This window comes from Butyrivibrio sp. VCB2006 (genome assembly GCF_000420945.1).
GTDB lineage: Bacteria > Bacillota > Clostridia > Lachnospirales > Lachnospiraceae > Butyrivibrio.
Window position 1 is genome coordinate 1 of record NZ_ATVX01000013.1, and the last position, 57,671, is coordinate 57,671.

The window sequence follows — 57,671 nt, forward strand, 5'->3', positions numbered from 1 at the left end:
TAGTGGAGTAGAACATGGATAAAAAAAGGGCTTTGTCTGGCGCCATAATATTTATAACCCTGATGGGAATCGTAAGTCTGTTTTCGGACATGACTCATGAAGGCGCCAGAAGCATATTGGGCGAATATCTGAACCTCGCAGGGGCATCCGCTGCAACCATCGGATTTGTGTCCGGTATAGGAGAATTGTGCGGGTATTCACTAAGGCTCATATCCGGATTTATAGCAGATAAAACGAAGAAATACTGGACATTTGTTATCACAGGCTATGTAATACAGGCTCTGGCGATTCCTGCACTGGCACTCGTACCTGAACATGGCTGGATTTGGGCCTGCGGTCTTGTGATCCTGGAGCGTATCGGAAAAGCGATAAAAAAGCCTGCCAAAAACACATTGGTAAGCTTTGCGGCAAGCGAGATCGGAACCGGAAAAGGCTTTGCCTATCAGGAGTTTCTGGATCAGCTTGGCGCGTTTCTCGGACCGGTACTGCTTTTTGTAACAGCTCTTGTAAAAGGTACAGACGACCTTTTTACAACGTATAGGATCTCTTTTGCGATACTGCTTGTTCCTGCAATGATCACCATAGCTCTTGTTTTGACAGCAAAGATAAGATACCCTGATCCGGAGATCTTTGAAAAGCAGGAAGATAAACCGGCAAGCTTTGAATTCAGGAAGTCATTTGTTCTGTTCATGGCGGCCATCTGCTTTTTTGCTTTTGGCTTTGCAGACTTCACCCTGATCACACTTCATTCGGCTAATACCGGAGCATTTAATGAATCCATGCTCAGCCTGCTATATGCTGGGGCAATGGCTGTGGATGCCTTTGCTGCACTATTCTTTGGCTGGCTTTATGATAAGGTCGGGCTGAAGGCTCTGATCATTTCCACACTATGCAGCACATTCTTCTCATGTTTTGTTTTTATGACTGGAAATGCCTGGTTGATCGGAGCTGGGATAATTCTGTGGGGGATTGGAATGGGTGCGCAGGAAAGTATTATGAAAGCAGCTGTCAGCGGAATCGTCCCGCGTTCCATGCGAAGCACCGGTTTCGGAATATTTGAGACAGGATTTGGTATTGCGTGGTTTCTGGGCAGTTGGCTTCTCGGTGCCCTGTATGATTTGAATCCTGTGTATCTTGTCACTGTGTCTGTGGTATCACAGTTTCTGGCGATTGCATTTTATGCTTTATGCCTCCGGTGCAATAAGACAGAGTGTTAACAATTCCAGTTTGTTGGAATGAGCATTATACCGGAAGATTATTTTTCCTCAACGAGAATAATTCTTGGTTTAAGTTTTAATTCGAACGTAGTTTCTTGATGTATTTTAAACTGAAGATGGGGCATTAAAGAGAAGAAAAAGTGGTAAAAAGCCAGTATACATCGCGGTTTGCGGTCATGAAAGTGATTGTAAGCCGCTTATTTGTTAAGTATAATAAGAGGATGATATAAGTGTCATGTTTTGAGGTATATAAGAAAATGAAAAATAAATTGTTTGGGATAGTACTGGTTGCGGTAATGTCTGTGCAACTGGTTGGATGTAGTAATGCTAAAAAAGAGCCTGAATCATCTGCAATAGCTAGTAGTAATGCTAGCGTATTAGCTGCAGAGGATGATAGCAACGAAGAAGATATTAAGAAAAAGGTAGAGATTACTCCTTTGGTTAATGAGTACCTTCTACCTCATGAGGATAGCGAAGAGTATCTCTACGTTGTGGATGAAAACGGGGAATATGTCGGAAAGTACAGTTATCAGGAGATGGATGATATTGCTGAAGAAAACGGACATCCAATACCTTGGTATAGCAATATTTTGGCAGAATCTGAAGGTATCTTTTTCTACAAAGATTCAGAGTATCTTGATCCAGATGATCACGGGGACGTTGTAGAGCATATCTGGGCGATTGATATGAATACCAAGGAGTTTACAGAAGTTACATCCCTTGAACGCAGGTATGATTTAAAGAATTTTGAGATTTATGATGGAAATATCTATATTACATCTTCTCTGGGGAGCCTGGACGATTACCATTATGCAGAGGATATCTTTTCACTTAGGGCAGACGATTTTTCTTTTACCGAAAGCGAAGCATCCATCGGAGAGGTACTAGAAGCCCTGGAAAATTGTAGACTTATTGCAAATAAAGGTTGGATGTACGGTGAGAATGGGACATACAGCATTTCAAGGGCTCTTGATGAGTATGGATTTGTTGTGGCTTTCAAGGCAATTGATGATTGGAATAGCCAGATACTTAAGATAAAAAGTGATGGAAGCACACAGGTTTTAGCTGATATTGATGAGCCACAGCTGATGTTTGCCGGATTTGACAGCAAGTATGCATTATTTCATGAATATCCAACAATCCTGGATCAGTACTATAAGTGTATAGACCTTGAAACAGGTGAGATAAAGGTTGTTTCAGAGGATTATATTTCTATAGTAAATTACAAAGATGGCAAGATTTACTATAGGGATTATGATGAAGCGCCTGGCAGCAACGAGTTCACTCTTTATGAGTACGACTGTGCTACTGGGGACGAGATAGCTCTTTTTACAAGGGATAATATACCTGGGGCAGGCACATATTTGGAAAGAGAATACGGGCTTGTGGGTGATAACATGTTCATTGAGGATGTTGATGGGTATGTTCGCAAGTGGTACAGACTTGATGAAGACGGCGTAGTTGCCCTTGATGAAACCGGTATAGAGATTAGTACCATGAAATATGGCACTGTTTTGTGCAACTATCTTTCTGCAAGGTGCCCAAGGTGCGATACTCTGCTTAGATACAACTATGACGAGTATTTCCAGCTTTCCGATGAATGGTCTGAATATGCCAATGTGATAAACGCTGATTTAAAAGAGAAACATGAAACCCACATGGGTGCAATCAGCATGGAACTTAATGAGAGCGATTATGAGGATTGCGCAACACACAAAGAGTATTCAAGCTCATGGCAGGAGACGCAGGATTACTATGTTAAGAATGCTGACGTTATAGAAGATTATCTGGCTATTGATTGCAGTGGCGTCTGGTATGGCGGTGGTGCACATGGTTTGCCGTGGAAAGAGCAGCTTGTTTATGACCTTACCACTGGAGAGGAATTACATTTCAAGGATTTCTTCTCCGGAACAGATGAAGATCTTAAGAAGATTGTGGCTGAAAAGGTAAAAGAGGACTTTGAAAGCTGCGATGATTCGAGCAAGTATTTTGCCAGTGATGCTAATGGAGCCTACGATGCAGCTTATGAGTGCGTATCGATAGAGGATGCGAATGTTTTCTTTAAGGAGAAGGCGCTTATTTATTCTTTTGCACCATATGAAATTGGACCTTACTCTTCAGGATATATCGAGGTGGAGATTTCGTATAAGGAGATGTTTGGCACAGATAAGATGAGCAGAAAGTGAACTTTTAACAATACGCAAAAAAGCGTGTTGATGGTCTTATGTGACTATAAAGCTGTGACATTATTCCGAATATAAGTTAAAGTTGGCGCACATCATTAGATTAACGAGGAGGACAGAGAAATGAGCAGAACAAACTTTGGAGCAAAGCCACTTATGTACCCACAGCCGGTACTTATTATCGGAACATATGATGAGAACGGTGTTCCCAATGCAATGAATGCTGCCTGGGGAATCACAACAGATTTTAAAGAGATATCTATTAGCCTTTCAGAGCATAAGACTACTGATAATCTTGCTAAAAGAGGTGCTTTTACTGTAAGTATGGCTACTGAAGATCAGGTTGTTGCATGTGATTATGTAGGAATAGAATCCGGCAGGAAGGTTCCTGATAAGTTTGACAAAGCCGGTTTCCATGCAACAAAGAGTGAGTTTGTGGATGCACCTCTCATCGATGAACTCCCTCTTGCTTTAGAATGTAAAGTAAAGAGCTTCACAGATGGCATACTTGTTGGCGAGATCGTAAATGTAAGTGCGGATGACAGCGTGATTACAGATGGCAAGGTTGATATGAAAAAGCTTAGACCTATAGCATTTGATCCATTTAACAATGCTTACGTTGGAATTGGTGAGAAAGTAGGCAATGCATTTTCTGATGGAGCTAAACTGAAGTGAGTATAAATTGAGTATAGATTGAGTATAAAATGAGTATAAATTGAGTATAGTTTGAGTATAGATTGAGTATGGAAGACCTTTTTTAGGCGTGATATTATTATGATGGACAAGGGAGCAGGCAAGAGCCAAATGCTTCCTTGTTTTTTCTTGGCCAAGAGAATATTGGTATGAGTTGAGCATCAGCTCATGAGTGCAGAGTGCATTCGTGGGTCTGGTGCTTTTTTCATGCCAGGAACTGATAACGGCTCGATTACAGAAAGAGGTGTATGAATGGATTTCGATACATTCAAAGATGAACTCGCCAAGGGCGTGCAGGAGAGACTTGAGGCTCTCTACGATAGGAAGTACTCAGTCGAGACTCACACAGTTGAGAAGATGAATGAGACCTACGAGGCCATCACAGTCAAACCTGAAGATAGCGAGATTGGTGTGAACATCAAAATCGACCAGGCCTTTAAGGAGTACAACGATGGCAGATCATTTGACATGATTGTCAGACAGGTTTCTGGTTTTGCTGCTGAGGCCCTGGATAATCGTCCTGGCTTCGACCTGAATGCGATTCAGGATTACAGCGTCATGAAGACGAAGCTTTCCATGGAAGTTGTTTCCGCGGAGAGAAATGCTCAGCTTCTTGAGACTGTTCCTCATAAGAATATGGAGGATATGGCGATTGTTTACCGCTTTGTCCTTGATACTGTTGAGGCAGGAAGAGGCTCCATTCTTGTGACAAACAAGATGCTGGATAACTACGGTATCACAGCAGAGCAGCTTCACAATGACGCTATGGAGATTGCTCCTGAGGTAAGACCTGCGGTCATCAAGGGGATGTCTGAGGTACTTGCTGACATGATGGGCGCAGAGCAGGCAGAAATGCTTGGTCTTGGTCCTGTCCAGGATGAGCCAATCTTCGTTGCTACTGTAGAAGATCAGACTCAGGGAGCTGGTATCCTTGCTTACCAGAACTTCATGGATGAGGCAGCTGAAAAGCTGGGAGGCGACGGAAGTTTCATAATATTACTAAAGCAGGGCAAACCCTAGTATTTACGCGGTTTTGGGTCTCTTGAATGACCAGGGAAAACTTACAACGAAACAAGAGAAAACCATAAATTCGGCTCAAAAAATGGAAAAAAATCGTTATTTTTTGAGTCAGAAATTTACCCCAACCTGGGGGAGATTTTTACATAGGACATTTACTTTTGTGATCAAAAAGCAGAAGTGGATGTCCTATTTCTTTACTCAAAAATCCATTTCAAAGAAAGAGAGGAAAAAGCTTATGGATCACATGACTTTTGATGAGTTCAAGGAGGTGCTGGCTGAGGATCTCAAAGAGTCCCTTTACACAAGGGGATATGAGGATGTTGAGATTGGTTTTAATCACACCAACAAGGCCAACGTCGAGTATGAGGCCATGACAATCAAGCCTGCCGATGGTCAGATTGGAATCAACTTCAATATTGAAGGATTCTATCAGGAGTATGAGAAGGGAGTAGACTACTCAGAACTTCGCCATGCCATTGCTGATCTTGCTGCTAAGTCACTGGACAATGCACCTGAAGTCAACACGAATGTGCTTACCGACTATGAGCAGATGAAGGACAAACTTTCTCTGGAAGTTATTTCCAAGAAGGGCAACGAAGCTTTCCTTGAGAACATCCCTCACAAGGATCTTGAGGACATGGCAGTTTACTACCGCTTCGTTCTGGATGTTCACACAAACGGTGAGATGCAGTCCATCACAGTTACCAACAACATGCTTGAAAACTACGGCATCACTGCAGACAAGCTGCATGAGGATGCTATCGCCAATGCTCCTAATTACCGTCCTGCGGTGATCAAGACTATGACGGACACCCTCAGAGAAATGATGGGCGTTGACATGTTCGATATGTTCGCAGAGGGTCTTAAGCGTGATGGAAAGGATGTAATCTTTGTGGCATCTACTGAAGACAAGGTAAACGGTGCAGGAATTCTTGCTTATCCCGAGTTCCTTAAGGATGCTTCCGAAAGGCTTGAGGGCGACTTTTTCGTGCTTCCAAGTTCACGACATGAGGTCATCCTTATTGCAGATGATGGAATGGCTGATTACAGAAATCTCCAGGACATGGTAGAACAGGTAAATGCTTCAGAGGTTCGCCCTGAGGATAAGCTCACCGATAACGTCTATCACTACGACAGCAAGGACAATGTCTTCGAGCTCGCTTCTCATTACGAGGAGAGACTTGAGGCAAAAGAGGCTGCTGAGAAGGCTGGGGAGGACATTGGTGATAAGCCATCGATTCTCAAGGACCTTGAAGACAAGGTAAAAAACGCTTCAATCATAAATGAGAAAGGCGAAAAGCTAAAAGATCCTAAAGCAAAATCAAAGGGAGGAGAAGCACTCTGATGGTAGACGCAAGATATTCAGGAGACAAGCCGGGGGATTGCAGTAATTGTTTCTTTTGGGATGAAAATAGGTCGGGGTGCAGGCTTGGAAAAATGAATTGTTACTATCTGTTAGAGCGTCCGCGCGTGGTTCCAACACCATGCGACGGATGCCCTTACAAGAAAGCTGCTCCATGCATCGGATGGTGCACAAAAAGAATTTTGGGACAGGAAGGAGTAAACATGTATGCAGCGTGAAATGTCAGATGAAGAGTACGTGAAGTTCAAAAGGCTCAGGCGATTCATGGAAGAAATACCCACAGGGGAGATGACAGTTCCCAAATGCTGTCAGGAATGTGAGTGTTATCAGCCTGACTGGAAGTTTAGAACTTGCCTCTATGCCAAATGTAAGTATGGAAAGAATGTCAATCCATTCAGGGACAGACCACTATCTCATGATATTATTCCGAATCCGGAAAAAGATCTGAATGACTTAAGAGATTTGGTTAACTTGGCATACGGGTGGTAATCTATGAACTTCGACTACTTTTACAGCGAGCAGTCGGAACAGTTTGCATTCTATAAGGTTCCTAAGCTTCTTTATACAGACCTGAGATTTAAGGGAATCTCTTCGGATGCCAAAACGCTGTATGGGCTGCTCTTGGACAGGGTTAGCCTTTCTACCAAAAATAAGTGGATTGACGAGCAAGGACGGATCTTTGTGTACTGCACAGTAGAAGCAATAGAGTCTGCATTGGGATGTGCTGATCAGAAAGCGCAGAAGCTTTTGTCAGAGTTGGAATCTATTGGTCTTATTGAGAAAAAGAGACAGGGCCTGGGAAAACCAAATCGGATATATGTGAAGAACTTTATTCAGCCCCGGGCATCACTAATCCAGAATAGTGAAAATCACTACTCTGGAACAGTGAAAATCACTCCTCAAGAACCTCGAAAATCACTATCTAATAAGACTGAGATTAATAATACTGATTTAAGTAATACTGATCCTTTCTTATCAGACGAGATGGATGAGAGGGAGAGTTACAGAGAATATTTCTATGAGCAGCTTTCTTATGAAAACCTTCTGAAGAACAATCCCCTTGATCAGGACATGATCCAGGAAATATTTGAACTGATACTTGATACTGTCTGCAGCAAAAGATCCATGATCCGCATCGCAGGAGATGATAAGCCTGCAGCAGTAGTTAGAAGTGCATTCATGAAGCTTGAGAGTAACCACATTGAATATGTGCTTACAGGGCTGAAAGAGAATAGTACTAAAGTCCGTAATATCAAGCAGTATGTCCTGGCTGCACTCTACAATGCACCGATGACAATCAACAATTACTATCAGTCCCTTGTAAACAATGACATGGCAAACGGGCTGATTTAGGAGGTGGAAATGTGTCACACAGAGCTAACGTAACAGCAATAGTCAACCAAAAAGGAGGAACCGGGAAGACCTGTTCTACAGAGAATCTGGGTGTCGGACTAGCGATTGAAGGAAAAAAAGTACTCCTAATTGATTTGGATCCGCAGGCGAGTCTCACGATCAGCCTTGGTTATCCGAGGCCAGATGAACTGTATCCAACTATATCAACAATGATGGAGAGAGTCCTAAATGAACAGCTTATAGGCAATAAGGAAGGAATCTTAACTCATCCTGAGGGTGTTGATCTCATGCCTGCCAGTATTGAGCTGGCCGGAACAGAGATGTCACTTACCAACGTTATTAGCAGGGAAAAGATATTGAAGCAGTATATCGATACTGTGAACAAGCAGTACGACCACATACTGATTGACTGTTCTCCCAGCTTGGGCATGCTCACAGTTAATGCTTTAGGAGCGGCAGATAATTGCCTTATTCCAGTACAGGCCCAATATCTATCTGCTAAAGGCCTGGAGCAGCTCCTTGGAACAATAGCCAAAGTAAAAAGACAGATCAATCCGAAGCTAAAGATTGAAGGAATACTGCTTACTATGGTGGATGGCAGAACAAATGATGCCAAGATGATAAGCGACCTTATCAGGGAGACCTATGGAAGCAAGATCAGGGTATTTGATTCCGTTATCCCACATTCTGTAAGAGCTGCGGAAATATCTGCTGAAGGAAAGAGTATCTTTGCTCATGATCCGGGAGGCAAGGTGGCAGCAGCATATAAGAATCTGACGAAGGAGGTGTTATCTGATGGGGAAAAGAGGCGCCAACATCAGCTTGGCCAGTTACGATGACATCTTCTCTATTGAGGAGACAAGAAAAGAGTCATCTGAAGAAGTAGAAAAAGTCCAGGAGATAGCATTGTCAGATCTTTATCCCTTTAAGGATCATCCTTTCAAAGTACTGGATAACGAGGATATGCAGAAGACTGTGGAAAGCATTGAAAAGTTTGGTGTGCTAACTCCTGCTATAGTCAGGCCAAGAGAAGAAGGCGGTTATGAGATTGTATCAGGTCACAGAAGGCACCATGCCTGTGAGTTGGCAGGTCTACAGACTATGCCAGCTATTGTTAGGAATCTTGATGATGACGCAGCTGTCATTTTGATGGTTGATTCAAACCTTTCCAGAGAGGAGATACTTCCCAGTGAGAGGGCTTTTGCTTTCAAGATGAAGATGGAAGCTTTAAAACACCAGGGGGAACGAAGAGATTTAACTTCGGACCAAGTTGGTCCGAAGTTAAGCTGGGCACAATATCAGTTGGCAGAAGAAGCTAATAGTAGTACTACGCAAGTAAAGAGATTTATCAGACTAACAGAACTTCTGCCTGAATTGATGGATATGGTTGATAACAAGAAGTTGGGATTGAATCCTGCTGTTGAGATCTCTTATCTCACTAAGGAGAATCAGAAAAATCTCCTCTACGCCATGGACTATGCTCAGGCAATCCCATCACTATCTCAGGCACAGCGCATGAAGAAGATGCAGCAGGCCGGTCTTTGTACTAAAGAAGCTCTCTGCGCCATTATGTCTGAAGAAAAGAAATCTGACTTGGACAGAGTAACCATCAAGAACGAAGTACTGAAGAAGTATTTCCCGAAGTCATATACTCCAAAGCAGATGGAGGACACCATCATTAAGCTCCTGGAGCAATGGCAGAGAAAACAGAATCACAAACAGGAATTATGAGCCTTCTTAGCGGAAGGCTCTTTCTATTAGGAGGAAAAGATGAGCAGACCATTAGCTTACGTCACATCAGCATGGAAAGAAGATGATTTTGAAGCAAAAGAGGATGCATTGAAATTCTGTAGAAAGCTGTACCAGGCTGGATACTCGCCTATTTGTCCTTTGCTTCTTCAGAAAGATTTCTTAGATGATGATGACAACAAGGAGCACAAAGACAGAATCGAGATGGCTGAGGAGCTTCTTAGAAGATCTCGTGTCGTAGTTGTGTGCGGAAGAACTACAGATGAGAACGTTAAGAATGATATTGCCCTGGCAAAGCGCCTTGGCATTGTATCCACAACGCTTGATGGCATCCTGAACGTTGATAAGAAAACAAAGAATAAGGTAGGCGCAGCGGAGTGAAGAGCTCCTGCTGCAGCCGCTGATAAGGGGGTGATCAGATGCAGGAAGAGGTTGAGAATAGAACCGTGAACCTCGCCATTACCACTACCAAATTATCTGCCAGAGCAATTATCGCTGGCATAAAGAAATATCTTGATCACAGGAAAAATAAGAAGATCCAGCATACTCAGGGAAAGCAGTCTGTGAAAGAGCTTATCGGACAGGATGCAGGAGTATCAACCATTGATATAGCCAAGACCGGGCTTCGTGATTTTCAGAGAGTGGCAAGAAAGTACAACGTAGACTTTGCTGTAGAGAAGGATAAGACAGTTCCGAAAGGAGATCCGCCCAGATACGTTATCTTCTTTAAGTCCAGAGATGCTGATGCTTTGAAACATGTAATGAAAGAGTACTCAGCAAAAGAACTCAAGAGGAAAGGTAAAAACAGACCAAGTGTCCTTAAGAAACTCAGGCACTTCAAGGAGATTGTTGCTGCAATTCCTAGAAAGATCAAGGAAAAGACAATGGAGAAAGAGCGATGAATACGAAAAAGATTAAAAAGACTATTCTGCTAAATCTCCCGTATTTCTTGGTGGGAGGTTTTGCAACAAACTTAGGAGAAGCCTGGAGAATAGCAAGTGGAACCAACGTCTCTGAGAAAGTGCAGGGGCTCGTCCTGTACGGAGGCTTTTCCAGGGCTTTCGAAAATATCCTTCCGAGCCTTCATCCCTTTGACCTGGCAGTAGGTATCACTGCCGGAGCTGCTCTTAGGATAGCAGTTTATCTGAAGGGAAAGAACGCAAAAAACTTTCGCCACAACCAGGAATACGGCTCAGCCAGGTGGGGGAAGCAGGAAGATATAGAGCCATTCATGGATCCGGACTTCAAGAACAATGTTATCCTGTCAAAGACAGAACGCATTACCATGAGCAGCAGACCAAAGCTGCCCAAGTACGCAAGAAATAAAAACCTCCTTGTTGTCGGAGGCTCCGGTTCCGGTAAAACAAGATTTGTGTTAAAGCCTAACCTTTTACAGTGCCACTCTAGCTATGTGGTTTGTGATCCGAAAGGAACCATAGTGTGCGAGTGTGGAAATGCGCTGCTTAAGAACGGTTATGACATCAAAATCTTTAACACCATCAATTTCAAGAAGTCCAATCATTACAATCCCTTTATGTATATCCATTCCGAGACTGACATCTTAAAACTTGTAACGGCGCTCATTGCCAATACGAAGGGAGATGGAAAGGAAGGAGATCAGTTCTGGACTAAGGCTGAGACATTGCTTTATACAGCTCTTATCGGCTATATCCATTACGAAGCTCCTGAAGAAGAGCAGAATTTCAGTACGCTTTTGGAATTCCTTAACTCCATGGAAGTAAGAGAAGATGATGAGGACTTTCAGAACCCAGTGGATCTTATGTTTGAGGACCTGGAGAACAAGGACCCGAATCATTTTGCAGTAAGACAATATAAAAAGTTCCGCCTTGCTGCTGGCAAAACCATGAAATCTATTCTCATAAGTTGTGGTGCAAGACTTGCTCCATTTGATATTGAAGAACTCAGGGAGATCACATCCTATGATGAACTTGATCTGGATGAAGTTGGAGACAGGAAGACAGCTCTTTTCCTTATCATGAGCGACACAGATCCAACTTTTAACTTCCTGATCTCTATGATCTATTCCCAGCTCTTCAATCTGCTTTGTGAGAAAGCCGATGATGTCTATGGTGGAAGGCTTCCGGTCCATGTGCGCTGTCTTGTAGATGAGACGGCCAATATCGGACAAATCCCTAACTTAGAGCGCCTTATGGCAACTATCCGAAGCCGTGAAATCTCTGCCTGTCTTGTGTTGCAGGCAAAGTCACAGCTGAAAGCCATCTATAAGGATAATGCTGAGACAATCATTGCCAACTGTGATAGTCAGATTTTTCTTGGAGGCGCGGAACAGTCTACGCTTAAAGATCTTAACCAAATGCTGGGGAAGGAGACTATAGACACCTACAATACCGGTGAGTCCAGGGGAACTTCCCAGAGCTACAACCTGAATTACCAAAAGCTCGGACATGACCTTATGTCATTTGATGAGCTGGCAACAATGGATGGAGATCATTGCATCGTGCAGGTGCGTGGTGTTCGTCCTTTTTATTCTGAGAAGTATGATCTGACCCAGCATCCCAATTACAAGCTGACAGCAGACTATGACAAGAAGAACTGGTTCGATATCGAGAAGTATCTGAACCGTAAGATGAAATTGAAACCTGATGATGAATTCGAAGTAATTGATGTGGAGGAATAAGAAATATGGCATTCTACCCAGAGACACTAAGAATACTTGAGACGATAGTTACAGTGTTAGTCGCAGTTGATGCTGCTTTTGATGATTCGTTCGATGGAAGCAAAGAGGCAATTGCGAGAAAAAGGATGGAATTATATCAAGATCCAAGAATGAGAAAGGCTTTAGGTAACTTGTTAGCACGAATTATCATGAGCAGGGTGGCCAGAGGTAGTTAATGTCATCTTCCAATGAACTGGGCATAAGCTTTTTATGCCCTACTCATTGGAACTTTACATAATAAAATCCTATGTAGCTGATAGTTGAATGGGTACATAGGCCGTAGTTCTGACGAGGATTGCGGTCTATTTTTTGTGCCCAAAATGCAGGTGCACATGCAAAGGGCCAATAGAGACAACTGAATATGGAAAAGACAACAAACTATCAACTATGAAAGCCGGGAGCAAAAAGAAGCCCCGGCTTTCCGTATTTTTAAGGAGGAATTTTATTATGGCATTTTTTCAGAGCGCAATTGGATCACTTCAGACAATCGTTATCGCACTTGGAGCAGGACTCGGTGTATGGGGAGCAATCAACCTTCTTGAGGGCTACGGCAATGACAACCCTGGAGCTAAGTCACAGGGAATGAAGCAGCTCATGGCTGGTGGCGGTGTTGCCCTTGTTGGAACCACACTTGTTCCTCTTCTTGCAGGTCTCTTTTGATCAGCGCAGAAGGGAGGAAACAGAAGGTCGGCGGGGTTATCCCGCCGGCTATTCCCTCAGAAACAGGGAGGTAATAACCAATGAAAAACGCATTTCTTCAGCTTGTTGATATGCTGAAAGAACTACTTGTATCAGCGGTGATGAGCAACATGACAAGCCTCTTTAGCATGGTGAACGATGAAGTTTCATCGGTGGCAAGTCAGGTGGGAACAAATCCGCAGGACTTTTCGCCCAGTGTTTTTGCTGTGATAAAGAATCTGTCGGACAACGTCATCATGCCGATTGCAGGAATAATTCTGACATTCATTGCGTGCTACGAGCTGATACAGTTGGTTATCAGTCACAACAACCTGGCACAGTTTGAGTCCTGGATATTCTTCAAGTGGATACTGAAAACCTATATCGCAGTGGAACTCATAACACACTGTTTCGATATATCCATGGCGGTATTTGATGTGGCTCAGCACGTGATCTTAAACAGCGCAGGCGTAATAAACAGTACTACTATGGTTGATGCATCAGCTCTGGCGACTATGCAGTCAACATTGGAAGCGATGGGCATGTTTGAGCTCTTTGGCCTCTGGCTTGAGATATTTATCGTAAAGCTTGGCCTTGCTATTATGTCCAAGATCATCTTCGTTATAGTTTACGGTCGAATGATAGAAATCTATCTCACCATGAGCCTTGCACCAATCCCTATGTCCACCTTCGGAAATAAGGAACAGAGCAGTATGGGACAACACTATTTCAGAGCACTCATGGCTCTTGGATTCCAGGGATTTCTCATTATGGTCTGTGTAGGAATCTATGCAGCACTCATCACTTCAGTAACATTTTCATCAGATATTGTTGGATCACTCTGGGGAGCATTGGGATATACAATCCTTCTTTGTTTCTCACTGTTTAAGACAAGCGCAGTGACCAAGACAATATTCCAGGTACACTAAGGAGGAAACTAAATGGCATCATACGTCTCGGTGCCAAGGGATCTGACAAAGGTAAAATCGAAGCTGGCGTTCAATCTCACAAAGCGTCAGATCATTTGTTTTTCAGTGGCGGCACTCATAGGAGTACCGTCATTTTTCCTGATAAAACAGATTGCACCTATCAACACGGCAGTCATGTGCATGATGCTCATAATGATGCCGATGTTTTTCCTTGCACTTTATGAAAAGAACGGAGAGCCCCTTGAGGTAATCATACAACACTTTATTAAGGCGATAATCGTAAGACCCAAGGAGCGTCCCTATAAGACAGACAACTACTATGCAGCATTAGAGCGTCTTGCTAAGACGCAAAAAGAAATAAAGAAAATCACGGAAGGAGGTATAGCCGTTGATAAATCCAGGAAAGCTGTTCAAAAGGGAAAAGAAACAGTACGTCATTCCGGAAAATCTTCCAAAAAGAGATAAGAAAAGAATTGAGAGAGTCATTAAGAAAGCAAAGAGAAATGATGGCATTCCCAGAACCGCGCAGCAGTCAATTCCTTTTCAGCGTATGTTCCAGGACGGAATCTGTAGGGTCACCAAGGACTACTATTCCAAGACAATTGCCTTTCAGGACATCAATTATCAGTTGGCTCAGCCGGAGGATCAGAATGAAATCTATGGTGAGTGGTGTTCGTTCCTGAATTACTTTGATAGTTCAGTACACGCACAGATCTCCTGCATGGGGATGACTACTGATATAGAAGAATTCAGAAGAAGCCTTGCTATCGACCATAATAATGATGAGTTCAATGACGTAAGAGATGGCTATTCAAGCGTTATTCTGGGACAGATGCAGGCTGGAAATAACGGACAGACTTTAACCAAGTATCTTACTTTTGGGATTCATGCAGATAGCCTTAAGAGCGCAAAACCAAGGCTGATTCATCTTGAAACTGACATTCTCAATAACTTTAGGAGAATTGGAGTACAGGCAAAATCCCTTAATGGAAAAGAGAGGCTCGCTGTAATGCATGAAATCTTCCATGTAGGTGACAACGCCAAGTTCTTCTTCGACTGGAAGTGGCTTTCAGGATCAGGTCTTTCCGTTAAAGACTTCATTGCTCCAAGCTCTTTCTACTTCAAAAACGGAAGAGTATTTAAGATGGGAGATACCTTTGCTTCGGTATCTTACCTGGCTATCACTGCGTCAGATATCAGTGACAGAATGCTGGCTGATTTTCTTAAGGTTGACTCCTGCCAGGTGGTAACAATGCACATTCACTCCATTGATCAGAATGAGGCGATTAAGACAGTAAAGCACACCATCACTGAGCTTGACAGAAGTAAGATTGAGGAACAGAAGAAGGCTGTAAGAGCCGGATACGACATGGAGATAATTCCTTCGGATCTTGCTACTTATGGCAAAGATGCGAAAGATCTTTTGAAAGAACTTCAGTCGCAGAATGAGCGAATGTTCCTAATGACTTTCACAATCCTGAATACAGGAAAGACTCAGGAAGAGCTTGAGAACAATATCTTCCAGGCTTCTTCAATCGCTCAGAAGCACAACTGTAATCTGGTCCGCCTTGACTTCCAGCAGGAGCAGGGACTCATGAGCGCGCTGCCTCTTGGCTACAACCAGATTGAGATCGAAAGAGGACTTACCACATCAAGCACAGCAATTTTCATTCCTTTCACAACGCAGGAGCTGTTCCAGACAGATAAGGAGAGCCTTTATTACGGTCTTAACGCTCTTTCCAACAACCTGATCATGGTGGACAGGAAGAAACTTAAGAATCCTAATGGCCTTATCCTTGGAACTCCCGGATCCGGTAAGTCATTCTCTGCGAAAAGAGAAATTGCCAATGCCTTTCTTGTAACGGATGACGATATCATCATCAGTGATCCTGAGTCTGAGTATTCAGCATTGGTAAAACGCTTTAAGGGCCAGGTTATTAAGATTGCTCCAACCAGTGATCAGTATATCAATCCGATGGACATCAACGCCAACTACTCAGATGATGATAACCCTGTGGCTTTGAAAGCGGATTTCATCCTGTCTCTGTGTGAACTTATAGTAGGCGGAAAAGACGGACTTAAGCCGGTAGAGAAAACTGTAATTGACCGCTGTATCCATCAGATATATCAGGATTACTTCATGGATCCCAGACCTGAGAGGATGCCAATTTTGGAAGATCTTTATAATGCGCTGTTAAAGCAGGATGAGCCTGAAGCACATCATGTGGCAAAAGCGCTTGAGATATATGTTTCCGGATCTCTTAATGTCTTTAATCACAGGACTAACGTAGACATCAAGAACCGACTTGTATGTTATGACATCAAGGACCTTGGTAAGCAGCTTAAGAAGATTGGACTTCTTGTTGTTCAGGATCAGGTATGGGGCAGAGTTACTGCCAACAGAAATGTCGGAAAGTGTACCAGATACTATCTTGATGAGATGCACTTGTTACTTCGTGAGGAACAGACTGCAGCGTACACGGTAGAGATCTGGAAGAGATTCCGTAAGTGGGGCGGTATTCCTACTGGTATAACACAGAACATCAAGGATTTGCTTGCATCCAGCGAGATTGAGAATATCTTCGAGAACTCTGATTTCATTTATATGCTAAATCAGGCTGCTGCGGACAGACAGATCCTGGCAAAGCAGCTCAATATAAGCCCTCATCAGCTCTCCTATGTAACACATTCAGGAGAAGGTGAAGGGCTTTTGTTTTACGGAAATGTCATTTTGCCATTTGTGGACAGATTCCCGCAGAACACTGAGCTTTACAAGATAATGACAACCAAGTTATCGGAAGTGACGGAGGTACAGAATGAGTCAGCTTAAATCGGAAGCGAAGCGAGCGGAGAGGTATAGGAATCTTCTCCGACATGGTAAGAAAGATAATTCCATGACAGAAGCTGAAATAAAGCATTCCGAAAAGCTGAGAAAGCAGTCGCAGAAGAAAGCCCGTGCAGAAGTAACGGCAGCCGGTGTGACATCAGCTGTGGTTCACGACAAGGTTGAAGAGCATCAGGATGATAACGTGGGTGCTCAGGCTCTTAACAGAGGTACACAGCTTGCTGAAGATGCCTATAGAGAAGCCCAGGAACTGCACAGAAGTCGCAAGAATAAATCCAGTAATGAAAAAGCTGCAGCTGATCAGGCTGAAGTTGAGGTAAAGGGAGCCGAAGGAGAAGTTTCTTCTGGCTCCAATCCTTATACTTCAAAACTTCGTGACAGTCCGAGAAAAGCAGAAGCTGAACCAACTAAAAAACAACAGCAAAAAAGACAGGGAGAGGTATACAGAAAATCTCATGGCGGAACCAAGGCAGGTGAGAAAGCAGGAAAAGAAACGGCCAAAGAAGCAAAGGATTTCACAGAAAAGATAGCTGAATTTGTTGCTGAACATGGCAAGGCAGTGTTGGTGGTTCTTCTTGTTCTTCTTCTGATTCTGCTGATTATGTCTGTAATGTCGTCGTGTTCTATGTGCTTTGAAGGGCTTGGAAATATCACAATCGGAACATCATATGTGGCGGAAGATTCTGATATAAAGCAGGTTGAGCAGGACTACAAAGATCTAGAAGATGATATCAGAGATCAGATAAGTCACATCGAAAGAGATTATCCCGGATATGATGAGTACAACTACGAGCTTGATGAGATTGGGCATAACCCGTGGCTCTTAGCAGCAATTCTGACTGTGGTTTATGAGGACTACAAGAGAGATGAAGTCCAGGAGTATCTGAAAGAGCTTTTGGAAAAACAGTATGAGCTGGAACTTGAGGAAGAGATTGAAACAAGGACTAGAACAGAAACTGTCGAAGAGGAAGTTGACGGAGAAATTGTTGAGACAGAGGTGGAAGTTGAGTATGAATACTATATTCTCAACGTCACACTTACCAACAAGACTCTTGAAGTAGTAGCTCAGGAATTGGAAATCTCAGATGATGACATGCTCAGGATGTGGGTTATTTTCGATTGTAAAGGAAATAAGCCATATCTTTTCGATGACATCTATTCCAATCCAACAGAAGGCGATTATGGTGATTACCGGGTTCCCGGAGAATTTCTCACAGATGAGCAGTTTGGAAGAATGCTTCATGAAGCAGAAAAACATCTGAATAAACCGTATGTCTGGGGAGGCTATGATCCAGACACAGGCTTTGACTGCTCTGGATTTGTCAGCTGGGTTATCAATCATTGTGGAAATGGCTGGAATGTTGGAAGACAGACTGCCAATGGACTTAAGAATATCACAGCAAGGATAAGTGAATCAGAAGTAAAGCCAGGAGATCTTATATTCTTCAAAGGAACCTATGCAACAAGCGGAGCCAGCCATGTGGGAATCGTAGTCGATCCTGTAAACAAAATCATGATCCATGCAGGAAATCCGATTAAGTATGCTTCCTACGACACCAGCTACTTCAGATCACATTTTTACTGTTATGGACGTATCAATTAAGAAAGGGGAAAGGCATGTTTGAGAGATTAGAGAAATACAGGGAAGAACTTGCCCGAGCAAAGGCCAGGCGTGCAGATCTTGACGCCAAGATAAAGGAACTTGAGCGTAAATGCAAGGAAGAGGAAAATGCCCAGATCCATGGAATGGTACACGCCATGAACATGACACCTGAGCAGCTGCAGCAGCTTTTGGCAAGGGCTGCGTCAGGAAAACTCTTCGAAGATGAGGAAAAAGATATTTCTATCGGAGAGACCAAAGAAGATGAGAGAGATGATTTTGACGAAGAATTGATGGAGGAGCTAAACGATGAAGAGAAGGATTAAGCTTAGAGCTGCAATAGCGGCAATGGGGGTGATGACGTTCTTTATAGGTGCTACACCTGTAACTGCATTTGCCCAGACCAAGGAAGCAAAATGTATCTGCGAGGATAAGTGCACAGAAGACTGTGTTAATGAGGAGTGTGAAGTATGCTCCTATGATTACACTTACTGCGAGGGAAAAGAGAAAGTGATAGAGGAACACTGGGGACCGCTTACTCCGGATGGAAATCTTGAACTGGTTGATGATTACGGAAGTCTCGAAGCTGGTGGGAAGCAGTTTATCACTGTAGTGACCAAAGCAGGGAATTATTTCTATATCATCATTGACCGTGATGACAACGGGACAGAAAATGTTCATTTCCTGAATCTTGTTGATGAATCAGATCTTCTAAGTCTTATGGATGATGAGGAAGCTAAGGCGTATATCGAATCAATGCAGGAAAAGAAAGAACCTGAACCTGTGGTAGAGGAACCTGTGACTCCTGAGCCTCCAAAGGAAGAGGTGGAAAAGGAAAAGCCAAAGGCCGACGTTAATCTGATTATGACAATCGTGCTGATAGCTGCCATTGCGGGAATTGGCGGATACCTTTATATGACGTCCAAGAAGATTAAGCCTAAGCAGGAGAGCGATTATGATCCCGATGCAGATTATTTTGAGGATGAAGATGACGATGAAGACGATTATATGACAGAGGCAGACAAGGAAGATTCCGGCGATAAGTCTTTTTCAGAAGAAAGTGAGGATGAATCATGAGCGAGATTAAGAAGTGGGATGATGTCAGAGGAGTAGCTGTAGACGAAAAAGAAAAGGACGAGTCCAGTGATCCTGTAAAGCTTAAGAGCCACACAAGAACCATGGAGGATATGGTTGAGCAGAATGATAACCAGCTTGATGGTATTATCAACAATCTTCCTGAAGAGACGGTTGCTGAAAAGGAAGAGAGGACCTCCGTAAGAAATAAGCTCAAGGACATGATTCTTGAGGATATGGAGGAAAAGAGAAAGCTCCGTGAGCTCTGCCCTGTATGTGAAAGGGCATGATATGGTTCAGAGGACCGTTCGGATTCTTTTAAGACTTACACCTTCGGAAGAGCAGCGTATTAGACAGAAGATGCAGCAGGTGGGCATCAGATGTCGCGCTGCTTATATCCGGAAGATGGCAATTGATGGTTACTGCATTCATCTGGATATCAAAGATCTCAAGAGAGTTAGTTTCCTTCTTTCCAACATGGCAAACAATCTGAATCAGTATGCTAAGCAAGCTAATACCACGGGAGCAGTTTACAAAAAAGATATCGATGACTTAAAGCAGAGACAGGAAGAAATTCTGGCGGTGATGAAAGAGATCCTCCGCAAACTTGAAAAACTTCAGTAAGTAAAAGTATCATTTTTATAGGAGTATTGTTTTGTTGACACCAGCGAAGGAGGCTTACGATGATTACCAGATTATTACTTCGGATGATTATGATACCTGTGTTTTGTGTACTTGCTCTTGTAAGTGTGTTTCTTAAGGCAATCGAGAAAGTCAGCTCTTGGGCTTTGGTCATCTTTTGGCTTGTCATGGTAGTTGCTGCTGTGTTCATTATTATGGAAAAGCAGTATTGGCAGCTTGCCATAGTTGGCATATCGGTTGCAGGCAGTTTTGCAATAATGTTTGCTGTTGTATGGATTGAAACTGCTGTAGGAGATCTTGGAGAGCTCCTTAGAAGTAAGATCTGAGAGAAATAGCATGCAATGAGAATTGTGGGAGTTATCAGAAATGGTAACTCCCTATTTTCTTGGAATTTTTAGGTAGTAAATGGAGGAGATTATGGCTGCGACAAAACTTATCACAATGCATCAGAACAAAGGATTGTCTGTCCTCGATAGTATTGCCAACAGAATTGATTATGCTGAGAATGATGATAAAACTGAGAACGGCCAATTTATCACTTCCTATGAATGTAATCCCAAAACTGCTGCGGAAGAATTTGCCCTTTCCAAGAAGGAGTACTTCAGGATAACCGGGAGAAAGATACAAGGAGATATTCTTGCTTATCAGATAAGACAAAGTTTTAAGCCTGGGGAAGTTACTCCGGAACAGGCAAATGCCATTGGCTATGAAACTGCTATGCGCTTCACAAAAGGCAATCATGCATTTGTTGTGGCTACGCATACGGACAGAGAGCATATTCACAATCACATCATTTATAACTCTACCGCCTTGGACTGTACCCATAAGTTCAAGGATTTCTTTTTAGTTGGGATTGCACTGCAAAAGCTCAGTGATGAAATCTGCTTAGAACACGGATTGTCAGTAATTAAGCCCAGGAGTTATTCAGAAAGATCAAAAAGAACTGAATTCCCCTGGAAGAAAACCAAGAGAGCGACTGTATGTGAGGATATTGATAAAGCACTTTATCAGAATCCTTCAAGTTTTGCAGATCTCTTAAAGGTGCTGCATGAGATGGGCTATGATATCAAGCCCGGAGCTAATCCATCGATCAGGGGGAAAGACCAAAAGCGGTTTGTTAGGTTTAGGTCTCTTGGCCCAGGATATACAGTAGAGGATCTTGAGAAAACTATTGCCGGAGAATCTCAGATTGATGGTAGAACTTCAAAGTGGAAAGAAAAAGAAACTCAGAGACAGAGCACTTCTTCTGATTACAGGAAAAGAGATTTTGATCTTCTTGTGAATATCGAGGAAAAGCTTCGACAGGGGAAAGGCCCCGGGTATGAAAGATGGGCAAAGATATTCAACCTGAAGCAGATGTCACAGGCTCTTTTGTTCCTTCAGGAAAATGATGTTCGTGATTATGAGACCTTGGCTGAAAAAGCAGATTCATCCAGCAGGCTGTTTAACGAATTATCACAGCAGATAAAGGTCAAAGAAGCAAGACTCTCTCAGATTGCAGAAATGCGAAAACACATCTATGGCTTTGCCAAGACAAAAGAGGTTTATGAAGGCTACAAGAAATCAGGTTACAGCAAAAAGTATTTTGAGAAGTACAGGGAAGAAATCACAATTCACAAGGCAGCTAAGGAAGCTTTTTCAAAATATCCCAAGGAGAAGATTCCCAAGATGAAGGAACTGAATGCTGAATACAGTGAGGTGCTTTCTGAGAAAAGAAGACTATATCAGGAATACCAAAATGCCAAAAAAGAGATGAAGGACTACGTTATTGCCAAGAAGAATATCGATGCTCTACTTGGTGATGATCTTAAGAATTCCCCGCAGAGGGATGAACAAGCTCCAACGAAGTAGGAGCGACGCCTGAGTTTGAAAAACTCAGAAATGGGGTTTGGGGCTTTGTCCCCAACAAGCACGGCAAGGACTAGAGATATCTCTAGTCACTGCTTGCCACTTAGCGAATGTGGCAAGCAAAAAGCTTTTTTGAAGGGAGGATTTAAGTATGAACAAGGTAATAATCATGGGGAGGCTCACAAAGGATCCTGATGTGAGGCCGGCAACAGATGAGAATTCCACAGCCTTTGCAAAGTACACTTTGGCTGTGGACAGGAGAGTTAAGAAAGACAGTGATCAGGCAGCAGACTTCATCAACTGCACAGTATTTGGCAAAGGAGCAGAGTTTGCTGAGAAATACCTGACAAAGGGCATAAAGATCATTGTCACTGGTAGGATTCAGACCGGAAGCTATACCAACAAGGAGGGCCAGAAGGTCTACACCACAGATGTAATAGTGGAAGACCAGGAGTTTGCAGAGAGCAAAAAGGCAGCAGGCTCTGATGCAGTTCCGGAGATTGATGAGGAAATGCCTTTTCACTAAAAGGGGGATTAGAGAATGTATGACAAATCAGTAGCAGTACCTTTTAAGATTGATGAAGTCTCAGAGAAACGTGATAATTGGATGTCTGATATGACACCTGATAAGTATGCTGCTGTTCTTGATTCCATGGCAAAGTTCAAAAACTACAGTGTGAACAATGCAGCGCTTATTGCGATGCAGAGACCGGATGCAACATTCATTGCCAGCTTCGATGACTGGAAAGAGAAATTTGGTAGAAGCATCAACAAGGGCTCCAAGGGAATTGATTTCATTAAGCCTGTGAAGGTTAAGAAGATGGTTGAGGTTCCGGGGGAGAGCGGTACGCTGGATTCGCCTGCAGTGGTGGAGAAAGAATTCACCAACTTTAAGGTAATTTCCATGTTTGATGTCAGTGATACTCATGGAAAACAGCTTCCGTCATTTATTACAGATGAACTCGATAAGTCGGTTGATGATGTGGCACGCTTTAAGCAGGCCTTCGAGATAATGACAGGTGTTCCTTGTGAATATGATGACATCAAGGATGCTGTCATGAATATGGCAAAGGACAAAGTCACAAGTGACCTGGAGAAGTATTCCGTGGCATATATCATCTGTAAACATTATGGAGTTGGTACGGCAGAGTTCAGCTTTGATAACGCTACAGATCAGATGAAGGGAGAACTGAAAAACATCAGAAGTTCCCTGAACAGAATCAGCAAGGCAGCTTATGAGATCATCAGTAATGTTGATGAGAAAATCCAGGGTATTAAGGCGGCAGAGAAAGGCGAAACAGAGAAAGCATCAGAGGATACTCCTTTTAAGGATGAAGATACGGTTAAGCCAAGAGACGTTAAGTCCTTGAAGGAATCTATTCTGGAGAAGCTCAAAGGTAACAAGGATAATGTCGGTGATAGATACAAGCACGAAATCAAGATCACAGGCAGGAACGATATGGCTATTTGAGGATTGGGGCAGCTTCGGCTGCCCCAGTTTTTTCTTTATACTTATGTTTTGGAACCTCAAAAATTGGCATAATTGGTTTACTTGTGAGGAGATGATAGGCTAAAGTTAAATATGTGTAGAGGAGACTTGTGCTATGAAAGATAGTGAAAGAAAGGCTAGAAGAGATTCGATTCTTGAATATATTAAGAAGTATCCACCATATAAAAACCAAGCAGATTTGGGAATTGATATTAGAGCGTTATGCCGATATGCTGATGAACATGGTAAGGCTCCTGCGGACCTTACACCTGAAGAGGTAGAACGCTTTAATACTAATATAACAAGAGAGTAATTTTTAGACTGGGAGCGGTTTTGCACTGCTCTCATTTTTTATGCTTCTCAAAACTCAGATTTTGTGCGGGTTGCATGGGCTAAAAAGAAAACATGGTGGTTAAGCTCAGATTTTATCTATGTTTATTAAGAGGTAATTATAGGACACGTCAAGATTTATTATTAGATCATGGAAAAGCAGATAACCTTTTGTGTAGGAAGGATGGTAGAGAAAATGAGAGCATCTACAAGATATTATTTGTATACTCACCCACAACCTATAACAAAATTCGATGTGGTCATAGCAAGAATAGCATTGTTCATGGTTAAGTTTACAATCGGAATAATCATAGCTTTTGGAGTTTTGCTTGCAATAATTTTCTGAGGAGGTTGATATGGGGCGACTGATCTACTGGATAAAAAAATGCATACATCGTAACAATAAGTTTTGCAAACATTTCTGCGTGACCTGTGAATTCTATGATTTCTGCAGGAGGGATGGAGAGCTGGATTAGTGAAAAGAATTGTCGGGGAAGCAACAGTTGTAGTTGATCGAAAGGTATAGGTAAATCTATGAAAAAGATAATTATGGTTTTGTCAACAATAGCTGCAGTCGGATTGATGGTCGGATTCTCCAGTATAACAGTCAATGCCTCTGGTTTTGATCTCAAGGCTCATTACGAAAAGATGAAGGCTAAGAGAGAACAGCAGGAAAAAGAGTTTACTGAGAAGTGGTTGGATGAACTTGAGGCTGATGGGAATCTCACCCCGGAGGCAATCAAAGCTGCTGGTAAGTATGGCGAGGGAAGAGTACCCAATCATAAATCTACAAGCGGTAGCGGTTCAGGTAGCTATGCAGGAGGAAGTTCCGGTGCAACCACTTCAGGTAAAGGATGGGTTTATTCAGCAGACGAATTGCATGTCATTGGACTTCCTGAAGGTTCTAATGGGTATACCAAGCCAGGCTACTATGGGGATGTAGATGGAACTTATTCATCCGGCGACTCCGGTTCAGGTAAAGGATGGGTTTATTCAGCAGATGAACTTCATGTGATAGGACTTCCAGAAGGAGAGAATGGCTATACGCTTCCTGGATGGTATGGGGATATAGATTAACAGATTCATAGTTGGGGCGGGGGATGATCATATATCATTTCCCGCTCTGTGCCCTTCACAGGAAGGTGGTGATCCAATGTTGGCTTTTTTTGAACTCTTACTAGCAATCATCATTGTTGCCATACGACACTATCTGAAAAACAAGAAAAAAAACCAGATTAAGATAAAAAGGTTCTTATTGAAAGTGGCAGCTACAGTGTTAGCCCTTCTGCTGACAATTACAGTATTACTACAGGAGCTGATTCAGCATCTGCTTGATAGGATCAGCAGCAAGGAAAAGAAACTGAAATTATTGGACAAGTTCGAATGAAGAAAGAGAGGAAAAGGATATGTTCTTTGGGAAAAGAGATAAGGACGTCAGATTAACAGATAAGCAGTACAAGGATCTTACCAGCAATATGAGCAAAAAGGAACGAAGAGAGTTTGATCGTCGCCAGGATGAGCTTCGGAGGGAAAGAGAAGAGGACAGATTGCTTGCCTGGCTGGAATTTGAAGATGAACTGGACGGTAATTAAACGAAATTCAGAACATCAATTCGTGATATAAAAATGCGATAAATATTCCATAAAAGTTCAGTAAGAACAGACTATTATTCATTGAAAGTGTTCGCGTGAACGACTAAAATATAATTGTCGCTTTGTTCGCTTTTGGAGGACTTTTTATGGAGTACTTAACATCAGCAGAATGTGCAGAAAAATGGGGGGTTTCACAGCGAAGAGTAGCCATTTACTGCAAACAAGGAAGAATCGAAGGAGCAGTGATACGAGGGAAAATGTGGCTTATCCCAGAGACAGCGGAAAAGCCCGAGGATCCTCGACGCATTCGGAAAAGGCTTGAGAAAACCTGTTAGTTTAGAATCTATTGGCTCAATATCATTCCATTATGTAGGAGGATGATCTTATGGCATTTGACTTTGGCAATGCGAATGATGAACAAAGAATTGCGATATCATCGACTGACGGACCATTGCTTATTATTGCTGGCCCTGGAACGGGAAAAACATATACTCTGGTTAAACGAATAGTTTATTTAATTACAGAGAAGAACATTGCTCCCGAGGAAATTATGGTTGCGACCTTTACTGAGAAGGCTGCAAAAGAGTTAGTAACACGTATTACAAATGAACTCTATGAATTGGGAATATCATTGAATTTGAATGAGATGTACATTGGAACATTTCACTCTATTTGTTTGCGTATTCTTAAGGATCATTTGGAATACACAAGGATAAAAAAGAACTATAGAATGCTGGATCAGTTTGACCAACAGTATATGGTATTTCAAAGAATTAGCAAATTTCGACAATTGCCTTGTTATGATGCAATATTTGATGATGGCGAAGGTGCATGGAAGCAGGCTGGCAAGATAGTAAAATATGTTAATAATCTTGCTGAAGAATTAGTTGATATTGAACAGATGCAAAGTGATGGCAATGAAGAGGTTGTTGCTATTGCTAATATTATTGAGCAGTATCAGATAATAATGGAAGACGAAAATCTTATAGACTTTTCTAGTATCCAAACAGAGACCTATAAGTTATTGAATGAACATCCAGATATTTTGGCGGGATTACATGAAAAAATAAAATATGTCATGGTTGATGAGTATCAAGATACTAACTATATACAGGAATTGTTGGTGTTTTTGATTGCAGGAAGTGCTCAGAATATTTGCGTGGTCGGCGATGATGATCAAGGTCTATATAGATTTCGAGGCGCAACCATAAGAAATATCTTGGAGTTTCCGGGGCATTTTAAAAATGGCAAGTGTAAACAAGTAAAGCTTGTAACAAATTATAGATCGGAAAAGGAAATCATAGATTTTTATAATACCTGGATGAGTACTACTGACGGGAGAAAATATGATTTCTTGTGGAGGAATTTTAGATTCCCCAAAGAAATCGTTCCTGGAAAAGATAATTACCGAGAAGGCACGTCTGTAATAAGGTGTTCAGGCCAAGAAATTGAAGATGACTGGTATGAAGCTGTTTATAGATTTATCTGTGATTTAAAGAAGAAAAATATTTTATTAGATTACAATCAGATTGCTTTTTTGTGTAGATCTGTAAAGAATGATCGAATTATTAGACTAATAGAATATTTAGAAGAAAAGGGAATAAAAATATATTCGCCGAGATCTGATATGTTCTTTAGTAGAAAAGAAATTAAAGAGGCAATAGGATGTTTAATGCTCTGCTTTCCAGAATATCTTAGAAAATTGCAAGCTAGAGATTTTGATTACAATTTTGCTGAACTATACGACTACTATGACGGTGAATGTATCCATGCTGCGAAGGAACTGATTACTACGCACAAAGACTCGTTAGGAAGATGGATAGCAGAAAAGATGATAGCGCATGGTAAGTTGTCACAAGGAAATACAGATTATGCATTTGTTGGTTTGCTTTATCAGCTATTTCAGTTTGAGCCATTTTCTTCATACTTAGATATTGATATGAAATCCGGCGTTACAGATGAACGTCCGGCACGAAACTTGTCTATGCTTACGTCAGTATTGGGTAAGTATGAATATCTTCATAGAATTGATGTCTTTACTGAAAAAAATATTGATAGTGGTGTGAGCGGTTTTTTCAATCATTATTTTAGATTTCTCTTTGATGGAGGAATAACGGAATATGAAGATGATTCAGAATATGCACCAAGTGGATGTGTTTCATTCATGACTATTCATCAGTCAAAAGGAATGGAATTTCCGATTGTAATAGTAGACTCTTTAAACGGTACACCTAGAAGTGACAACAATCAATTGTTGGAGGATATTGAGACCCGATATTTTCATCGAGAAGCATTTGAAACACGTGACGATATTAAATTCTTTGATTTTTGGAGGCTTTATTATACAGCCTTTTCGAGGGCTCAGAACTTATTGGTACTTAGTTGTTGTGAAAAAAGTGGTAGAGGTCAAACACCAAGCAAGTATTTTGAAGAATGTTATGGAAAGCTTCCATATTATGAAGATGCTGATTTAAATGGCTTGAAATTAGAGAAGGTAAAGCCGGTAAATATAAAGGATACTTATTCCTTTACTTCACACATAGCCTTATATGAGAATTGTGCCCTTCAATATAAGATATTTAAAGAACTTGGATTTACGCAGGTTAGAGTTGGCGCAACATTGTTCGGAACACTTGTACATGAAACTATCGAAGATGTTCATAGGGCAGCAATGCGTCATGAGGAGGACACGATCAATCCAGAATCTATACGAGAATGGTTTGATGCAAATTATTCAACACTCTCCAAGAGTGAACATTCATATCTGGGACCGGGACAATTGGATTCAGCCTATGATCAGGTTATACGTTATGCAGAGAATAATAAAGATAAGTGGGGCCTTATTCAGGATGCAGAAGTTGAGGTGAGTTTAGTTAAGCCGGATTATATTCTGTTGGGAAAAGTGGATTTGATTCGCGGAGAGGGTGACACAGTTGAGATTGTTGATTTCAAATCGGAAAAAAAACCAGATTTGATTATTGAATCAGAACAACTTAACAAATATAGGAAACAATTGGAAGTATATGCACATCTTATCGAAGAAAAAACTGGTAAGAGAGTCAGCAAGATGCATCTTTACTACACAGGGGAGGAAAATGGAGTCCCAACAGTTTCATTTGATAAGTCACCAGAAAAAATAGATGAAACAATAAAGGAATTTGATGAAGTTGTATCTAAGATACAGAACAAAGATTTTAGTAGCAGGGCTAATGACAAAAAGCTATGTGCTAACTGTGATATGAGACATTATTGTAAGAGAAAAGGAGATTGCTAAAAATGGCAGAACAAATGACTTTTGAATTTGCAAGCAAGAAGACTATAAAAGGATATCCGGAGTTGCATTGGACTGGTAAACGACCCTATACGTCTACACAGTATTATCCTGCTCAATTGAAGGAATCATTTGGAACCGACAATAGTGGATGGATGAATAAAATATTCTGGGGTGATAATCTTCAAGTTATGAGCCATATGCTTAAGGATTATCGTGGAAAAGTAGATTTGATATATATTGATCCACCATTTGCTAGTGGGGCTGATTATAAAAAGAAAATAGAAATTAAGAAAAAAAGTGCGTTTAGTGATACTAATATGTTTGAGGAAAAACAGTATGGCGATATCTGGACTAATGATGCGTACTTGCAATTTATGTATGAGCGACTTGTGTTGATGAAGGAGCTGTTATCTGATAGTGGATGCATATACGTACATTGTGATTATAGAGTTTGCGCTTATTTGAGGCTTATCCTTGATGAGGTGTTTGGCAAAGAGTGCTTTTTGAATGAAATTATATGGCATTATAAAACCGGTGGAAGTACTAATAAGTACTTTAATAGGAAACACGATACCATATTCTTATACAGTAAGACGCAAAACTATTATTATAACAATGTAAAAGAGAAAGCAATCGTTGATAAGTCCAAAGGATATAATCCCAATACGGAACAGTTTATAGATGAAGATGGTAATACATGTGTATGGGTTAATCCAAGGGATGTATGGGATGTGCAACATATAAATATGCATGACCAGACTGAGAGAGTTGGATATCCAACTCAAAAACCTGAAAAACTACTGGAGAAAATAATTCTTGCTTCATGTCCAGAAAATGGACTGGTATTTGATTGTTTTATGGGATCTGGAACAACTCCAGCTGTAGCAATGAAATTAGGAAGAAGATTCATTGGAGCAGATATTAATTTAGCATCAGTACAAATAACTACTAAACGACTCTTAGAGATAAAAAACAGTGCCAATATAGATGGCGGATTCGAAGTATATAATGTCAATAACTATGATTTCTTTAGAAATCCTGTAGAAGCTAAGGCTCTTATTATGGATGCGTTAGGAGTTCAAAAATTTGATAGTTCTACGATTTATGATGGTGAGCTTGATGGTTATATGGTTAAGATTATGCCAACGAATAGAATTGCAACAAAAGCAGATCTAGAAGAACTAAAATCAAATCTTCCATATAAGACATTTGAGAAAAGGAAAGAAGAAAACCCTAATGATCCTGTAGAAAGAATAAGAATTATTTGCATGGGACATGAGGCGGATCTAAAGGCAGCTTTAGAACAAGATTTATCTGTCTATAAGTTAGATATTGATATTGTTGACATCTTGAAGGATAAGGCAGATTTACAATTTAAGAGAGATTCTGATGCAATAGTGGAAAAGGAAAATGGAGAGCTTGTGGTGAAGGAGTTTTATCCTATGAATCTTTTGCAGAAATTGAGTATGCAGAAGGAAGCAGTTGAAGATTGGAGGCAATTGGTTGAATCTATTTTTGTAGATTGGAATTATGATGGAGATGTTTTGAGGCCAACTGTGTCAGACATTCCAGATAAAGATGAGTTAGTGAAAGGAATATACACTATTCCAGCTGATGCTAAACGAATAAGAATCAAAATTACAGACTTGTTATCAGAATCTCTTGAGTTGGAGGTATAAAAGTGGCTAAAAAGGAATCAAGTATAGAATTTGCCTTTTTTAAGTTTTTAAGAGATTTTTATTTGGATAATAAAGGCATAATCCGTAATAGATACAGAGAAATTACGAAGAAGTATCTAGATTATAATGATAGCGAGAAGAATCCTGATGCATTCTTGAGACGTCCACAGTTCGAAGCGCTTGAGATGTATGTATTTATAAAAGAGTTCATGAATAATCAGCAAATGTACCAGATTTTTGATGACTGGTCTAAGAGAAATGGAGTGTTTGCTGACAGAAGATTTTATGATGATGCTGGGCAGTTAACGTTATATGATGTATGGTCTCCAAAGCAGTATCATGAGTATTTCTTGCAAATCAAAAAATATGCAGAAGATTATCCTAACTACATTTATGCGCTGACAATGGGGTTGGGAAAGACAATTTTAATGGCAACATGTATTTTTTATGAGTTTTTATTGGCTTCAAAATGGCCTAAAGATGAAAAGTACTGCCATAACGCATTAGTGTTTGCTCCGGATAAAACGGTATTACAGTCTTTAAAGGAAATTGTTACTTTTGATAAAAGCAAGGTGGTTCCGCCGGAATATATTAATATTCTTGATGCAAATATAAAAGTACACTTTTTGGAAGATACTGGAACCACTTTAAATACATTGGATGGTTCAATGTTCAATATCGTTATATCTAATACTCAGAAGATTATTCTTAAAACTCAACGCAAGGAAAAATCTGCTGTAGATAAACTGTTTGAAGAAGAAGCCACTGGCCAGACGGAATTAGACGAAGTTTTGAATATGCTTCATGCGATAACGAATGATAATGACTTAATGTCTAATCAGCGATTCGAGAAACTGACGCGTTTAAATCAAATGGGAATATACATAGATGAAGCGCATCATATGTTTGGGTCTGATCTTGAAAAAGCAATTCATGAAAGCGGTAAGAGCACTAGTTTGAGAACTACTGTTAATGAGCTTGCTAAAGAACTTGCGTCACATGGAAGTAAGATTGTTGCATGTTATAACTACACTGGAACGCCATATGTAGATAATAAAATACTGCCTGAAGTTGTTTATGCGTATGGACTCCAGGAGGCAATTGCAAACAGATTCTTAAAAGATACAAGTATAATCGGTTATCAAAATGTAAAGAATAAAGCATTTTTAGAAGAAGCCATACGAGACTTTTGGGGGAAGTATGGCGGTAAAACATACGAAGGATTGCCAGCAAAGATGGCAATATTTGGAGCTGAAATAGAGGAAGTTACTGAAGAAATTAAGCCTGTAGTTGAGGATGTGTTATCTAAATTGGGGGTATCTTTAGATACCATATTGGTTAATGTAGGAGATAGCAAGCTCACGAAAGACGAGGATATAAGGGACTTCAACAATTTAGATGTGCTAAATACAGTTGGGAGTAAGAAGCAGTTTATTTTACTAGTGAATAAGGGCAGAGAAGGATGGAATTGTCGATCACTATTTAGTGTGGCTTTATTCAGAAGTCCAAAGTCGACTGTTTTTGTGCTGCAAGCTACTATGCGTTGTTTGCGAAAAATAACTGATGAACAGCAGACAGCAACAGTTTATCTGTCAAAAGAAAACATGGACATTCTTGACGATGAGTTAAAGAAGAATTTTAGGACAAGTATAGAAGAAATAAAACATAAGACAGATAACAAACGAAAAAGGGTTACTGTAAGGGTTACGGAACCTCCTAGAACAATTAAAATGCATCGTCTTCGTTACGAGTATTCTGTAGAAGAAAGAGATTATGATCAGCAGATTGATTTTGAGATTAGAAATATAGAAGTTGATAAATACGATGCCAAAAAATATGTTAAGGAGGGATTGAATACAGCTTCTGTCATAAAGGAAAGTGACGCAAACTATATGATAGACAGTATGAAACATACAGAAATATCTTTAGCTGCTGAAGTTACAAAGTATTTTCCAGATGTGAAATGCTCACAAATTGCAAGAATGCTCAGAGAATCTAAAGAAGGAATAGATGCATTACTTGCGTGTGTTAATGATCATAATGAGATAATTTATGACAGAATTGTTCCTAGAATATTTGAGACTCTATATAAGGTTAGTAAAAATATAGTTAAAGTTGACGCTGATGTACAATTGTTGAAAAAACCAAAAGAGGGTGGATGCTATGAGTTTAGTGGAAACGAAGACTTGATAGTAACTATGGATTCTACTGATTCTATAGTTATGAATAATAAAGGAAAAAGTTTCCATGCAGATACATATGTATTTGATTCTAAACCAGAATTGCAGCTTTTCTTACAACTATTGAAGAATCAGCATGTTAAGGAAACATATTTTACAGGAATGTTTACAGCTGATCAGACAGATTTTTATGTCCCGTATATAGATCCTGAGTCAAATCGATTGAGAAAGTATTACCCTGATTTCCTAATTCAGCTGGATGATGGTAGTTATGTAATTCTTGAGGTTAAGGGGGATCATATGGTGGATGATCCTGTGGTCAAGGCGAAGGAGGCTGCAGCAGAAGAGATTGCAGTGGAAAGTTCTATGAAATATGAACTTCTTAAGGGAAGCGATATCATGAATGGTAATTCTGGGTATTGATGCATATCACAGGAAGGTGTGATGATAGCAAATCTATTACATGGGTTTATAAATGGAAAACACTTTTTTGATGTGGCCTGGGGGTAAGAAGTGGTTTGTCAGACATCAGAGTAATCGGCTTCCTAAGGATTATAACAGATACATAGACCCTTTTCTTGGAGGAGGGTCTGTGTACTTCTACATGGAACCTAGGGAAGCAATACTTAGTGATGTTAACAGTGAGCTGATTACAACTTATAAGGCCATAAAAACGGATTGGAAGAAATTAAATAAGATTCTAAAGGTTCATTCCAGAAAGCATAATGATGCATACTACTATGAGGTACGCGGCCAGAAGCCGAGAGAAATCTGTCATGTAGCAGCGAGGATGATTTATCTTAACAGGACATGTTTCAATGGAATCTATCGAGTAAATAATAGTGGTGTATTCAATGTGCCACGTGGCTCGAAGAATACCGTATTTACAGGACTAGAGCACTTTGAGGAACGATCAGAATTGTTAAAGAATGCAGAGCTGTACTGTTGCGATTTCGAGGAAACAATAGATAGAGCAATGGAGGAAGATTTTCTTTTTTGTGACCCACCTTATGCAATAAAAGAAGAGCAGAGTTTTGTCAGGTATTCAAAGAATCTTTTTGATTGGGAAGATCAAATTAGGCTGGCTAATGCTTTGGATAGGGCTAAAGAACGAGGGGTAAAGATCCTTATGACCAATGTTAATCATAAGTCGGTCAGGGAATTATATGAAAACAAAGAAGGGTTTGTGTTAGAAGAGGTATCAAGATATAGCAGTATTTCAGGGAAAAAAGAAGGCAGAAAACAGTATTCAGAACTTATAGTGAGTGCGAACTTATAGGAGGGTAACTATGGCAAGCATCGTAGATTTGGTTGATAATTCCAGCATCCAGAATAATCCTATCAGAAAGGTGAAGGAATTCATCGACAAGCAGAATCAGTATAAGAGTATTGGGGATGTTGAGCATTGGAGGTTTGTTGGCTACGTGCTCGATATTAGCTATGAGAGTGCGCAGATAATTACCAATGATACATATAAGATTGCTGTAGGAGGAATTCCTCGAGGATCCTTCTTGATACTTGTGCCAGCCAATTTTGATAAGGTACAGCCACATTTTACGCTTCTTAGAGTTAAAGAGATATGCGCAACCCCACTTTCACAGCAAGTTCAGCAGACATACTTCGAGATGCATAAGAGATCCATGCCAGAGTTAGATATTTGGACCCAAGCAGATCTTCAGTGGGGATCACTGCGCTGCGATACACTTGGTATGTTCTATGCAGATCCAAACAATGTGAACAAACTTGCATTTTCTGGTGATGTTAATAACGTTGTTAGTGCTCACCGCTACGAAGTATATGCTCCAGATGAAGAACTATTGAATCTTATAGTTAACGGTACTGTTAAAAATGAGCTCCAGGAAGAAATTGGACATCTTCGTACTATGGAGTGTATGTTTGGTGTGAACCGTCAAGAAAGCGGCAATATCCCTGTTAAGATTTCTATGCGGGATTTTATGGGATGTAGAACAGCTATGTTTGGTAAGACCAGGCTTGGTAAGTCAAACGTAGTTAAGCTTATTGCACAAGGCATGTTAGATGCTACAAAAGAAACGAAAAATGTAGGCCAATTGATTTTCGATATAAATGGAGAATATGCCAACGACAGTGATCAGGATAATGTTTCTTTACGTTCTGCTAATCCTGAGCGCTGTGAAGTCTATGCGCTTACTCAGCGCCCAAACACTCCGTCAAAACAGTTAAAATTGAATTTTTATGAAAATGCAAGCTCTTGTAAAGATATTTTGGGTACTTTGCTAAGCAATGCTGGAAGGAGTGCAATTTATGTTACTTCATTTGCAAGCGTTGTATTGCCTACTCCGGAAGAAATGGATGAGATGGATATGCGAGAAAAAATCCATGCTATTCGTAGAATCCAGATTTATTGGGCGATTTTAAGAGAAGCTGGATTTTCAGCAGATGAAGGTAAGCTAAGAACTCTTCGTTTTATGAATACCAATAATGTTAAAGCGTTAGATCCACATTTTAGTGATGAGATAAGGAAAAAGGTTTATGGATCTAGTGTGCCCGATAGAGTGCCTTCTCTTGAAGGAATGGTAGATGAATTTAGAGAATTCATGAGATGTTATCGTGAAAATAATGAGGATCAGAAGGCTGCTTTTGGCAAAGAGGTTTTTGAAAAGGATGACATTTTATTACTTGAATTCCTGTTCCCTAAGTCCGGAAGAGGTCCAGCTATGCTTTCACAGTTTAAAATGTATCATTCAGAAAAAGCTGGTGATTTTGTAAAGGATATAATTGCATCACTCAATGATGGTAAGACAGTAATATTGGATCTTGGTAATGCTAATGACAGCATAAGACAGTATTTTTCAGATCTTCTTTCCATGGCTGTGTTTAGAGAGCAAGAGACAAAGTTTGTTAGCAACGGTTTAGGCGATAATTATATTGAACTGTATTTTGAAGAAGCGCATAACCTATTCCCGCCACATGCAAAGGATAATAAAGATGTTTATTCCAGGTTCGCCAAAGAGGGTGCTAAATTCCATATTGGAATGGTTTATTCTACACAGTCTCCTTCTACAATAAGCCAAGAGCTACTGGTCCAGACAGAGAATTTTTTCGTTGGACATCTTGCTTCTACTAGCGAAACAAGTGCTTTGACAAAAACACAAATAGCCTTTGATGGAGTAGAAGAGGATATTTTGCGAGCAAAGACACCAGGATATATGAGAATGCTTACCATGTCTAACCGATTCATCATCCCTGTTCAGGCTAAACTTTATAGTCCCAAGAGAGGAGAATAACACATGGCATATTCTTCTGGAGGAAGGTTACCTTTTGAATCTGCATCCAAGCTTGGACATCTGAATGTTATTGAAAGTGAATGGGTCCAGTCTCTCTTAAAGGACTTCGAAACTAATGATGTTGATAATGCAGATAACTATGAAAATGATATATGGGAGAATTTTGATCCAAGTAGCGCGCAGCCGTTAAATCATATTTGGGCAGCTGATGGTTCCTATGTTTCTGTAGAAGAAAACCATAAAGAGCTGGCTTTTGTTAAGACTGCTCTGATGACAGTAGAGCAAGGAAAGATAGCGGCTATAGATAAGGAATATCCTCATCCGCTTAAACTTCAGGAAATCATGAAGGATAGTGCGCTTTTTCATGCTACTGTATTCCCACTTAGGAATCTCAAGAGTGATAAAGGAAATATATACGATACTGTTAGGCATGTTATTTATGATTCCATGAGAACGGATGAGAATGGTCAGTATTTCGAAACCCTCAAGTGGCTTGCCTACAAGAAGTGGGATGGTCAGAAGAATAATTCTCTAAGCTTTGAGTGTCCGCATTGCTCAAAGGTTATTGAAAATGGAATTCCCTATGATCAGGATACTGGAGTTTGTCCGCATTGTCATAAAGAAGTGCTTTTGACTGATATGATAGGCTTTCATCTTGATATGAATGAAGAAAATGCATCGGATTCTGTAGCATCACATTATATGCTTATTATGGAAATGCTGATGCTATTTACTGTTATCAGGCTACAGTGGGCAAACAAAGATACCACGCTTATAAGCGATACGCTTTTCATAAAAGATGGGCCAATGACTTTGAACGGACAGTACTCTAAGCTTGTACCAAACATCAGAGAATTTCTTAATTATGCAAAGAATCAGGGAAGGCCTATTCATATTATTGGAAGTGAAAAGTCAGGATCCTTTTTTGAATATCTGTCCCTTTGTTCAAGGTTTGTAAAGCCAGATCCTGGAAACATAAAATATGCTGTTTTAAGTCACGGCTATATTAGGCGTGTTATTCAGCGCGCCCCAGATCGTGGAAATCCTTATGGCTTAAGAACAAACTGGGGAGAGAAGGTTTTTGTATATCTCGATGAGAATACCCATATGGTCCTGAATATGACTACTGGTGGCTATGATAGAGCAGATTCATATCCTACCAGTACGGATATTATCGGCCTTCAGAGGATCTTAGCTACTTTACCGGCATTAGTGAGCAGAAAATATGAAGGTGCATTATATCCTATTGAGCTTGTTAATGGCATTGCGTCCATGTCTAATTATCCGTCAGCAAAGATTCTACAGGATTTTGTGCGGGATGCAGTTCAATAACATATTACTCAATGTTTATTATTTGGTATTGAAACTATAACTGTTTTTCAAAGGAGGTATAAAACATGGCAGATTTAGAACAATATGAAGGAAATGCAAAAAGACTTCGTAGCAACATTGAGACCATTCAAAGTACGTTCGATAAGTACGGATTGGAAGTTACAGGTACGGGGGCCTCATTTGCGGATTGCTTAGGCGGACATGCTGCAAAGTTTTATATTGAAATTGCCGGGAATCCCAAAGTGGTTTCTGATAACTTGTACATGAAAGTTAATGTTTATGATGAGGATAATCAACTTCTTGGTAGCGGATCGTGCAACAAATCAATAGACTTGGGCTCATTTAGTGGTTTTGATACATATGAAGTAACTGTTATCAGTTCAACCATTTGGCAGGAAGCACATAAAGCAAAGGTATACTTGGCTAATTCTAGATGAGTTATTTGAATAAGAAAACTTCGGAGACGTGATCATGGATAATACAAATGTATTTGTAAAAAGCGAGGTGCATCCTATCAAGATGTTATTTCTTGAGAAATTTGATGTTGATTTCTATCAGAGAGAATACGTGTGGGAGAAGAAACAGATTGAAGATCTGGTAGAGGATCTTACAATTGAATTTCTTAAGAACTGGACTGAAGGAGATGCTTTACCTAAGGTTAGCGAGTATTCACCCTATTACATGGGAGAAATTGTACTATCAGAAAAAGGCGGAACCCGAAGCGCAATAATAGATGGACAGCAGCGTATAACTACCGTAACCCTGTTGCTGATTTATTTGCAGCGAAGGTTTGGATCTGTGAAAGGCTTTCCTGCAGATATCAGCAAACTTATATATGATGATTATTTTGGACAGCAGCTTTTTAACCTTGATATTGAGGAAAGAAAGCCTTGTATGTTGTCGCTTTATGAGACAGGAACATATAACGTCAAAGATACGGATCCAATTTCAGTAAGAAATCTCGTTGATAGGTATCAGGATATAGATGAGTGCTGGAGAACAGACGATATTAACGAAACAAATATTGTTCCTTTTATGTATTGGCTAAAAGAAAAAGTCATGTTTTCAAAGGTGTGGACTAATAGTGATGATTTCGCCTATGTCATCTTTGAAACGATGAATGACCGTGGATTGTCTCTTACACAGGTAGAAATGTTACGCAGTTACATGCTTGCCAATATCGCAGTTGAAAAACGCGATCAGGTAATGAAGGAGTTCGATGGAATAATAAAGCGCCTTGCCGCAATAAATCTTTCTTCTAAATCTAAGGCTGAGTTTGAGTTTTTTAAGATATATTTCAGATCACATTATGCTCAGAATATGTCTACAGCTAAAAATGTAGGCTCTGACTTTGTAAAAATTGGTAAGGAATTTCATAGGTGGGTCCGTGATGAAAGCGAAGAATTGGGACTCAAAGCATCATCCGATTATATTGACTTCATGGATAAAATCATGTTCTTTGCCAAGACATATATCCATATCATGGATCTGATCGAGAACAGAAACGTTAATGAATACCTGTATCTGATTGTTAATTCTGATTATGGATTTACGCTACAACCTGCTCTTATCATGGCGGCAATTTCCTACAATGACACTACAGATACAATCAATGAAAAGATAAAAGTAGTGACAAAGTATCTTACAAAGGTTTTGTCATGGAGAATTTGGAACCATTGGTTGATTTCTCAGAACCAAATGGAAACAAAAATATATGAACTATGTAAGCAGATAAGGGATATGTCACTTGAAGATTTGAAGGCTTATCTTGAGACATATCAGATGGATGAAAACAGTCTTGACGGCAATTCTCCAAGACTGAATCAGCAGAACAGGCCAAAGATCAAGGTGTTGCTTGCTCTTGTTACTGAGATAGTGGCAAAGGAATCTGGTACCTCTGACTATATGCTCAACAAAAAAGAGATAGAAGTGGAGCATATCTGGGCAAATCATTTTGAACAACATACTGATGAGTTTGATAATGAGAGCGATTTTGCCACAGCAAGGAACAATATTGGGGACCTCTTAGTGTTGCCCAAAAGTTTCAATGCTTCCTATGGCGATGCAACATATGATGTAAAGGTTAAGCAGTATTTTTCTCAGAACATATTGGCACAGACGCTAAATCCTCAGAAGTATGAGAATAATCCGGGATTTTTGTCATATGTGAATAATTCTGGTCTGCCATTTAAGTCATATGAAGTATTCAAGAAAGCTTCTATTGATGAAAGAACAGATCTCTATAGGAAAATTCTCGAATATGAGTTTAAGGAATTCAAGGGTTGATTAAACATGCTATCGACCATTTTGAGTGAATACTAATATAAAACGAGTTCAAGCCGATGCGAGGGAACCGGAATTCGGTTTGCATCGGCTTGTCTTATGATATGTAAGGACATCCCAAAATCCTTACAAGAGGTGAAACTATCGTATCATTGTTTCACTGAAAATAGTATTAAATTCAGATAAAATTTAAACGGGGAAATGACATGAAAATAGACAAAAGAATGCTGGATGATATTCCGGCATGGCTTGAAAAACAGGGAGATATTCCATACGGATGGCTTTATATTGGGGATGAGAAGGAAAGATACCTCCTGGGACAGCCTGGTAGAAGGAACATGCTTGTGTTTGGCGTAAATCCCAGCACAGCTTCTGCAGGAGAGAATAACCTGGATCCTACAATCAAAAGAGTGAGGAAGTTCGTTCAAAAGGATCCTTGCTGCGATGGCTGGATCATGGCGAATCTTTATCCTCTCAGGGCAACTAACCCTGACGATCTTCCTGCTAAGGCGGATAAAAATCTCATAGAGAAGAACCTAAAGGTCTTGGAGGCTCTTCAGAAGTCCTACTTCATCGACAAAGTTTGGGCTGCTTGGGGCGATCTCATTGATTCAAGGGATTATCTTGGCAATACCCTTTACGACATACAGGATACGATAAAAGAGGCTGAGTGGTACTATCTTGGAACTACAACCAGGTGTGGCAATCCCAGACATCCGTTGTATTTAAAGGGAGATTCAGAGTTTCAGTGGTTCCCGGTTTTTGATTACGCCTGCGAGTGCAAGGATAATTGATGAGGTAAAATATGCCATTTCAAATTATCAGAAATGATATTACAAAAGTAAAAGCGGATGCCATAGTAAACACTGCAAATCCCGACGTGTTTATCGGAGGTGGTGTTGACACTGCGATATATAATGCTGCAGGCAGAGAACAGCTTCTTGCTGAGCGAGAGAAGATAGGAGAACTTCCACCCGGTGAGGCTGCAGTTACTCCGGCATTTAATCTTGATGCGAAGTACATAATACATGTCAGCGGCCCCAGGTGGGAAGATGGAGAACATGGCGAGTTTGATATCCTGCGCAGCTGCTATGAGAAGGCACTTAACTTGGCTGTGGAAAAAGAGTGTGAGAGCATCGCTTTTCCCCTTATTGCCACAGGAGCCTACGGATTTCCAAAGGACAAAGCCTTGCAGATAGCAACTTCTGTGATTCAGCAGTTCCTTTTTGAAAATGAGATGTCAATTATCCTGGTCGTTTTCGATAGGAAGGCTTTTGAACTATCTGGCAAGGTTTACTCGGATGTTCAGGGATATATTGATGAGAATTACGTAAAGCGCAGCTACCGCAAGGAATATGGTGAACGCGGAGAAAGAAACCTAAGGCTCCGGGCTAGCTTTGATCTGGATGATACCATCATAAATACTGTAGAGGCTGATGGATGTGATGAGACCGGAGAAGATAGTGTGTTAGCGGATGAAAAGCTGATGGAGCCGGTTATGATGGCTATGGCCCCTGAAGGTATGAGCCTTGATGAACTTCTGGATGCACCGGCACAGAGCTTCCAGGAAAAGCTCTTTTCCCTGATTGATAAGAGCGGGCTGGATGATGTTACGGTTTACAAAAGAGCTAACATTTCCAAGAAGGTCTTTTCCGATATCAAGACCAAGAAGAACTATAAGCCAAGCAAGAAGACGGCAGTAGCATTTGCCATTGCCCTTGAGCTGACTATGGATGAGACGGCAGATCTTTTGCAAAGAGCGGGGATAGCCCTATCGCCCAGCAGCAAGTTCGATCTGATAGTCGGGTACTACATAAGCCACGGAATGTACAACATAATGGAGATAAACACGGTTCTGTTCAAGAATAATCAGGAGTGCTTAGGAGCCATAAAATAAGGATTTTTCAAGGAGAAGTAAAAGTCACCTGCCAAGTGACCACTTCTCCTTTTTGTTTTTCTATACTTATCTCATAACAAGAGGGTAAGCGAAGAAAACGCAGATAGGAGGCAGATATGTACGGAGCGATTCTTGGAGATATGGTGGGAGCACCTTATGAATTTGACAGAGGTAATAAGAGTAAGGATTTCGAGATGTGGAACAGAAAGGTTCGTTTCACGGATGATACAGTTATGACAATAGCAGTTGCGGACGCGATCCTGACCGCAGGAATAGATGCAGAGGAAAAAGAGATAAAGAAGGCCCTGGTTGAGAAAATGCAGCAGTGGGGCAATCGCTATCCTAATTCAGGATATGGTGGAAGGTTCATACACTGGCTTGGTTCCAGAAATCCTAAGCCTTATGGCAGCTACGGTAACGGCTCAGCAATGAGGGTATCAAGCGTTGGATGGTTTTACGACACATTGGAAAAGACAAGAGAAGTGGCCAGATGGACTGCGGAAGTAAGCCACAATCATCCTGAAGGAATAAAGGGAGCTGAGGCTACAGCATCCGTGATCTTCATGGCAAGGCACGGCGCTCTCAAGGAAGAGATAAAAGAGTACGTGGTAAAAGAGTTTGGATATGACCTCAGCCGCACCTGCGACGAGATAAGACCTGGTTACTACCATGATGAGTCCTGTCAAAAGACAGTGCCGGAGGCAATCACAGCTTTTCTTGAAGGCGAGTACTTTGAGGATGTGATAAGAACAGCGGTTTCTCTTGGTGGTGACTGCGACACACTTACCTGTATTGCAGGCGGAATGGCAGAAGCCTTTTACGGAATCCCTGTAGGAATGATCCAGAATACCTGCGATAGGCTTGGAGAAGACATGATGGAGGTCCTTAAGGATTTTGATGAGCAAAGGAATGGCTCCAGCGTGGATCCTTTTCTTGAGGGGAATGAAGTTATAGCGGCATCAATAGAGCAGTTCAGAAAAGAAACAACTAATGAGAACCTGGCGGTTGTTGCCGGCGCTTTCTGCCAGAGAATTAAGGCAGGCGGAAGATTCATAGTTCCAGTAATTGCACCGGATGCGCTGGTAAACATGGTGAATCCGGAAACTGCTAAGGTTGGCGATGAGTTCACATCAGAGGAAGAATTGTCCTTCAAGTTTCAGCATTTAGAAGGTGATGATGGCGAGATCTGGGCCGTGGCTTTCACATCCAGACAGGAGTATTTAAAGGGAGCTTCTTCAGACACGTTGGTTATGGATATTGAGCAGCTTCTGGAAGGGTTTGCAGATGACGTTGGCGAAACAGGAATCATCATCAATCCTTGGGGCGAGAATTTGTTACTTAGAAAAGATTTGATTAAGGCGATAGTTAAGATGGCGAAGGAGGATAAAGAATTATGACAAACGAAAGAATAATCAAAGTAACTGGTAAGGGCAATCTCAAGGTTAGACCTGACATGACAAGAATCACAATTACCTTGGAGGGGCAGAATAAGGAGTACGACAAGACTCTTGAGCAGTCGTCAAAGGATACGGAAGCTCTGAAGGACATTCTGGAGAAACAGGGATTTGATAGATCTGATGTTAAGACCCTTATGTTCAATGTAGATACCAGATATGAGAGCTATCAGACCAGAGATAAGAGCTGGAAAGAGCGTTTTGTAGGGTATGAGTTCAAGCATGTAGTTAAGGTTGAGTTTGATTCCGACAATGCAAGACTCGGCAAGATCCTTTACGCTCTGGCCGATGCTAAGGGCATCCACCCTGATTTCAGACTCAGCTATACAGTAAAAGATTCTGAAGCTTCCAAGAATGAACTTCTTGGCAAGGCTGTTGCAGATGCCAAGGCAAAAGCTGAGGTTCTTACAAAGGCTGCAGGCGTGAGCTTAAAAAATGTCAAGAACATTGATTATTCTTGGGGAGAGATACAGTTTGAGTATTCTCCAATGCACAGGGATATGATTTGCAATGCAGTATTGGCAGAGGGAAGTGGCTCCTTTGATATGGACATCGAGCCGGATGATATTGATGTTTCTGATACTGTTACTGTTGTGTGGGAGATTGGGTGATGCTAGAATTCTGCAAAAATACAGTGGCTATAATGTGCATGACCATTTTATGCTAAAATAGAGATTACAAAACGGTATTTCTTGTAGAGAGGTTTATTCATGTCAAATTATAATAGCTCCCTGATTGAAAGCCTTGATGATGAGGCTTTTTCTTTTGTAAAGCACGAATTGTATAATGTGATTTCTTACAAGTATTTAAAAGAAAGTGATATCAGGAAAATTGATCTTATAGAAGAATTCTTTAGATTAACAAGTGAATTGCGCTCAGATTCTGAGCTCGTGGGTGGAACGATTGAATTATATGCAACACTATTAAATGACTATATCACTGATATGGCGAAATGTATAAAGGCTTCTCCTGCGGCTTCATTTAGAGAACGGGCACTAGAAGCATCATCTATAGAATCAATTAAATCAACGGATAGGAAGGATATACTTCTTGAGGATGCACTTGCGATTTTTGTATCTATTCTGAGAGACAATTTATCAAATAAAACCCAAAAGGATTATAAAGGAGCAACTGAGATTTCTCTTTCTGTATGTAGAAAAGATGCTGACATTATAACCGGTTTATTTGATCCTGCGCATGGCGGCGCTCCAAGAGCAATAAAAAGATCCTATAGCAAGAAACCATTGGCTAAGGAGGTATCTGGGTACCAAGTGAAATACCGCGTGGAGTATTTCGTTTTTGTAAGTATTATTAGATTGGCTGCAATTCTGCAGGATATGGGAGAGTTTGAGGAATAATATATGAGCACCGAAACAATTGAAATCATTGTAGATAAAGCGCTTGCAAAAGCTATAAAAGAAAAAGGTCTGGCTGAAATTGTCTTAAGACAGAAAAATGCAAGGTTTAAATCGATGGTAAAATGCAGCCTCCCGAGCGATACTTCTGAAAAGGTTTTAGAGAAGGCATTAGAGAAAGCGTCGGAACACATTGATGCAAAAAAAATAAGAAAAGGGTTAGCAGATCTCAGAAATGCAACCAATAGTATAGATAGTAAATTGTCGCTGTTCACTAATTCAATCGATAATATTTCTGATAGTGTGACAAGCCTAGCCAAAGCAACTAATGTTGTTAAAGCTGTTTCTTTTCTAAATGTTGCAATGACGGGAATTAGCATTGTTACAACCGCTGCTGGAATAGCATATTTATCGATGCAGTTGAACGAGATTAAGAATGATCTTCAGACTGTAACACAAGGGATAGAGAAGCTTACTAACATTGAAAAGAGTAAGATGACTGAACAATATAATGAGCTTGCACTAAAAATTCTTAACCTTAGTCAGAAAATAGCAGACAAGGAACGTGTCCCTTTGCATGTATATGAAGATCTTCTTGCTCAATTGAATCCTTTTATTTTGAAGCTGGTAGAGAATGCTAAAGATGATTCATTTCCGTTAATGGATATAATGCGAATTATTATCCATTTGCTTCCGGCTTATACTATGGTTTTAGAAGAGTATACTAAGGCATACTATGCGGAAAAAGAAAAAGTTCCCGCTATACAAGGACATTATGCAAGTTTGTATGATAGCCTTGATGATGAAGCCCTATTGAAGAAAATATATGAGCATGTGTTTTTAGTGGAGAAGCTTTCATTCAGAGAAGCAATTGATACTGTAAATATGCATGAGCTTATGCTCTTGCAGCAGAAGCAACAATTGGAAGATACAAACACGTTTTTAACATCTTCGCTTACTAAAGAAGAAAAAGAGGCGGTTGTGGAATCGATAGATAAGTATTCTGAAGCTGCTTATAACCAGTATGTTGCAGCTATGGCATAGTGTTTGGGATGATCCATATAATGCAGAACGAGGAGTTGATCCAAGAATTTGGCAGCTCCTCGTTTTCTTATGAATGAAGGAGAACCTCAGTTAACTACATGGAGAAGATCAATCGTATCATTATTCCTATGTGTGTTTTGACAGACGCTTCTTTTATCACTTTTTTCAAACGTTTTATTTCACCAAAATCAGAAAGATAACATTATGAAAGTTGCCAATAATATTATGTATTGTATTGGGGCTATAGATTAGAATAGGCTTATCAACAAATATCATTAGGACGAAAAATCAATACAAAGGTAAAACCGGAGCGATCCGGCGACACAAAGCTATAGGGACTCAAAAGAGTTAGCCAGTTGCAATCATCATAGGAGCTGGCAATCAGCTCCAATTTTTTTACTCAAAAAGAGCACAATGTGTTCAATGTCAGTAATTATGGGCGTTCTTATGGGCGTTTCAAGCAGTCCGGATTATAACCCTTCTTAATTGATAGGATAGTATCATCAGATACAGCAAACCGAAATGAAAAGCTATTTTAGAGTCAGGAGGCTATAATGAAGTACGCGGTCATAGATCTTGAGATGTGTAAAGTTCCTAAGGGATATAAGAAGTTCGGTTACAAGTGGTGCCAGGAGACAATTCAGATCGGAGCAGTTCTTCTTGATGAGGATTATGAGATTGTAGATGAATTCAATACTTATGTAAGACCTGAGTATGGTCACATTGACTGGTTTATTGAGAATATGACCGGAATATCACAGGCGGATGTTATGACAGCTCCTTCTTTTGCCGAAGCTCTTGAGATGTTCCTTGATTGGTTGCCATATGATGATGTTAGATGTGTATCTTGGAGCAATTCGGATCCTAAGCAGATTGTTCATGAAGTAGTAGCCAAGGGCATTGAGGACGAGCGCCTTGAGATTATCTTTGCTAACTGGAAAGACTGCCAGAAGACCTTCGGACAGAAGATGGGCAGAAAGAATGCTTACAAACTGGAAGAAGCACTTATTGCATCGGATATCATCCCGGAAGGCAGAGCACATGATGGCCTGGCAGATGCATATAACACAGCACTTCTCTTTGCTAAGCTGGATCAGAATCCTGATTATGAGCTCAATGAGTTCTATCAGACTGCAAGGAATGAGGAGACTGAACATCTGAGCTTCTGTATGGGCGATCTCTTTGCTGGAATAGTTTTGGCGTAAATATTTAGGTAAAACCGGAGCAATCCGGCGACACAAAGCTATAGGGACTTTTGTAAGTCAGCCAGTTGCTATATAAAGGAGCTGGCGACAGCTCCACTTTTATTGGGAATAGTTATAAAATAAAACTCTTTTTATTTACTGTTTATATATTGTTTATCGGTAAATGGTAAACTTGAATTATAAATTATAGTTAAAATGCCGTGGTATGGCCTTAACTAAGAGGATGAGTATATGAAGAATAATTCTTTTAGAACAATAGGAGCCTTAATAGGACTGATAATTGCTATTTTATTTGCATTTTCATATGATGCAGGGATAAAAAGCTATGCTGGCGATACGAAATACTATCCTACTAGAGTAATTTATGAAAATGGAGATACCTTCAGCATGACAAAAAATGCTGTTGTTAGCGATGTCACTTACGGCAAAAATATTGGAACGTTTTACATAAAGGGAGCAATTACTCGTGAGTCAAATTATAAGGAAACACAAGCTTATGCCGCAAGTGGAGATGTGACCTTTGGATATTCATGTAATCCTGAAGAATATGAGATTACAGATCATGGTAGATGGATGTACTGGGGGTCGGACGCAAAAACGGCAGGAGATATTAAACTTTCAAAGAAAATTGGGGATGGAACTATAGTTATTCAGAAATCAAACGATGGAAAAACATGGGTAGATGCATGCGATCCAGTAAGAAACGTTTTTTCAGATAAAAAGATTAATCTTTCTGAAATATACAAAACAACAGATTCAGACAGGAAGAATGGCACATATTATAGGGTTGTTGTTCTATATGAATTGTTCAGAGAGGTGAATCCTCATGAAGGATGGTTTGGTAAGACTGACTATGATATTGAGGTTAAGTGTTGTGCAGAGGAGCATATTTTCTATATTACTTATGCTGAAAATCCTTTGATTATTTATAACCTTAAAGATAGATCCCGATTATCAGATAACGCGAGTGTGGAAGAAGGCTTTTTTATAGATCTAAATGGAGCAAATGCATCAGTATCTGTGAAGAAGGATAACGGGACACAGCAGACTGCCAAATCAAAAGATAATTTTGTTCAACCTGGGACTTATACGATTAGTATTACATCACCACTTGGGGATTCTTTTACAAATACTGTTACTGTCAAGGGAGGCTTATCTACCTACAATGTGAATGGTAAAAAATATGAAAATCCAGAAAAGTCAGGTTATGTGCAGCAAAATGAGGTTGCTTCCGCTGCCATAACCTCACTAAAAGTTACACAAAAATCAGGGACAACCATAAAAACCGGTACAGTAAACAATTATCAGGCGTATGGTATAACCGGTAACGAAGTAAATCTTTTTATGGCATTAAAGAGCAATAAAGAGGTTAAATCTACCGGATGGGAAATTGTTAGCGATGAATGGGGGAAAAAGGATAAGCAGAATATAGCAGATGTTCATACTGGTACTATGGGATCAGGGGCATTGATAGTTCAAAAATCCTCAGATGGTAAGAACTGGAAACAGATTGAAAATGAAAGATATGCATCAGGATTACATACTACGGATTATGGCAATAACTATGCTGGTCTTGGTGATGTTCTTGTCTATTCACCTGCCGGAAAAGATGTTTTGAATGGTGTATATATAAGGGTCTGGTATGCCTATGAAATCAAGAAAATTGATGGTAAGGAAAAAAAGCGTTGTCTAGAAAAATATGAATTCTATTTATGTAGTGATGAACTTGATTCCATAACGTTTCATAATCTGTCTGCAGAAGGAAAAGTAGATGAAATATATGGAGAAGATTCCAACATAGACTTGCAGATGTACAAAACTGCTGAAACTATGGATACTGGCGCGGTTACCGTTACTGGATTTACAATTGACACATCACTTAATCCGACAGTCAAATACACTGTTAAAAAGAATGGAGAGGTCATTGAATCTAGTAAAAATCAAGAATACAAAGAAACTGGTAGATATGATATCAGATTAAATAGTGCTGTTGGATCAACAAAGGATGTTACTTTGTATGTTGATGCTATGTCAAAAGACGAGTGCATGAAAACATATTTTGGAAATGGTTTTATAGATGGAAAGCGTATCTATGATAAAACCGTGAAATATCCGGTATATGAAGGAGGAAAGACAAAATATTCCTTTTTGAAGGTTAACGACAATTACCAGCCTTTGTATGGAACAATTGAAAATCTAAGAACCAAAAAACAAGAAGAGATCAGTGCGAGCCGTACAGCAAAAACCAGCACACTTACAGAGCCTGGCGAATACGTTGTTACATTAAGTAATAATCCAACCTATAAGACTAACAGTCCGTCTGGAGATAACAAGACCATAATGTTCCACTTTTACATAATTGAGGAGGGAACAGCTCCTGGGCCTCAATGCAATTATGAAAGTCTTGCAGAGTGGGAAAGAAAGAGTATCAGCGGAATCCATCACATTTATTATGGTATTTCATTTCGTAGTCTTGGTAATAGGAGATTTACAGAGGTATTTGCGACTAAAGAAGATGCTGTTTTATTTGCTTATGAGCGCGAAGGTGGAACTGTAGAAAAGCAGAGTGATGGCTCATATTTATATGCTAGTGCTGAAGATTCTACACACAAAAAGAAATACGATTCTCTGTGGGAACTTACTGAGGCATATCAGCAGAGCGCGGATGCTACAATAGAAAAACTCTATATTGATCCGTCATCGATAGATACATATATAACTCTGGATCCTAAGGAAAAAACAGATGATCTTGAGGCATTACATCTGGAACAGAGTATTATGGTATTCCCAAAGGGTAAAGGTCAAAGAGAAAAAATGGAAATAGAAGACGCTTTACCAATTATAAACAACAAGCCATACGCATATCAGAATGATGGAGGAAAAGTTAAAACTGAACCAGAGTATGAGCCTTTCAAATTTGTTAAGGATAAATATGGCGCGGATTCATATTCAGTAAAAATAACTGACGCTAGCGGAAAAGAATTCCCGATAGCTTATGGAACGAGTGTTGCGGATCAGCTTGAGAAGCAGGGATGTGCAACTGGAAAGGTCACAATTACAGAAGAAACAATATATGGAGATGCTCGTTCATACGAAGCTGTTTATTTTGCGAAGGGAACAAATACTGCTAGAGTTGAAGTTTCATACTTTGAGGGAGAGCAGGAAAAAACTGCTGTACTATCGCAGGATGATGCTGGAATAGTAATCAATGCGGACGCATTTTCTATAAAAGACATACAAGACCAACTGGATCCATATAACATGGTTATAATTTGGAACAAGGATGAGCAAGGGGTTATTCCAGACGCTTATGAGGCTGGACAGGAGATACCAGAGACATGGTCAAATGATGGAGAATATGAAGTTACTGTAGTTAATAGGATTGGTAATAAGTATTCATTCACCATAGACATCGAGAACTCTGTTTATACAACTATATCTTTTAAAGGGCAGGGAACAGATAACTTCCAGAAGATACTTGCCAAGAGGGGTGATAAGGATGTCAAACTGCCAATTCCAAAGCGAGAAGGATATGAATTTGCTGGTTATAGCGACGAGGAAGGCACAATTTATGAGGATGTTATAAGTCAGATTACATTCAACGGAAATAAAATACTTAGCCCGACGTGGAGGGTTAAGAAAAATAGCATTCTCTTTGAGGATGAAGATGGTAAAGTAATCGACACTTTGGAAGTTGAGTATGGAGCTATAATAGATCTTCCTGTCCCTGAAACATCTGAAGATATTAAGTTTGAAGGATGGATGAAAGACGGGAAGCTCATAATGGATAGCACATTTGAAGTGACCGAAGACACGGATTTAGTTTTGGTTGCTAAGTATTCTGAAATAGAAAAGCAGAGTAATGTGCAGAATGATCATTTGGAAGAAACAGGTAACCAGCAAAAGATGGATGATAAAGAAGAACAAGATAATGCTTCCGGTGGAAGTGCGGCTCCGATAGTAATAATTGTGATGTTGTTAGCAGCAGTAGGTGGAGGTGCATTCTATTACAAGAAAAAGCATAGCTGATTGTAGGAAAATGCTTTGGATCTGAATAATAGTTATGTCATTATTCGATGGAAAGGATGGGAAAAATGATAATCTCAAAGAAGCTATACAAATACATATCATTTTTGCTTATTCTAAGCGTGCTCGTAGGTTGTCTTTATGGTTGTGGAAAGCAAAGCGATGAGATTCCAGAACAAGAAAACGAAGTGCAGAACATAGACACTGCTGAGATTGCAAAGACTATAACTGATCAGATTCAAGAAGAAGTTGAAGAATACGAGGCTGTACAGGAAAAGAATGAGGAACTGATTGAAGCAGCACAAGATAGCTTAGATTATTTTGTTTATAAAAAGCTATATGACGAGTATTCTGCAGCTTATGATACTTTTGATGCCGCAATCAAATTGCCTGATGGGTCAGAAATCTATGGAATAGGCTATTCAGATTTATCAAGCTATTTAGAAACTGATGATGGTTCAAAAGGCTTTTTCCCGGCAGGATTCCTTACTGATGCAGGAGATGTTGTCATAACTGAGGATGATATTGAAAAGGGACTTGAAGTAGAGAATCTTTCATATAATGACGGAAAATACGGATTTGTATTAGCATATAAAACAGAACCATACTTAGAGCACTGTGTTATAAATGGCAAGTACCTTAAATATGGAATTGATGATAATGGCGTTATTGTACATGAAGAAAGCGATTTTTCTAAAGATGCCTGTGATACAGAGTTGGGGGCGCTATATTCATATGATGAGAACAAGTATGTATATAACCCAAATGTCGGAGAGCATGTTGAACTATCTGGGCAATCTCTGTTTGAAAGCGTTGACTTCAATGAACTTCAAGCTGAGATTAATAGAATTTTAGATGAGCAGGATTTCAATTTTTCATCAGTAGATGTAGATACAACATTGAAATTTGCGCAGGAAGCAGTCGATAAGTATTTAAGCCAATTCCATGAAGAATCATTCATGGGGGTTGATGTCAAAGTTCTCCGCGAAGAAGTAAAAAAGCTGGATCCCAACCAGTGCATAAGATTTACCCCTAACGGAAATGTCATAGTAGACATAGATGAAAGCATACCTAATGAGCCCACTGCAATGGCTAAATGGGTGGTGGGAATAAGTTGCGGCATAGCGGTTGCCGGTAGCATAGCTTTGGGTGTTTTCGTTCCGGCGGCCACGCCTGTTTCAGGTGCTATTTGTGGAGCGGCTATTGATGTATTTATGCAAGTAGTTATTGAAAATAATGCTGTAGAAAACATCAACTGGGGCAAAGTTGCAATAGCTTCTACCTCAGGTGCACTGATGGCATGGGCCTGTCCGTTGGGCGCTGGAGTGATTACACAAGGTGTGGCTACAAAAACAGGGAGTGCTATTTTAGGAAGATTAGCGGGATATGGCTTTTTGACATTTTCTAATGCAGTTGTCTCTGGCTCTACAAATGCTGCATTTGCAGCGATTGACAAGAAAAGCAGTGAAGAAGTTTGGGATTCTTTTCTGATTGGTGCAGCAGTAGGAGCGTGTTGTACAGTTGCAGCATCAGCCTTAAGTGAATTGGGGCACGCTGGAATGAATGCGCTTAGGAATACTCATCCAGAGAACTGGTTTATTAAGCTGACAGATGGTGCTTCACAGACATTTGCAAACTTACCCAAGTTAAGATTTAGCGATAAGGTTGAAAGTGTACTTGTGCCAAAATCTATTTATGAAGCATCTCAAGCTGGTGTTAGAGAGTATAATCTTCAGGCAACGTTAAAAGCAGGCAAGAAAGGCGGAGCTTACAGTGATGTAAGATTAAATAGTAATGGGGATTATACCCAGGTTCATGAAACGCCATCTTTTGACTCAACAGGAGCGGATGTTAGGAAAGATGGCCCTTCAATTAAGATGACGAAGGAAGATCATATGCAGACCGGCAGCTATGGGAATTCTAAAAATGCTCATGAGTATCGTGCTATGCAAAAGGAGTATATAGATAACGGCAATTATCATGATGCTATTCAGATGGATATTGACGATATTCATAGCAAGTTTAATGATAAATATGATGATGCTATTGAAGAAATGTTAGAATATGCGAAAACTATAGGGTGGTGGTAAATTTATGAAAATTATAGAAGCAAAGCCATTACAGGAAGTGAATGGGGTAAAGTTTGGGTGCAACAGAAAAGCAGCTAGAAAAGCATTCGGTCCAAAATTCAAAGAGGTTAAGAAGACTGTTTTTTCAAAGAGTACCATGGATGCTTATGACGACTATCATGTTTATTACACGCCCGATGGGGAATTTGAAGCAATAGAGATATTCGGTGATGTAACGGTCATAGTGAATGGCAAGACGGTATTCCCGGGAAATGTAAGAGAGTTAAAGGATATTTTTTCTGAAACACAGGGGGATTCTGATGGGTGGATTGATCAGAATAATTCTGTAGGAGTTACATTGTCTCAGGATAATGGAGATGTCATTGAGGCAATATTGTTCGGATGTGAGAACTATTATTCATGATTTACTTGCATTCAACTAACACGTCCAAAATTTAATAATGATGGTTGCTTTATCACCTACTATTTACTTACTACAATTTAAGTAAATGGTAGGTGATTTTTATGAGACTAAGTAAAGGTGACGAGACACTTGAAATTGGTCTTAGACTTGAGGATGTCAGGAAAAATTTGGGTTATTCTCAACGGATGATGGCCAATGAACTTGATGTAAGTGTACAGCAGTATCAAAAGTACATATCCGGTGAAAGCACGATATCCGCAGATAGGTTACTGATGCTATATAGAAAGACGCCTTTTGATGTCAAGTATGTTATTACGGGGGAGAAAGAAGAGGACAGCAAGGCATTTACATTTGTGCTTTCTACTTACAGTGGAAGAAACCGAGACAATTTCTTAAAGGGCATGTGGATGTATCTGCAGAAGATCACAAGCTTGGTTATGGAGAATTAATTATTAAGAAGAATGGGGAATAGATCCCTGTTCTTCTTTTTTTTATATGCTTTTTATGACTTAGTGAAAGGAGTGAGGTTGTCATGAGCAGGAACAGAGTATCATCACATGTGATTATTGTGAACTTTTGTACTCAGCTGGGAGTTGAGTATAAGAGCATGGTAAAGCTGATCAGGCCGCTGCTTAAGCATTATTTCATGGGTAGAAGCGAAGAAGAAAATATAAAGGCGCTTGTAACTATCGATGCAAGAAAAGAAGCTGTCCGAAGGAAGTTTATTAAAATGGCAAAGAATCCTGATGATTACACTGAGACTGATAAGACAGTATTTGCAGTTGCTGTCGCGTGTTGCTCATGGTATCCGGAAAAGTCGGCTAAGCTTCTTACCAAAATGGAGGATATGGTTCCGGATGGGAAGGAACTTGTATATATTCTCAACTGCGTATATCTCGAAGGTGATGGCAGGACAGATCTCTCGATGCAGAATGAATTACATATGTCTTCAGGAACCTATAACAGACGAAAGGACGATGCGACTGCATTATATGGAGCATTGATTTTGGAGTATGCCATTCGAAGAGAAAAAGAAGAGGTGGCAGCAGGCAAAGTTCCGCCTCCAGATTTTGAATTATAAGTTCTTTTTTATTTTTTCTGTTATAAGTGGAGAGTGTTGGAGTGTGTTGGAGAGTTATGGAGTATACCGGAGCATATCGGATAATGGTGTAGGTTGACGGATAATCTTGATGAGTTTTCCGCATGGAAATTGTATATAATATCGTTTGGAAAAAGTGTTTTAGGAGGTTGTTTTTTAGGTATGGAGAAAACGGAAATAGTGTTTCAAGAGCGGAGGCAAAAACCGCAGGGGTATCATTGCCCGGCTTGTGGAACTGAGCTGAAGAAATCAAGTTCTAAGGAAAAGAGCTTTGATGATCAGGCCAGATGTCGCAAGTGCGGACGGACTATTATTATTCAGCAAAGACCTACTTGGCTTATGACGTTTACTGACAGAAGATCGCAGTGCAGGGGATAGCTGCTTCTTAGCTGTCATAAACATAAAATGAAATATTGTTGATGAGCTGCTTTTGAAGGCGTTGGATCCAGCTGGGGACTGGAAGGCTCGCAATAAAGTGGCAAGAGTTTGTTGGCGGCTAAGAACGACATGAGATCGTTGAAAGGCGAAGCAAGACATTGAAATACCTTTAGGGGTATTCTGTTTTGCTTCGTCTTTTTTTATTTGTCAAAAACTGAATATCGCTTCGTTTGGCTGTTTACGAGGTTAGCAATAAATGATAATTGACGCAAGAACATCTGTTCGATATAATTATTTCATCGCTATCTTAGGTACAAGTTCACGGGTAAAAGTGCAAAGGAAGAATGAAACTATAATCAACGGTCAGTTTGACATTCCCTTTTGGCTGGCCTCTGTAAAGGAGGCGAAAATGGATGCACGAAGTGCATGTGGCTTGTCCATGTTGTAAAAATAAAAGGTTGTTTGATGCAGATCCGACTGCAGTAGAGGGTATCATCAAGATCAAGTGCCCCATCTGCAAAGCGGTTATTGCAGTCAGCTTCCACCACAAATCAGTTCGTACTGAGCAAATCGGCGCATGAGAAATCATAGCGACCAAAGCCTGACGAAGTTTAGAGAGACTATCTCTATTCTTTGTCGGGCTTATTTTTTTGCCTTGGTTTCCATAGAAAGCTACAGTTCATGCGGCTTTCTATGGGAGTCTAAGGCTTCCAGGTAACAAACAAATTTCATATTGGTTCATGAAGCGCAGTGAACAGGATATGAACATACAGTTTTTCTTAATTCCAGAAATGGGATGGAAAAGCGTATGTCTGTACCCTTTTGTTCTCTGCGCTTTTTTGTTCCATGAACCTCAGAGATAAGGCTGTTGCTCATATTCTGTTCCTGCCTCGTGACCGGAAAGCGAGGACAGAATGACAGGAACAAAAGTAGTGGCGGCAGTGGAGTACTCAGTAATCGATCTTAGATACGAGTACCCGGGATTTGTAGGATCCGAAAAGTATGCGGTGATATCAGATCTTAGCGCAAGAGAAATCGAGAAGCTGTATGGAGATGAGTTGAAGCCATATATTCCATACGTTGTGCTATCAGTTGCCGAAGGTGATGCAATGAAGGAGTTTTTCAGAAATGAAGATAAGCATGCAAAGAGACAGAAGCGATCAGTTGATGCTTTTGGTTATGAAGAAGGCATAACTGAGATGTGTCATGAGGAGCTTATTCAAGACAATCTATTCGATGTTGTCAGTGACCATCTTGATAAAGAAAAGCTGTTTGCTGCTATGTCGAAGCTCCCAGATGTTCAGAAAAGAAGAATTGAAATTCATTTCTTTGAAGGACTTTCTATTGGAGAAATTGCAAATAAGGAAGGGCACGCAAAGTCTACAGTTCATGAGTCTGTCAGCGCTGGACTTAAGAAATTGAAGGCTCTTATGGATGAGGCAGGATAAATAATTTTAAAAAATTCTCAAAAAACACCCGAACGATTTAGTTCTCCCAGTCCAAATAAGTGAAGGGGTTAATAAATCCCCTTCACGAACCTTCAAAATCGAATAGTCATTCATCAGGTACGATCCTGCATCAGATGTGACAACGTCAGCCGAAGCAGCCGCTCGCCATGTGCGAGGAAGCGCAACTGCGACAACCGGACAGCAACCGGGGAGGCGATGAAAGATGCAGAGATAATGAGACTTCAGTCGAAGGACTGCTTGGCGAGAACCGCGGAGGGGTGAGATTCCCATGGAGCTGTAGCTACAGCCGCCTGATGATTTCCCAGGACTATTTTAGTCCGCTCAGGGGGCCGAGGGCGAATATGAGGAACATCATATAAAAATTGGTACGACCGGCTGCGGCTGGTCGTTTTACATAGAAGGCTTAAGAAGCTTCTATAAAAACTACGAAAGGAGAAGCTACATGCTAAGTGAAAACTGGAATTATCGCAGAGGCGATATTTACCTGGCAGATCTTGGTGAAGGGACCGGAAGCGAACAGGGAGGAATAAGACCTGTAATTGTTATCCAGAATGATGTTGGAAATTTCTTTTCCCCAAACATAACCATAGTCCCGGTGACATCAAAAGATAAGAAGCCAGGTCAGCCAACTCATTTTGAGCTGGTAAATGCCAGAGGCTTGTCCACGAGATCAACAGCGCTAGGTGAGTGTGTTGAAACTATATCCAAGCAGCGGGTTATCAGGTATATGGGCAAGCTGAAGAAAAAGGAACTTAAGGGAGTAGAAGAAGCGGTCAAGGCGCATCTCGGGTTCTATATTCCGGAGAGTATTGAAGCGCCGTAGGAGGGTGTATGACAGCAGAAGAGCATAAGAAATTTTTAGAAGCAGATTTTGATGATGTTAGCCTGGACAACCTGGTGGACATCAGCAAGATCAGGATTGATAGGAATAGAACACAGGAAAGAAGGAAGAAACAGTTTCTTAGGGCAGCAGGCAATCCGTACCTTGTTAAGGTTGGGGATACAAAAGTGAAGATCAGATTTGCAAACAACGGAGTATCTTTTGAAGATGCTTTTGAAAATTTGCTTCTGATGTCATGAGGTGAGAATCGACAAGCTGGTGTATATCAGGTGTTTATGTTACTGTTTGCGTAAAGCAAGAAGTTAACTTTCTATAACACCGGTGTTGCCAGCTTTAATACATATACAAATGAATTGAAGGAGGCAACATATGAACTATTCTAAAAGGATCTATCACGCCGCCATGTATCTGAGATTGTCTCAGGAGGACGGTGATGTTTCCAACGCCAAGAAGGCAGAAAGCAACAGTATTTCTACCCAGAAGGCGATGATCAAACAATTCCTTAAGGACAAAGATGACATCATCCTTGTTTCAGAACGAGTAGATGATGGATATACGGGCAGTAACTTTGACAGGCCTCAGTTCCAGCTGATGATTGAGGATATCAGAAGAGGTGTCGTTGACTGCGTTATTGTAAAAGATCTTTCAAGATTTGGACGTGAATACATAGACTCCGGTAATTATCTGGAGAGAATCTTTCCGGCACTGGGAGTGAGGTTCATTGCTATCACAGATAACGTGGATAGTATCAATGACCAGCAGAACGATCTTTTGATATCTTTCAAGAATCTTTTGAATGATTCCTATTGTAGAGATATCTCAATCAAGATCCGAAGCAGTCTTGAGGCCAAGAGAAAGGATGGAAAGGTCGTAAGCTCTTTCCTTCCATATGGATATATGAAGGATCCTAATGATAAGTACAAGGCTATTATCGACGAAGAAGCAGCGATGGTTGTCAGAGAGATTTACAAACTAAAACTTAATGGCATGAGCATCAATCGTATAGCAATTCATCTGGAGAATAAAAAGATTCCTTCCCCATACACTTATAAAAGATTGAAGGGACTCAATTTCTCAAATCCTTTTGCAAAGA

The 57,671-nt window shown here is 40.4% G+C and carries 58 protein-coding genes and 2 riboswitches (1 of these 60 running past the window's edge); all 58 genes read left to right on the top strand.

All coding sequences use genetic code 11. The annotated features are described in order from the left end of the window. Positions 1 to 14 precede the first annotated feature (14 nt). A complete protein-coding gene (locus G613_RS0112355) occupies positions 15 to 1,217 on the top strand; it encodes an MFS transporter (protein WP_026527378.1) in 1,203 nt (400 codons plus the stop codon). Between the two features lie 257 nt (positions 1,218 to 1,474). Beyond that, entirely contained in the window at positions 1,475 to 3,403 is a 1,929-nt protein-coding gene (locus G613_RS0112360; protein WP_155828087.1) for an RsiV family protein, read from the top strand. Positions 3,404 to 3,523: 120 nt separating this feature from the next. Continuing rightward, complete coding sequence (locus G613_RS0112365; protein ID WP_029232926.1) at positions 3,524 to 4,075, top strand: flavin reductase family protein; 552 nt, start codon at positions 3,524 to 3,526, stop codon at positions 4,073 to 4,075. 270 nt (positions 4,076 to 4,345) lie between these two features. Next, positions 4,346 to 5,113, top strand: a complete 768-nt coding sequence (locus G613_RS0112370; RefSeq protein ID WP_029232927.1) for a DUF5688 family protein — start codon at positions 4,346 to 4,348, stop codon at positions 5,111 to 5,113. Positions 5,114 to 5,273: 160 nt separating this feature from the next. Then, complete coding sequence (locus G613_RS0112375; protein ID WP_029232928.1) at positions 5,274 to 6,458, top strand: DUF5688 family protein; 1,185 nt, start codon at positions 5,274 to 5,276, stop codon at positions 6,456 to 6,458. Next, entirely contained in the window at positions 6,458 to 6,694 is a 237-nt protein-coding gene (locus G613_RS0112380; protein WP_029232929.1) for a hypothetical protein, read from the top strand. The genes G613_RS0112375 and G613_RS0112380 overlap by 1 nt, the downstream gene beginning before the upstream one ends. Next, positions 6,684 to 6,965 carry a hypothetical protein gene (locus G613_RS0112385; protein ID WP_029232930.1) on the top strand — a complete coding sequence of 94 codons (282 nt, stop codon included), beginning with the start codon at positions 6,684 to 6,686 and terminating at the stop codon, positions 6,963 to 6,965. Before G613_RS0112380 ends, G613_RS0112385 begins: the two co-directional genes overlap by 11 nt. Before the next feature lie 3 nt (positions 6,966 to 6,968). Beyond that, positions 6,969 to 7,829, top strand: a complete 861-nt coding sequence (locus G613_RS0112390) for a DUF6017 domain-containing protein (protein WP_029232931.1) — start codon at positions 6,969 to 6,971, stop codon at positions 7,827 to 7,829. An 11-nt stretch (positions 7,830 to 7,840) separates the two neighbouring features. Continuing rightward, complete coding sequence (locus tag G613_RS0112395) at positions 7,841 to 8,668, top strand: ParA family protein (RefSeq protein ID WP_029232932.1); 828 nt, start codon at positions 7,841 to 7,843, stop codon at positions 8,666 to 8,668. Further along, positions 8,625 to 9,560, top strand: coding sequence for a ParB/RepB/Spo0J family partition protein (locus G613_RS0112400; protein WP_029232933.1), 936 nt, complete (start codon positions 8,625 to 8,627; stop codon positions 9,558 to 9,560). The genes G613_RS0112395 and G613_RS0112400 overlap by 44 nt, the downstream gene beginning before the upstream one ends. Before the next feature lie 39 nt (positions 9,561 to 9,599). Then, the gene (locus G613_RS0112405; RefSeq protein WP_029232934.1) at positions 9,600 to 9,959 is read left to right on the top strand and encodes a DUF7768 domain-containing protein; all 360 of its coding nucleotides are present in this window, start codon (positions 9,600 to 9,602) and stop codon (positions 9,957 to 9,959) included. A gap of 38 nt (positions 9,960 to 9,997) precedes the next feature. Continuing rightward, positions 9,998 to 10,480, top strand: coding sequence for a PcfB family protein (locus G613_RS0112410; RefSeq protein ID WP_029232935.1), 483 nt, complete (start codon positions 9,998 to 10,000; stop codon positions 10,478 to 10,480). Next, the gene (locus tag G613_RS0112415; RefSeq protein WP_029232936.1) at positions 10,477 to 12,237 is read left to right on the top strand and encodes a VirD4-like conjugal transfer protein, CD1115 family; all 1,761 of its coding nucleotides are present in this window, start codon (positions 10,477 to 10,479) and stop codon (positions 12,235 to 12,237) included. The genes G613_RS0112410 and G613_RS0112415 overlap by 4 nt, the downstream gene beginning before the upstream one ends. 5 nt (positions 12,238 to 12,242) lie before the next feature. After that, on the top strand, positions 12,243 to 12,452 hold the full coding sequence (locus tag G613_RS0112420; RefSeq protein WP_029232937.1) for a hypothetical protein: 210 nt from the start codon (positions 12,243 to 12,245) through the stop codon (positions 12,450 to 12,452). 271 nt (positions 12,453 to 12,723) lie between these two features. After that, complete coding sequence (locus G613_RS0112425; protein ID WP_029232938.1) at positions 12,724 to 12,936, top strand: Maff2 family mobile element protein; 213 nt, start codon at positions 12,724 to 12,726, stop codon at positions 12,934 to 12,936. Between the two features lie 80 nt (positions 12,937 to 13,016). Beyond that, positions 13,017 to 13,883, top strand: coding sequence for a VirB6/TrbL-like conjugal transfer protein, CD1112 family (locus G613_RS0112430; protein WP_029232939.1), 867 nt, complete (start codon positions 13,017 to 13,019; stop codon positions 13,881 to 13,883). 12 nt (positions 13,884 to 13,895) lie between these two features. Continuing rightward, positions 13,896 to 14,348, top strand: a complete 453-nt coding sequence (locus tag G613_RS0112435) for a PrgI family protein (protein ID WP_029232940.1) — start codon at positions 13,896 to 13,898, stop codon at positions 14,346 to 14,348. A 7-nt stretch (positions 14,349 to 14,355) separates the two neighbouring features. Continuing rightward, positions 14,356 to 16,713 (top strand): VirB4-like conjugal transfer ATPase, CD1110 family, encoded by a 2,358-nt coding sequence (locus tag G613_RS0112440; protein WP_442852305.1) that lies wholly within the window; start codon positions 14,356 to 14,358, stop codon positions 16,711 to 16,713. Next, positions 16,700 to 18,331: a C40 family peptidase gene (locus G613_RS18080; RefSeq protein ID WP_029232942.1), complete on the top strand. Its 1,632-nt coding sequence runs from the start codon at positions 16,700 to 16,702 to the stop codon at positions 18,329 to 18,331. The genes G613_RS0112440 and G613_RS18080 overlap by 14 nt, the downstream gene beginning before the upstream one ends. 14 nt (positions 18,332 to 18,345) lie before the next feature. Further along, positions 18,346 to 18,654, top strand: coding sequence for a DUF4315 family protein (locus G613_RS18085; protein ID WP_029232943.1), 309 nt, complete (start codon positions 18,346 to 18,348; stop codon positions 18,652 to 18,654). Next, entirely contained in the window at positions 18,638 to 19,405 is a 768-nt protein-coding gene (locus G613_RS0112455) for a DUF4366 domain-containing protein (protein WP_029232944.1), read from the top strand. Before G613_RS18085 ends, G613_RS0112455 begins: the two co-directional genes overlap by 17 nt. Continuing rightward, a complete protein-coding gene (locus G613_RS0112460; RefSeq protein ID WP_029232945.1) occupies positions 19,402 to 19,692 on the top strand; it encodes a DUF4316 domain-containing protein in 291 nt (96 codons plus the stop codon). Before G613_RS0112455 ends, G613_RS0112460 begins: the two co-directional genes overlap by 4 nt. A 1-nt stretch (position 19,693) precedes the next feature. Then, positions 19,694 to 20,026, top strand: coding sequence for a plasmid mobilization protein (locus tag G613_RS0112465; protein WP_029232946.1), 333 nt, complete (start codon positions 19,694 to 19,696; stop codon positions 20,024 to 20,026). Positions 20,027 to 20,085: 59 nt separating this feature from the next. Next, positions 20,086 to 20,370: a hypothetical protein gene (locus tag G613_RS0112470; RefSeq protein ID WP_029232947.1), complete on the top strand. Its 285-nt coding sequence runs from the start codon at positions 20,086 to 20,088 to the stop codon at positions 20,368 to 20,370. Between the two features lie 91 nt (positions 20,371 to 20,461). Beyond that, complete coding sequence (locus tag G613_RS0112475) at positions 20,462 to 21,895, top strand: relaxase/mobilization nuclease domain-containing protein (RefSeq protein WP_029232948.1); 1,434 nt, start codon at positions 20,462 to 20,464, stop codon at positions 21,893 to 21,895. Between the two features lie 148 nt (positions 21,896 to 22,043). Beyond that, a complete protein-coding gene (locus G613_RS0112480) occupies positions 22,044 to 22,418 on the top strand; it encodes a single-stranded DNA-binding protein (RefSeq protein ID WP_029232949.1) in 375 nt (124 codons plus the stop codon). A 15-nt stretch (positions 22,419 to 22,433) separates the two neighbouring features. After that, entirely contained in the window at positions 22,434 to 23,363 is a 930-nt protein-coding gene (locus G613_RS0112485; protein WP_029232950.1) for an ArdC-like ssDNA-binding domain-containing protein, read from the top strand. A 133-nt stretch (positions 23,364 to 23,496) separates the two neighbouring features. Continuing rightward, on the top strand, positions 23,497 to 23,694 hold the full coding sequence (locus G613_RS0112490; RefSeq protein ID WP_029232951.1) for a hypothetical protein: 198 nt from the start codon (positions 23,497 to 23,499) through the stop codon (positions 23,692 to 23,694). Positions 23,695 to 23,907: 213 nt separating this feature from the next. Continuing rightward, the gene (locus G613_RS19535; RefSeq protein ID WP_155828088.1) at positions 23,908 to 24,057 is read left to right on the top strand and encodes a hypothetical protein; all 150 of its coding nucleotides are present in this window, start codon (positions 23,908 to 23,910) and stop codon (positions 24,055 to 24,057) included. A gap of 188 nt (positions 24,058 to 24,245) precedes the next feature. Next, positions 24,246 to 24,788 (top strand): hypothetical protein, encoded by a 543-nt coding sequence (locus G613_RS0112500; protein WP_155828089.1) that lies wholly within the window; start codon positions 24,246 to 24,248, stop codon positions 24,786 to 24,788. 76 nt (positions 24,789 to 24,864) lie between these two features. Next, positions 24,865 to 25,098, top strand: a complete 234-nt coding sequence (locus G613_RS0112505; RefSeq protein WP_029232954.1) for a hypothetical protein — start codon at positions 24,865 to 24,867, stop codon at positions 25,096 to 25,098. Positions 25,099 to 25,117: 19 nt separating this feature from the next. After that, entirely contained in the window at positions 25,118 to 25,303 is a 186-nt protein-coding gene (locus G613_RS0112510; RefSeq protein ID WP_029232955.1) for a hypothetical protein, read from the top strand. Between the two features lie 385 nt (positions 25,304 to 25,688). Continuing rightward, positions 25,689 to 28,577 (top strand): ATP-dependent helicase, encoded by a 2,889-nt coding sequence (locus G613_RS0112520; protein ID WP_029232957.1) that lies wholly within the window; start codon positions 25,689 to 25,691, stop codon positions 28,575 to 28,577. A gap of 2 nt (positions 28,578 to 28,579) precedes the next feature. Beyond that, a complete protein-coding gene (locus tag G613_RS0112525; protein ID WP_029232958.1) occupies positions 28,580 to 30,256 on the top strand; it encodes a site-specific DNA-methyltransferase in 1,677 nt (558 codons plus the stop codon). A 2-nt stretch (positions 30,257 to 30,258) separates the two neighbouring features. Further along, entirely contained in the window at positions 30,259 to 32,859 is a 2,601-nt protein-coding gene (locus G613_RS0112530; protein WP_029232959.1) for a TnsA endonuclease N-terminal domain-containing protein, read from the top strand. 52 nt (positions 32,860 to 32,911) lie between these two features. Continuing rightward, positions 32,912 to 33,715 carry a DNA adenine methylase gene (locus G613_RS0112535; RefSeq protein ID WP_029232960.1) on the top strand — a complete coding sequence of 268 codons (804 nt, stop codon included), beginning with the start codon at positions 32,912 to 32,914 and terminating at the stop codon, positions 33,713 to 33,715. A gap of 10 nt (positions 33,716 to 33,725) precedes the next feature. After that, positions 33,726 to 35,702: an ATP-binding protein gene (locus G613_RS0112540; protein WP_029232961.1), complete on the top strand. Its 1,977-nt coding sequence runs from the start codon at positions 33,726 to 33,728 to the stop codon at positions 35,700 to 35,702. Positions 35,703 to 35,705: 3 nt separating this feature from the next. Beyond that, entirely contained in the window at positions 35,706 to 37,034 is a 1,329-nt protein-coding gene (locus tag G613_RS0112545; protein ID WP_029232962.1) for a hypothetical protein, read from the top strand. A gap of 65 nt (positions 37,035 to 37,099) precedes the next feature. Further along, positions 37,100 to 37,471, top strand: a complete 372-nt coding sequence (locus G613_RS0112550) for a hypothetical protein (RefSeq protein WP_029232963.1) — start codon at positions 37,100 to 37,102, stop codon at positions 37,469 to 37,471. A gap of 34 nt (positions 37,472 to 37,505) precedes the next feature. Next, the gene (locus tag G613_RS0112555; protein ID WP_029232964.1) at positions 37,506 to 39,320 is read left to right on the top strand and encodes a DUF262 domain-containing protein; all 1,815 of its coding nucleotides are present in this window, start codon (positions 37,506 to 37,508) and stop codon (positions 39,318 to 39,320) included. A 203-nt stretch (positions 39,321 to 39,523) separates the two neighbouring features. Beyond that, on the top strand, positions 39,524 to 40,111 hold the full coding sequence (locus tag G613_RS0112560; RefSeq protein ID WP_029232965.1) for a DUF1643 domain-containing protein: 588 nt from the start codon (positions 39,524 to 39,526) through the stop codon (positions 40,109 to 40,111). Between the two features lie 11 nt (positions 40,112 to 40,122). Beyond that, entirely contained in the window at positions 40,123 to 41,214 is a 1,092-nt protein-coding gene (locus tag G613_RS0112565; RefSeq protein WP_029232966.1) for a macro domain-containing protein, read from the top strand. A gap of 116 nt (positions 41,215 to 41,330) precedes the next feature. Next, positions 41,331 to 42,611 (top strand): ADP-ribosylglycohydrolase family protein, encoded by a 1,281-nt coding sequence (locus tag G613_RS19705; RefSeq protein WP_029232967.1) that lies wholly within the window; start codon positions 41,331 to 41,333, stop codon positions 42,609 to 42,611. After that, positions 42,608 to 43,279 (top strand): SIMPL domain-containing protein, encoded by a 672-nt coding sequence (locus tag G613_RS0112575; protein WP_029232968.1) that lies wholly within the window; start codon positions 42,608 to 42,610, stop codon positions 43,277 to 43,279. Before G613_RS19705 ends, G613_RS0112575 begins: the two co-directional genes overlap by 4 nt. 99 nt (positions 43,280 to 43,378) lie before the next feature. After that, positions 43,379 to 44,026: a hypothetical protein gene (locus tag G613_RS0112580; RefSeq protein WP_029232969.1), complete on the top strand. Its 648-nt coding sequence runs from the start codon at positions 43,379 to 43,381 to the stop codon at positions 44,024 to 44,026. A 3-nt stretch (positions 44,027 to 44,029) separates the two neighbouring features. Then, entirely contained in the window at positions 44,030 to 45,067 is a 1,038-nt protein-coding gene (locus G613_RS0112585) for a hypothetical protein (RefSeq protein ID WP_029232970.1), read from the top strand. 288 nt (positions 45,068 to 45,355) lie between these two features. After that, a riboswitch (cyclic di-GMP riboswitch) is annotated at positions 45,356 to 45,431 on the top strand. A gap of 190 nt (positions 45,432 to 45,621) precedes the next feature. After that, positions 45,622 to 46,272 carry a 3'-5' exonuclease gene (locus G613_RS0112590; protein ID WP_029232971.1) on the top strand — a complete coding sequence of 217 codons (651 nt, stop codon included), beginning with the start codon at positions 45,622 to 45,624 and terminating at the stop codon, positions 46,270 to 46,272. Next, positions 46,270 to 46,345, top strand: a riboswitch (cyclic di-GMP riboswitch). Its footprint overlaps the gene before it by 3 nt. Positions 46,346 to 46,503: 158 nt before the next feature. Further along, a complete protein-coding gene (locus G613_RS0112595) occupies positions 46,504 to 50,301 on the top strand; it encodes an InlB B-repeat-containing protein (RefSeq protein ID WP_029232972.1) in 3,798 nt (1,265 codons plus the stop codon). A gap of 65 nt (positions 50,302 to 50,366) precedes the next feature. Then, the gene (locus tag G613_RS0112600) at positions 50,367 to 52,388 is read left to right on the top strand and encodes a hypothetical protein (protein WP_029232973.1); all 2,022 of its coding nucleotides are present in this window, start codon (positions 50,367 to 50,369) and stop codon (positions 52,386 to 52,388) included. Between the two features lie 4 nt (positions 52,389 to 52,392). After that, complete coding sequence (locus tag G613_RS0112605) at positions 52,393 to 52,791, top strand: hypothetical protein (protein ID WP_029232974.1); 399 nt, start codon at positions 52,393 to 52,395, stop codon at positions 52,789 to 52,791. Between the two features lie 101 nt (positions 52,792 to 52,892). Continuing rightward, positions 52,893 to 53,240 carry a helix-turn-helix domain-containing protein gene (locus G613_RS18755; protein WP_029232975.1) on the top strand — a complete coding sequence of 116 codons (348 nt, stop codon included), beginning with the start codon at positions 52,893 to 52,895 and terminating at the stop codon, positions 53,238 to 53,240. 83 nt (positions 53,241 to 53,323) lie between these two features. Continuing rightward, on the top strand, positions 53,324 to 53,872 hold the full coding sequence (locus G613_RS0112615) for a hypothetical protein (RefSeq protein ID WP_029232976.1): 549 nt from the start codon (positions 53,324 to 53,326) through the stop codon (positions 53,870 to 53,872). 180 nt (positions 53,873 to 54,052) lie between these two features. Further along, complete coding sequence (locus G613_RS0112620) at positions 54,053 to 54,268, top strand: hypothetical protein (RefSeq protein ID WP_029232977.1); 216 nt, start codon at positions 54,053 to 54,055, stop codon at positions 54,266 to 54,268. 413 nt (positions 54,269 to 54,681) lie between these two features. After that, positions 54,682 to 54,849, top strand: coding sequence for a hypothetical protein (locus G613_RS19710; RefSeq protein WP_196805061.1), 168 nt, complete (start codon positions 54,682 to 54,684; stop codon positions 54,847 to 54,849). A gap of 333 nt (positions 54,850 to 55,182) precedes the next feature. Continuing rightward, positions 55,183 to 55,716 carry an RNA polymerase sigma factor gene (locus G613_RS18760; RefSeq protein ID WP_029232978.1) on the top strand — a complete coding sequence of 178 codons (534 nt, stop codon included), beginning with the start codon at positions 55,183 to 55,185 and terminating at the stop codon, positions 55,714 to 55,716. Positions 55,717 to 56,179: 463 nt separating this feature from the next. Beyond that, on the top strand, positions 56,180 to 56,560 hold the full coding sequence (locus G613_RS0112635; RefSeq protein ID WP_029232979.1) for a type II toxin-antitoxin system PemK/MazF family toxin: 381 nt from the start codon (positions 56,180 to 56,182) through the stop codon (positions 56,558 to 56,560). Positions 56,561 to 56,568: 8 nt separating this feature from the next. Further along, positions 56,569 to 56,817: a DUF6870 family protein gene (locus G613_RS0112640; protein WP_029232980.1), complete on the top strand. Its 249-nt coding sequence runs from the start codon at positions 56,569 to 56,571 to the stop codon at positions 56,815 to 56,817. A gap of 130 nt (positions 56,818 to 56,947) precedes the next feature. Then, positions 56,948 to 57,671, top strand: partial view of a recombinase family protein gene (locus tag G613_RS0112645; RefSeq protein ID WP_029232981.1) — the beginning only. Its footprint extends 974 nt past the window's final position; the window shows 724 of its 1,698 coding nt (coding positions 1–724); it begins with the start codon at positions 56,948 to 56,950; the stop codon falls past the right edge of the window.

What these genes read in the sequence shown, in the direction of transcription:
- G613_RS0112430 (WP_029232939.1), top strand. Translation starts at nt 13,017, where the DNA reads ATGAAAAACGCATTTCTTCAGCTTGTTGATATGCTGAAAGAACTACTT.
- G613_RS0112580 (WP_029232969.1), top strand. Translation starts at nt 43,379, where the DNA reads ATGTCAAATTATAATAGCTCCCTGATTGAAAGCCTTGATGATGAGGCT.
- G613_RS0112400 (WP_029232933.1), top strand. Translation starts at nt 8,625, where the DNA reads ATGGGGAAAAGAGGCGCCAACATCAGCTTGGCCAGTTACGATGACATC.
- G613_RS18085 (WP_029232943.1), top strand. Translation starts at nt 18,346, where the DNA reads ATGTTTGAGAGATTAGAGAAATACAGGGAAGAACTTGCCCGAGCAAAG.
- G613_RS0112380 (WP_029232929.1), top strand. Translation starts at nt 6,458, where the DNA reads ATGGTAGACGCAAGATATTCAGGAGACAAGCCGGGGGATTGCAGTAAT.
- G613_RS0112550 (WP_029232963.1), top strand. Translation starts at nt 37,100, where the DNA reads ATGGCAGATTTAGAACAATATGAAGGAAATGCAAAAAGACTTCGTAGC.
- G613_RS0112525 (WP_029232958.1), top strand. Translation starts at nt 28,580, where the DNA reads ATGGCAGAACAAATGACTTTTGAATTTGCAAGCAAGAAGACTATAAAA.
- G613_RS19710 (WP_196805061.1), top strand. Translation starts at nt 54,682, where the DNA reads ATGCACGAAGTGCATGTGGCTTGTCCATGTTGTAAAAATAAAAGGTTG.
- G613_RS0112500 (WP_155828089.1), top strand. Translation starts at nt 24,246, where the DNA reads ATGAAAAAGATAATTATGGTTTTGTCAACAATAGCTGCAGTCGGATTG.
- G613_RS0112405 (WP_029232934.1), top strand. Translation starts at nt 9,600, where the DNA reads ATGAGCAGACCATTAGCTTACGTCACATCAGCATGGAAAGAAGATGAT.
- G613_RS18080 (WP_029232942.1), top strand. Translation starts at nt 16,700, where the DNA reads ATGAGTCAGCTTAAATCGGAAGCGAAGCGAGCGGAGAGGTATAGGAAT.
- G613_RS19705 (WP_029232967.1), top strand. Translation starts at nt 41,331, where the DNA reads ATGTACGGAGCGATTCTTGGAGATATGGTGGGAGCACCTTATGAATTT.
- G613_RS0112360 (WP_155828087.1), top strand. Translation starts at nt 1,475, where the DNA reads ATGAAAAATAAATTGTTTGGGATAGTACTGGTTGCGGTAATGTCTGTG.
- G613_RS0112595 (WP_029232972.1), top strand. Translation starts at nt 46,504, where the DNA reads ATGAAGAATAATTCTTTTAGAACAATAGGAGCCTTAATAGGACTGATA.
- G613_RS18760 (WP_029232978.1), top strand. Translation starts at nt 55,183, where the DNA reads ATGACAGGAACAAAAGTAGTGGCGGCAGTGGAGTACTCAGTAATCGAT.
- G613_RS0112455 (WP_029232944.1), top strand. Translation starts at nt 18,638, where the DNA reads ATGAAGAGAAGGATTAAGCTTAGAGCTGCAATAGCGGCAATGGGGGTG.
- G613_RS0112485 (WP_029232950.1), top strand. Translation starts at nt 22,434, where the DNA reads ATGTATGACAAATCAGTAGCAGTACCTTTTAAGATTGATGAAGTCTCA.
- G613_RS0112370 (WP_029232927.1), top strand. Translation starts at nt 4,346, where the DNA reads ATGGATTTCGATACATTCAAAGATGAACTCGCCAAGGGCGTGCAGGAG.
- G613_RS0112385 (WP_029232930.1), top strand. Translation starts at nt 6,684, where the DNA reads ATGCAGCGTGAAATGTCAGATGAAGAGTACGTGAAGTTCAAAAGGCTC.
- G613_RS0112620 (WP_029232977.1), top strand. Translation starts at nt 54,053, where the DNA reads ATGGAGAAAACGGAAATAGTGTTTCAAGAGCGGAGGCAAAAACCGCAG.
- G613_RS0112520 (WP_029232957.1), top strand. Translation starts at nt 25,689, where the DNA reads ATGGCATTTGACTTTGGCAATGCGAATGATGAACAAAGAATTGCGATA.
- G613_RS0112640 (WP_029232980.1), top strand. Translation starts at nt 56,569, where the DNA reads ATGACAGCAGAAGAGCATAAGAAATTTTTAGAAGCAGATTTTGATGAT.
- G613_RS0112590 (WP_029232971.1), top strand. Translation starts at nt 45,622, where the DNA reads ATGAAGTACGCGGTCATAGATCTTGAGATGTGTAAAGTTCCTAAGGGA.
- G613_RS0112600 (WP_029232973.1), top strand. Translation starts at nt 50,367, where the DNA reads ATGATAATCTCAAAGAAGCTATACAAATACATATCATTTTTGCTTATT.
- G613_RS0112365 (WP_029232926.1), top strand. Translation starts at nt 3,524, where the DNA reads ATGAGCAGAACAAACTTTGGAGCAAAGCCACTTATGTACCCACAGCCG.
- G613_RS0112545 (WP_029232962.1), top strand. Translation starts at nt 35,706, where the DNA reads ATGGCATATTCTTCTGGAGGAAGGTTACCTTTTGAATCTGCATCCAAG.
- G613_RS0112615 (WP_029232976.1), top strand. Translation starts at nt 53,324, where the DNA reads ATGAGCAGGAACAGAGTATCATCACATGTGATTATTGTGAACTTTTGT.
- G613_RS0112540 (WP_029232961.1), top strand. Translation starts at nt 33,726, where the DNA reads ATGGCAAGCATCGTAGATTTGGTTGATAATTCCAGCATCCAGAATAAT.
- G613_RS0112605 (WP_029232974.1), top strand. Translation starts at nt 52,393, where the DNA reads ATGAAAATTATAGAAGCAAAGCCATTACAGGAAGTGAATGGGGTAAAG.
- G613_RS0112555 (WP_029232964.1), top strand. Translation starts at nt 37,506, where the DNA reads ATGGATAATACAAATGTATTTGTAAAAAGCGAGGTGCATCCTATCAAG.
- G613_RS0112635 (WP_029232979.1), top strand. Translation starts at nt 56,180, where the DNA reads ATGCTAAGTGAAAACTGGAATTATCGCAGAGGCGATATTTACCTGGCA.
- G613_RS0112535 (WP_029232960.1), top strand. Translation starts at nt 32,912, where the DNA reads ATGGAAAACACTTTTTTGATGTGGCCTGGGGGTAAGAAGTGGTTTGTC.
- G613_RS0112510 (WP_029232955.1), top strand. Translation starts at nt 25,118, where the DNA reads ATGTTCTTTGGGAAAAGAGATAAGGACGTCAGATTAACAGATAAGCAG.
- G613_RS0112505 (WP_029232954.1), top strand. Translation starts at nt 24,865, where the DNA reads ATGTTGGCTTTTTTTGAACTCTTACTAGCAATCATCATTGTTGCCATA.
- G613_RS0112585 (WP_029232970.1), top strand. Translation starts at nt 44,030, where the DNA reads ATGAGCACCGAAACAATTGAAATCATTGTAGATAAAGCGCTTGCAAAA.
- G613_RS0112565 (WP_029232966.1), top strand. Translation starts at nt 40,123, where the DNA reads ATGCCATTTCAAATTATCAGAAATGATATTACAAAAGTAAAAGCGGAT.
- G613_RS0112480 (WP_029232949.1), top strand. Translation starts at nt 22,044, where the DNA reads ATGAACAAGGTAATAATCATGGGGAGGCTCACAAAGGATCCTGATGTG.
- G613_RS0112470 (WP_029232947.1), top strand. Translation starts at nt 20,086, where the DNA reads ATGATTACCAGATTATTACTTCGGATGATTATGATACCTGTGTTTTGT.
- G613_RS19535 (WP_155828088.1), top strand. Translation starts at nt 23,908, where the DNA reads ATGAGAGCATCTACAAGATATTATTTGTATACTCACCCACAACCTATA.
- G613_RS0112390 (WP_029232931.1), top strand. Translation starts at nt 6,969, where the DNA reads ATGAACTTCGACTACTTTTACAGCGAGCAGTCGGAACAGTTTGCATTC.
- G613_RS18755 (WP_029232975.1), top strand. Translation starts at nt 52,893, where the DNA reads ATGAGACTAAGTAAAGGTGACGAGACACTTGAAATTGGTCTTAGACTT.
- G613_RS0112435 (WP_029232940.1), top strand. Translation starts at nt 13,896, where the DNA reads ATGGCATCATACGTCTCGGTGCCAAGGGATCTGACAAAGGTAAAATCG.
- G613_RS0112490 (WP_029232951.1), top strand. Translation starts at nt 23,497, where the DNA reads ATGAAAGATAGTGAAAGAAAGGCTAGAAGAGATTCGATTCTTGAATAT.
- G613_RS0112460 (WP_029232945.1), top strand. Translation starts at nt 19,402, where the DNA reads ATGAGCGAGATTAAGAAGTGGGATGATGTCAGAGGAGTAGCTGTAGAC.
- G613_RS0112420 (WP_029232937.1), top strand. Translation starts at nt 12,243, where the DNA reads ATGGCATTCTACCCAGAGACACTAAGAATACTTGAGACGATAGTTACA.
- G613_RS0112575 (WP_029232968.1), top strand. Translation starts at nt 42,608, where the DNA reads ATGACAAACGAAAGAATAATCAAAGTAACTGGTAAGGGCAATCTCAAG.
- G613_RS0112560 (WP_029232965.1), top strand. Translation starts at nt 39,524, where the DNA reads ATGAAAATAGACAAAAGAATGCTGGATGATATTCCGGCATGGCTTGAA.
- G613_RS0112410 (WP_029232935.1), top strand. Translation starts at nt 9,998, where the DNA reads ATGCAGGAAGAGGTTGAGAATAGAACCGTGAACCTCGCCATTACCACT.
- G613_RS0112475 (WP_029232948.1), top strand. Translation starts at nt 20,462, where the DNA reads ATGGCTGCGACAAAACTTATCACAATGCATCAGAACAAAGGATTGTCT.
- G613_RS0112415 (WP_029232936.1), top strand. Translation starts at nt 10,477, where the DNA reads ATGAATACGAAAAAGATTAAAAAGACTATTCTGCTAAATCTCCCGTAT.
- G613_RS0112465 (WP_029232946.1), top strand. Translation starts at nt 19,694, where the DNA reads ATGGTTCAGAGGACCGTTCGGATTCTTTTAAGACTTACACCTTCGGAA.
- G613_RS0112425 (WP_029232938.1), top strand. Translation starts at nt 12,724, where the DNA reads ATGGCATTTTTTCAGAGCGCAATTGGATCACTTCAGACAATCGTTATC.
- G613_RS0112355 (WP_026527378.1), top strand. Translation starts at nt 15, where the DNA reads ATGGATAAAAAAAGGGCTTTGTCTGGCGCCATAATATTTATAACCCTG.